This window comes from Afipia sp. GW822-FHT04G07, assembly GCF_058800765.1.
This window is the reverse complement of record NZ_JBXAMP010000001.1, coordinates 3,660,472-3,718,142: the sequence shown is the minus strand read 5'-3', so window position 1 is coordinate 3,718,142 and position 57,671 is coordinate 3,660,472. Positions and strand designations below refer to the sequence as shown.

50 protein-coding genes (2 of these 50 only partly in view) are annotated in these 57,671 nt (G+C 59.7%); 9 read left to right on the top strand and 41 right to left on the bottom strand.

What is annotated here, in order from left to right; all coding sequences use genetic code 11:
• The 9 genes from AC1RKJ_RS18145 to AC1RKJ_RS18105 all read right to left on the bottom strand — a co-directional run.
• Positions 1-973, bottom strand: the 5' portion of a protein-coding gene (locus AC1RKJ_RS18145; RefSeq protein WP_492792306.1) for a phytoene desaturase family protein. Its footprint begins 95 nt before the window's first position; only the first 973 of its 1,068 coding nucleotides appear in the window; the start codon lies at positions 971-973; its stop codon lies off the left edge, out of view.
• Positions 974-1,156: 183 nt separating this feature from the next.
• The gene (locus tag AC1RKJ_RS18140) at positions 1,157-1,468 is read right to left on the bottom strand and encodes an NAD(P)-binding protein (protein ID WP_492792305.1); all 312 of its coding nucleotides are present in this window, start codon (positions 1,466-1,468) and stop codon (positions 1,157-1,159) included.
• Positions 1,469-1,504: 36 nt separating this feature from the next.
• Entirely contained in the window at positions 1,505-5,014 is a 3,510-nt protein-coding gene (locus tag AC1RKJ_RS18135) for an indolepyruvate ferredoxin oxidoreductase family protein (protein WP_492792304.1), read from the bottom strand.
• Entirely contained in the window at positions 4,977-5,885 is a 909-nt protein-coding gene (locus tag AC1RKJ_RS18130) for an alpha/beta fold hydrolase (protein WP_492792303.1), read from the bottom strand. The genes AC1RKJ_RS18135 and AC1RKJ_RS18130 overlap by 38 nt, the downstream gene beginning before the upstream one ends.
• A complete protein-coding gene (locus AC1RKJ_RS18125) occupies positions 5,875-7,299 on the bottom strand; it encodes an amidase (RefSeq protein WP_492792302.1) in 1,425 nt (474 codons plus the stop codon). Before AC1RKJ_RS18125 ends, AC1RKJ_RS18130 begins: the two co-directional genes overlap by 11 nt.
• A complete protein-coding gene (locus tag AC1RKJ_RS18120; RefSeq protein WP_492792301.1) occupies positions 7,289-8,032 on the bottom strand; it encodes an ABC transporter ATP-binding protein in 744 nt (247 codons plus the stop codon). The genes AC1RKJ_RS18125 and AC1RKJ_RS18120 overlap by 11 nt, the downstream gene beginning before the upstream one ends.
• A gap of 2 nt (positions 8,033-8,034) precedes the next feature.
• On the bottom strand, positions 8,035-9,822 hold the full coding sequence (locus tag AC1RKJ_RS18115) for a branched-chain amino acid ABC transporter ATP-binding protein/permease (protein ID WP_492792300.1): 1,788 nt from the start codon (positions 9,820-9,822) through the stop codon (positions 8,035-8,037).
• 2 nt (positions 9,823-9,824) lie between these two features.
• Positions 9,825-10,847 carry a branched-chain amino acid ABC transporter permease gene (locus AC1RKJ_RS18110; RefSeq protein ID WP_492792299.1) on the bottom strand — a complete coding sequence of 341 codons (1,023 nt, stop codon included), beginning with the start codon at positions 10,845-10,847 and terminating at the stop codon, positions 9,825-9,827.
• A 5-nt stretch (positions 10,848-10,852) separates the two neighbouring features.
• Complete coding sequence (locus AC1RKJ_RS18105) at positions 10,853-12,067, bottom strand: ABC transporter substrate-binding protein (protein WP_492792298.1); 1,215 nt, start codon at positions 12,065-12,067, stop codon at positions 10,853-10,855.
• Positions 12,068-12,239: 172 nt separating this feature from the next.
• Here AC1RKJ_RS18105 and AC1RKJ_RS18100 point away from each other — a divergent pair, with 172 nt between their 5' ends.
• On the top strand, positions 12,240-12,770 hold the full coding sequence (locus AC1RKJ_RS18100) for a flavin reductase family protein (RefSeq protein ID WP_492792297.1): 531 nt from the start codon (positions 12,240-12,242) through the stop codon (positions 12,768-12,770).
• Positions 12,771-12,777: 7 nt separating this feature from the next.
• On the opposite strand, the gene AC1RKJ_RS18095 is transcribed toward AC1RKJ_RS18100, so the two are convergent.
• The gene (locus tag AC1RKJ_RS18095) at positions 12,778-13,446 is read right to left on the bottom strand and encodes a Crp/Fnr family transcriptional regulator (protein WP_492792296.1); all 669 of its coding nucleotides are present in this window, start codon (positions 13,444-13,446) and stop codon (positions 12,778-12,780) included.
• Positions 13,447-13,566: 120 nt separating this feature from the next.
• On the opposite strand from AC1RKJ_RS18095, the gene AC1RKJ_RS18090 reads away from it, so the two are divergent.
• The 3 genes from AC1RKJ_RS18090 (at position 13,567) to AC1RKJ_RS18080 (ending at position 16,532) form a co-directional block, all read left to right on the top strand.
• Positions 13,567-14,790, top strand: a complete 1,224-nt coding sequence (locus AC1RKJ_RS18090) for an acyl-CoA dehydrogenase family protein (protein WP_492792295.1) — start codon at positions 13,567-13,569, stop codon at positions 14,788-14,790.
• Between the two features lie 35 nt (positions 14,791-14,825).
• Entirely contained in the window at positions 14,826-15,239 is a 414-nt protein-coding gene (locus AC1RKJ_RS18085; RefSeq protein WP_492792294.1) for a RidA family protein, read from the top strand.
• Positions 15,240-15,500: 261 nt separating this feature from the next.
• The gene (locus AC1RKJ_RS18080; protein ID WP_492792293.1) at positions 15,501-16,532 is read left to right on the top strand and encodes a glycoside hydrolase family 88 protein; all 1,032 of its coding nucleotides are present in this window, start codon (positions 15,501-15,503) and stop codon (positions 16,530-16,532) included.
• Between the two features lie 77 nt (positions 16,533-16,609).
• On the opposite strand, the gene AC1RKJ_RS18075 is transcribed toward AC1RKJ_RS18080, so the two are convergent.
• From AC1RKJ_RS18075 to AC1RKJ_RS18015, 13 genes are all read right to left on the bottom strand, one after another.
• Positions 16,610-17,275, bottom strand: coding sequence for a TetR/AcrR family transcriptional regulator (locus tag AC1RKJ_RS18075; protein WP_492792292.1), 666 nt, complete (start codon positions 17,273-17,275; stop codon positions 16,610-16,612).
• 38 nt (positions 17,276-17,313) lie between these two features.
• Positions 17,314-20,805, bottom strand: a complete 3,492-nt coding sequence (locus AC1RKJ_RS18070; protein WP_492792291.1) for an indolepyruvate ferredoxin oxidoreductase family protein — start codon at positions 20,803-20,805, stop codon at positions 17,314-17,316.
• 2 nt (positions 20,806-20,807) lie between these two features.
• Positions 20,808-22,520, bottom strand: a complete 1,713-nt coding sequence (locus tag AC1RKJ_RS18065; protein WP_492792290.1) for an AMP-binding protein — start codon at positions 22,518-22,520, stop codon at positions 20,808-20,810.
• Positions 22,521-22,561: 41 nt separating this feature from the next.
• The gene (locus tag AC1RKJ_RS18060) at positions 22,562-23,713 is read right to left on the bottom strand and encodes an ABC transporter substrate-binding protein (protein WP_492792289.1); all 1,152 of its coding nucleotides are present in this window, start codon (positions 23,711-23,713) and stop codon (positions 22,562-22,564) included.
• Between the two features lie 38 nt (positions 23,714-23,751).
• Positions 23,752-24,948, bottom strand: a complete 1,197-nt coding sequence (locus AC1RKJ_RS18055) for a CaiB/BaiF CoA transferase family protein (RefSeq protein WP_492792288.1) — start codon at positions 24,946-24,948, stop codon at positions 23,752-23,754.
• A 3-nt stretch (positions 24,949-24,951) separates the two neighbouring features.
• Positions 24,952-26,082 carry an acyl-CoA dehydrogenase family protein gene (locus AC1RKJ_RS18050; RefSeq protein WP_492792287.1) on the bottom strand — a complete coding sequence of 377 codons (1,131 nt, stop codon included), beginning with the start codon at positions 26,080-26,082 and terminating at the stop codon, positions 24,952-24,954.
• A gap of 2 nt (positions 26,083-26,084) precedes the next feature.
• Positions 26,085-27,281: a CaiB/BaiF CoA transferase family protein gene (locus tag AC1RKJ_RS18045; protein WP_492792286.1), complete on the bottom strand. Its 1,197-nt coding sequence runs from the start codon at positions 27,279-27,281 to the stop codon at positions 26,085-26,087.
• Positions 27,274-28,104, bottom strand: coding sequence for an ABC transporter ATP-binding protein (locus AC1RKJ_RS18040; protein WP_492792285.1), 831 nt, complete (start codon positions 28,102-28,104; stop codon positions 27,274-27,276). The genes AC1RKJ_RS18045 and AC1RKJ_RS18040 overlap by 8 nt, the downstream gene beginning before the upstream one ends.
• Before the next feature lie 10 nt (positions 28,105-28,114).
• On the bottom strand, positions 28,115-28,876 hold the full coding sequence (locus tag AC1RKJ_RS18035) for an ABC transporter ATP-binding protein (RefSeq protein WP_492792284.1): 762 nt from the start codon (positions 28,874-28,876) through the stop codon (positions 28,115-28,117).
• Positions 28,873-29,871, bottom strand: coding sequence for a branched-chain amino acid ABC transporter permease (locus AC1RKJ_RS18030; RefSeq protein ID WP_492792283.1), 999 nt, complete (start codon positions 29,869-29,871; stop codon positions 28,873-28,875). Before AC1RKJ_RS18030 ends, AC1RKJ_RS18035 begins: the two co-directional genes overlap by 4 nt.
• Entirely contained in the window at positions 29,868-30,734 is an 867-nt protein-coding gene (locus AC1RKJ_RS18025; protein ID WP_492792282.1) for a branched-chain amino acid ABC transporter permease, read from the bottom strand. Before AC1RKJ_RS18025 ends, AC1RKJ_RS18030 begins: the two co-directional genes overlap by 4 nt.
• 232 nt (positions 30,735-30,966) lie before the next feature.
• Entirely contained in the window at positions 30,967-32,112 is a 1,146-nt protein-coding gene (locus tag AC1RKJ_RS18020) for an ABC transporter substrate-binding protein (RefSeq protein ID WP_492792281.1), read from the bottom strand.
• A gap of 140 nt (positions 32,113-32,252) precedes the next feature.
• Positions 32,253-33,707 (bottom strand): FAD-dependent oxidoreductase, encoded by a 1,455-nt coding sequence (locus AC1RKJ_RS18015; RefSeq protein ID WP_492792280.1) that lies wholly within the window; start codon positions 33,705-33,707, stop codon positions 32,253-32,255.
• Between the two features lie 132 nt (positions 33,708-33,839).
• On the opposite strand from AC1RKJ_RS18015, the gene AC1RKJ_RS18010 reads away from it, so the two are divergent.
• Positions 33,840-34,778 (top strand): LysR family transcriptional regulator, encoded by a 939-nt coding sequence (locus AC1RKJ_RS18010; RefSeq protein ID WP_492792279.1) that lies wholly within the window; start codon positions 33,840-33,842, stop codon positions 34,776-34,778.
• Here AC1RKJ_RS18010 and AC1RKJ_RS18005 read toward each other — a convergent pair.
• The 11 genes from AC1RKJ_RS18005 to phnG form a co-directional block, all read right to left on the bottom strand.
• Positions 34,775-35,359, bottom strand: a complete 585-nt coding sequence (locus AC1RKJ_RS18005; protein WP_492792278.1) for a TetR/AcrR family transcriptional regulator — start codon at positions 35,357-35,359, stop codon at positions 34,775-34,777. The two genes, AC1RKJ_RS18010 and AC1RKJ_RS18005, sit on opposite strands and share 4 nt — an antisense overlap.
• Positions 35,360-36,086: 727 nt before the next feature.
• Entirely contained in the window at positions 36,087-36,458 is a 372-nt protein-coding gene (locus AC1RKJ_RS18000) for a hypothetical protein (RefSeq protein WP_492792277.1), read from the bottom strand.
• Positions 36,459-36,654: 196 nt separating this feature from the next.
• Positions 36,655-36,972: a hypothetical protein gene (locus AC1RKJ_RS17995; protein ID WP_492792276.1), complete on the bottom strand. Its 318-nt coding sequence runs from the start codon at positions 36,970-36,972 to the stop codon at positions 36,655-36,657.
• A gap of 647 nt (positions 36,973-37,619) precedes the next feature.
• Positions 37,620-38,195, bottom strand: a complete 576-nt coding sequence (phnN, locus tag AC1RKJ_RS17990; RefSeq protein ID WP_492792275.1) for a phosphonate metabolism protein/1,5-bisphosphokinase (PRPP-forming) PhnN — start codon at positions 38,193-38,195, stop codon at positions 37,620-37,622.
• Positions 38,192-39,343 carry an alpha-D-ribose 1-methylphosphonate 5-triphosphate diphosphatase gene (locus AC1RKJ_RS17985; RefSeq protein WP_492792274.1) on the bottom strand — a complete coding sequence of 384 codons (1,152 nt, stop codon included), beginning with the start codon at positions 39,341-39,343 and terminating at the stop codon, positions 38,192-38,194. The genes phnN and AC1RKJ_RS17985 overlap by 4 nt, the downstream gene beginning before the upstream one ends.
• A 14-nt stretch (positions 39,344-39,357) precedes the next feature.
• Complete coding sequence (phnL, locus tag AC1RKJ_RS17980) at positions 39,358-40,056, bottom strand: phosphonate C-P lyase system protein PhnL (RefSeq protein WP_492792273.1); 699 nt, start codon at positions 40,054-40,056, stop codon at positions 39,358-39,360.
• Positions 40,057-40,064: 8 nt separating this feature from the next.
• On the bottom strand, positions 40,065-40,868 hold the full coding sequence (gene phnK, locus AC1RKJ_RS17975) for a phosphonate C-P lyase system protein PhnK (protein ID WP_492792272.1): 804 nt from the start codon (positions 40,866-40,868) through the stop codon (positions 40,065-40,067).
• The gene (locus AC1RKJ_RS17970; protein WP_492792271.1) at positions 40,861-41,742 is read right to left on the bottom strand and encodes an alpha-D-ribose 1-methylphosphonate 5-phosphate C-P-lyase PhnJ; all 882 of its coding nucleotides are present in this window, start codon (positions 41,740-41,742) and stop codon (positions 40,861-40,863) included. Before AC1RKJ_RS17970 ends, phnK begins: the two co-directional genes overlap by 8 nt.
• Positions 41,739-42,845, bottom strand: coding sequence for a carbon-phosphorus lyase complex subunit (locus tag AC1RKJ_RS17965; RefSeq protein WP_492792270.1), 1,107 nt, complete (start codon positions 42,843-42,845; stop codon positions 41,739-41,741). Before AC1RKJ_RS17965 ends, AC1RKJ_RS17970 begins: the two co-directional genes overlap by 4 nt.
• A 2-nt stretch (positions 42,846-42,847) precedes the next feature.
• Entirely contained in the window at positions 42,848-43,453 is a 606-nt protein-coding gene (gene phnH / locus AC1RKJ_RS17960) for a phosphonate C-P lyase system protein PhnH (RefSeq protein ID WP_492792269.1), read from the bottom strand.
• 2 nt (positions 43,454-43,455) lie between these two features.
• Complete coding sequence (gene phnG / locus AC1RKJ_RS17955; RefSeq protein WP_492792268.1) at positions 43,456-43,914, bottom strand: phosphonate C-P lyase system protein PhnG; 459 nt, start codon at positions 43,912-43,914, stop codon at positions 43,456-43,458.
• A gap of 129 nt (positions 43,915-44,043) precedes the next feature.
• Here phnG and phnF point away from each other — a divergent pair, with 129 nt between their 5' ends.
• Complete coding sequence (gene phnF / locus AC1RKJ_RS17950) at positions 44,044-44,775, top strand: phosphonate metabolism transcriptional regulator PhnF (protein ID WP_492792267.1); 732 nt, start codon at positions 44,044-44,046, stop codon at positions 44,773-44,775.
• A 6-nt stretch (positions 44,776-44,781) separates the two neighbouring features.
• Here phnF and phnE (AC1RKJ_RS17945) read toward each other — a convergent pair whose 3' ends face one another.
• The 4 genes from phnE (AC1RKJ_RS17945) to phnC all read right to left on the bottom strand — a co-directional run bounded on the left by phnE (AC1RKJ_RS17945) (position 44,782) and on the right by phnC (position 48,413).
• Positions 44,782-45,630, bottom strand: a complete 849-nt coding sequence (gene phnE, locus AC1RKJ_RS17945) for a phosphonate ABC transporter, permease protein PhnE (protein WP_492792266.1) — start codon at positions 45,628-45,630, stop codon at positions 44,782-44,784.
• Positions 45,627-46,511 (bottom strand): phosphonate ABC transporter, permease protein PhnE, encoded by an 885-nt coding sequence (phnE, locus tag AC1RKJ_RS17940; protein WP_492792265.1) that lies wholly within the window; start codon positions 46,509-46,511, stop codon positions 45,627-45,629. Before phnE (AC1RKJ_RS17940) ends, phnE (AC1RKJ_RS17945) begins: the two co-directional genes overlap by 4 nt.
• 80 nt (positions 46,512-46,591) lie before the next feature.
• Complete coding sequence (phnD, locus tag AC1RKJ_RS17935; protein ID WP_492792264.1) at positions 46,592-47,530, bottom strand: phosphonate ABC transporter substrate-binding protein; 939 nt, start codon at positions 47,528-47,530, stop codon at positions 46,592-46,594.
• A gap of 67 nt (positions 47,531-47,597) precedes the next feature.
• Positions 47,598-48,413 carry a phosphonate ABC transporter ATP-binding protein gene (gene phnC, locus AC1RKJ_RS17930; RefSeq protein WP_492792263.1) on the bottom strand — a complete coding sequence of 272 codons (816 nt, stop codon included), beginning with the start codon at positions 48,411-48,413 and terminating at the stop codon, positions 47,598-47,600.
• A gap of 203 nt (positions 48,414-48,616) precedes the next feature.
• On the opposite strand from phnC, the gene AC1RKJ_RS17925 reads away from it, so the two are divergent.
• Both AC1RKJ_RS17925 and AC1RKJ_RS17920 read left to right on the top strand, forming a co-directional pair.
• Entirely contained in the window at positions 48,617-49,807 is a 1,191-nt protein-coding gene (locus AC1RKJ_RS17925) for an alpha-D-ribose 1-methylphosphonate 5-triphosphate diphosphatase (RefSeq protein ID WP_492792262.1), read from the top strand.
• Positions 49,808-49,829: 22 nt separating this feature from the next.
• Positions 49,830-50,531, top strand: coding sequence for a DUF1045 domain-containing protein (locus tag AC1RKJ_RS17920; RefSeq protein WP_492792261.1), 702 nt, complete (start codon positions 49,830-49,832; stop codon positions 50,529-50,531).
• Positions 50,532-51,273: 742 nt separating this feature from the next.
• Here the strand turns inward: AC1RKJ_RS17920 and AC1RKJ_RS17915 are convergent.
• From AC1RKJ_RS17915 to AC1RKJ_RS17905, 3 genes are all read right to left on the bottom strand, one after another.
• Positions 51,274-51,660 carry a hypothetical protein gene (locus tag AC1RKJ_RS17915; protein WP_492792260.1) on the bottom strand — a complete coding sequence of 129 codons (387 nt, stop codon included), beginning with the start codon at positions 51,658-51,660 and terminating at the stop codon, positions 51,274-51,276.
• A 13-nt stretch (positions 51,661-51,673) separates the two neighbouring features.
• Positions 51,674-53,743, bottom strand: a complete 2,070-nt coding sequence (locus tag AC1RKJ_RS17910; protein ID WP_492792259.1) for an outer membrane beta-barrel protein — start codon at positions 53,741-53,743, stop codon at positions 51,674-51,676.
• Between the two features lie 159 nt (positions 53,744-53,902).
• Entirely contained in the window at positions 53,903-55,045 is a 1,143-nt protein-coding gene (locus AC1RKJ_RS17905; protein WP_492792258.1) for a helix-turn-helix transcriptional regulator, read from the bottom strand.
• A gap of 277 nt (positions 55,046-55,322) precedes the next feature.
• Here AC1RKJ_RS17905 and AC1RKJ_RS17900 point away from each other — a divergent pair, with 277 nt between their 5' ends.
• Positions 55,323-57,671 carry the 5' portion of a hypothetical protein gene (locus AC1RKJ_RS17900; protein ID WP_492792257.1) on the top strand. 426 nt of this gene lie beyond the right edge of the window, so 2,349 of the gene's 2,775 nt are visible here — the first part of the coding sequence; the start codon lies at positions 55,323-55,325; its stop codon lies beyond the right edge, outside the window.

Sequence of the window (57,671 nt, the reverse complement as noted above, 5' to 3'; positions counted from 1 at the left end):
TGCCTCCCGGATGTGACGATGAACCGCACAAATAGAGATTCGTCAAAAACGTGCGGTAGTTTCCAGCTCCTTCAAACGGCCGGTTAAGTCCAACCTGCCCGTGTTTAAACGCGCCAATCAAAACATCGGATTCGTACATGTTCGGGTTATCGCGCTGTCTTGTATGGACTACGCGAGAATCTGTCGATCGTAGACCTGCGCAAGTTCGATGCGTAGTCGCACCACATGTCGAACATTCGTCGTGCGTGATTCGACTTCTCCGCAACCCAGTTCTCTGGATTACCGAGAAGTTTGTATGGCGTTTTCTCACACATGAACGCGGTCTGGTAGCCAGGCGGAGCTTGGGACGGATCCAGCGCTGTCGGTGTATCGCCCCAAAGAACCGAAGGACCGATTGTTCCATCATCATGGTGCGGTCGATGTCCATGATGACCATGAGCGATTTCTGCACTTCAGGGTGTTTGTCCGATACCTTGTATATCAGAGGCTCCTCCATATTCAGGTGAAGAGTGAATAGCGGTCCCAGCGTATTGCATTTGAAATTCTCCGCTTTCTTTTGCCAGCCAGCTGGCAGTTGCGAAGTTTCCATCAAGTCGAGAAACGTCAACTGTGGGTTGAGGCTTGGGACCACGAATTTTCCGGCTCGGATGATCTCGCCGCTGACGAGTTCGACGCCGATGGCATCTCCGTTCTCGATGAGAACACGTTTCACGGCTGCATTTGAACGCACAACCCCGCCGGCCTCTTCGATACATCTCGTCAAAGCCCTTGCGAGGGAAATTGCACCGCCTCGGCAAGTCTGAACTTTCGCGGGAGTCGCAAATAGCGACGGAAGATGATGACCGAAGCCCTTGGCCCGAAGATCGACTTCGCACATCCCATTAATGAAAAGGATGGCACCCTGGATCGCTGAATGATGGAACTCGCGCTTGACGAACTCATACGGCGATAACTCACTCACCTGAAGCAACAATCGCCCGTCTGCTGTTTTCTCCAGTTTCTCGCGGCGCGCTCCCGCAGACACGGGTGGCGACGATGCTTCCGGGCGGAGGATGTCCCGTGAGATCGGGATAAATCTGTCTCGCCAATATCTGAGCTTGTCCGCATCCTTCTTGTTGATGGTAGCGAACGAGCGATATGTCTGCTCGAAATCGTTTCACCATTGCAGCATACCACCGTCCCGATGCAACACTGAAACATAGAGATCGTTATCGATGTATTCCACGCCATGCCGATGAAGCTCCAAGTCGGAGAACCAGGGCATGTTAGGTAGACCGCGATGAAAATATGAATGCAGATTATGAAGAAATCCGGGATGCTTCGCATCCTCGACGGCCGAAAGCCCACCACCAATCACCGGCGATGCGTCCAGTGAAATGACTTTGAAACCCGCTCGAGCAAGATACGCTTGAGTGATCAAGCCATTGTGGCCGGCTCCAATAACGATCCCATCGCATGTGTCATTCATCGACTATTGCCCCGTGTCGTGGCTGCCAAGATCCGGTTACGCTGCGCTCGCTGGACCGTCGCCTGCCCCATGGAATTGCGCCCGCAGGATGTTAACCCGAGGCTGAAGGCGCGCTACAGCCTCGTCCTTTACGGGACCGAAACCTCTTATGTCGTCCGGATAGGAGACAAGCGCGACTGCGGCTTTATGGTTCGCTTTACATAGGCAAGAAAGAACCTCATCGATTAACCGAACGTATTGATCGCGAAGCCGCCGCTCAATCTGACGTTCACGCGTCCAGCCGAACGGATCCAGCACGGTGCCTCGTAGCACCTTTCCTCGCGCGAGCAGGCGCAAGATCGGCAACAAGCGGCGCGCCGAAAATGCTCTCTTACGCGGGCGACCCGTCGCCGGATCGCGGCCGAAGAGCAGCGGGGGCGCCAAATGCAACTTCAACGCGCCGCCATCGAACGTTCTCTGAACGCCGTTCCAAAAAGAAGCGTCTGTCAACAACCTGGCAACCTCATACTCGTCCTTGTAGGCCATCAGTTTGAAAAGGTTTCGCGCAACCGCCTCGGTCAACTTGGTCGAACCGGCAGAGATTTTTTCTTCCGCCGTGCGCACGCGACCAACAAGATCCTCGAAAGACGCTGCATAGGCCGGCCCCTGATAGGCGCGAAGCGTTTTGGTACGAAGGTCGATACGTGCTTGCAGAGAACCGACCGGTTCAGGTGCGGAGGTGGCGACATGCTCGGGGGATCGCAACATTTCCTTGGCGACATCCTCATTGGACACGCTGAGCCGGCCAAGACGAAACGCCTGCAGCGTTGACTCAACAGCCGACCCATTCAGCCGGATCGCGCGTTCGATCGCCTCCGCGGACACCGGCAGAACGCCGGTCTGAAAAGCCGCTCCGATAAGGATCATGTTGGCCGCAATCGGATCGCCGAAGGCGCGCTGGGCCAACTCATGCGCGGAAACGTGCGTCAGCGGATGACCTGCTCGCGCCTCAAGGCGGCGAACGAGGCTTTCGGCGCCCAGGTCGATATTCGCGTTTTCATGGAATTTCTGCGTCGCGGGAACATAGCCATCGGCAATGATTGCGGTGCGGGCGCTCACCGTCTTTAATGCCTCGAGCTGCGTCGCGGCAACCAGATCCGACGCGATCAGCAAATCGGCATCCTCAAGGCCGAGCCGCAGCGGCGCAATGTCTTGAGGCGTCTCAGACACCCGAAGATGGCTGTAGACCGCTCCGCCTTTTTGAGCGAGCCCCGTCATGTCGTAGATGCCGACGCCGCGCCCTTCGAGATGCGCGGCCATGCCCAGAATCGCCGACGCCGTCACCACACCAGTCCCTCCGATTCCGGCCATCAATATGCCCACGGGTAAACTGCCCGGCGTCCTTCCAGGAGGCATCGGCAACCGCGCGACCGCTTCGTCAAAATTGGCTCGCTCGGGTTTCCGGAGATGCGCTCCTTCGAGCGAGACAAAAGACGGGCAAAAACCGTCCAGGCAGGACATGTCGCTATTGCAGCTTGCCTGATCGATGCGCCGCTTGCGGCCAAATTCGGTTTCAAGCGGCTGCACCGACATGCAGTTCGACGCGCGCGAGCAATCGCCACAGCCTTCGCAAACGGCGGGATTGATCACGACGTGCTTAGCAGCGGTCGGAACTTGTCCCCGCTTGCGACGCTTGCGCTTCTCGGTCGCACAGATCTGCACGTATACGATGACCGTCGTGCCTGGAATTTCGCGAAGTTCCTTCTGCACATTCTCCATTTGAGTGCGGTCAACGACCGGGATATCCCGCGGCAACGACTCCTGCGATCGCACCGCCTCCGGATCTTCAGCCACAACAACGACGCGCTTCGCACCCTCGAGCAACACCTGACGAACCATGTCGCCGATCGACAATCCGCTCTCGATCGTTTGGCCACCCGTCATCGCCACGATGTCATTGGCAAGGATCTTGAACGTTACGTTGGCGTTCGAACTTGCCGAAGCGCGGATCGCCAGTGAGCCGGAATGGGAAAACGTACCGTCACCCAGGTTGACGAAGACGTGCTTCATATCGGTGAAATGCGAGAGGCCGATCCAGTTCACCCCCTCCGCGCCCATATGCGTGCAAGGCAACGGGTTGCGATCCATGAACTGAACGAGGCCGTGGCAGCCGATTCCGGCCACACCGAAGGAGCCTTCCGGCAGCTTGGTCGAGCGGTTGTGCGGGCAGCCCGAACAAAACACCGGCCGGCGGGCGAGCGGCCCCACTTCGATCCGGTTCCACAAAGCAATGCGTGCGGCTATTCCACCCAGCGCGGTGGCTATCCGAGACTTGTTTTCGTCGGCTTCCAGAACAGCAACTATGCGACGTCCGAGTGCGGACGCGACGACGGCCGCATCCAGCGGTTCGTCGAGCGGCAGCAGAGCTTCGCCGTCGGGGGTGTGCTTGCCTGAAATCCGTGGCCGGCGCTCCAGATGATACAGCAAGGTGGCCGCTTGAAGCTCCATGTGCGGCCGCTTCTCTTCCACGAACAGCAGTTCCTTGGCGTCGGCCGCAAAGCCGGTCAGCGGTTGAGGATCGAGCGGATAAATCAGCCCCACCTTCAGAACGCCGATTCCCAATTTGCGCGCTCCAGCATCGTCGATGCCAAGCAGACGCAAAGCATCGATGACATCTTGAAAGGCTTTGCCCGCCGTGACGATACCGAGACTCGATGGCCGCTCCGCGCCAAACGCTATCCTGTCTATGGCATTGCGGCGGGAGAACTCATGAACGCGCGGCAGCTTGTTTCGGACCATGCGCTGGTCTTGCGCCGCGACCGCCAGCATTTCCACACGAATGCTGACGTCGTTGCGCGGCGAAGCATCGCCGGCGAGAATCGGACGGACCGCGGCGAGAGAGAAATCGACGGTCTGGGTGCAATCCGCCGTCTCGTTGACAAGCTTCAGCCCAACGAGCAGTCCGCATTCGCGCGACATCGCGAAGCCGGCAAGACCAAACTTGAAAATATCCTGCACATCCGACGGGTACAGGATCGGCACTTCGTGGGCGGCCAGCGCGAGGTCGCTCTGGTGGGCGAGTGACGACGATTTACCTGCGTGATCGTCGCCAAAAGCAAGCAGTACGCCACCGTTGGGATGTGTGCCGGACATATTGGCATGTTTGATAGCGTCGCCCGAACGATCAACGCCAGGACCTTTGCCGTACCACATTGCAAATACGCCATCGAAGCGCCGTCCCGGAACGAAGTCGAGTTGCTGGCTTCCCCAAACGGCAGTCATGGCAAGGTCTTCGTTGAGGCCCGGCTCAAAAACGATGTCCGCCGCTTTCAACCGATCGGTGATCTTCAAAAGCTCATTGTCCACCGTTCCAAGCGGCGAGCCACGGTAACCGGAGATATATCCGGCGGTTCGCAATCCACGACTGCGATCGATCTCCCTTTGCAGCAAAGGTACTCTTGCCAATGCCTGCTTTCCGGTGATCAAGATCGTGCCGTCCAGCAACTCGAATTTGTCTGACAAAGAAACTTCACGCATCGTCGGAAAACTCCGCAAACTGTTGTTCATTCTGCGGGATTGCCGCCACATCGACGCCGGACGCTGGTGGGACCGCCGGCGCCATGGCGAGATGTTCGATCGCGCGCGCCCGAAAATTTTGATCGGTGAGAGCCGTCGCGTGACCCGGCCCGGGTACACTGATGGCCATTCCGTCCGGGAAAAGAGCCGCTACGCCGTTGGGAGAACCGGCCAGTTTGTCGTGGTCGCCCACGATCACAAGGGTGGGCGCGGTGACGGTAGACAAGCGTCGGGTTTCAAAGGTTGTTGTTTGGCCGCGAAGACAGGACGCCAGCACCCCGAGATCGTTGAAAGAGCGGGAGGCAGCATGTTCCCGGAAACGGATGGCGTAGGCTGGCAGCATGGGAGCGGCTCCATCCGCCGCATTCGGATCAGAATGATCGAGGGCGTCGGCGAATTCTGGCGCCAGCCCGACCGTCGTCACGATCCGCTCGCCCATTCCTCCCAAAACCAATCTATCGATCCGGCCGGGGCACGCGAGCGCCAGGGTCATCGCAACATGCGCGCCCATCGAATAGCCGACCAGACCAACCGGCGCATCGGCCCAGCATGCCCGACAGAGCGCGATGAGATCGGCTGAAAACGCCTCGAGCCGATAGCTGGCCGGTTCACGCAACTTCACGCTGCGCCCGTGCCCTCTCATATCCGGGGCGACGACGTCATATCCGACCGCGGCCAATGCGTTGAACCAGCCCGTCGCGACCCAATCCGAACACGCATCGGAAGCAAAGCCGTGCAGCAGAAGAACAGGCCGGCCTTTGCCTGCGCGCACATAGGACAGATGAATCGGCTCTCCTGCGGCCATCCCCGGAATTTCCAGCGTCAAACGCACGGGTTGTTCGATCACTTCGTCAGACGGCATGAGAACCCGCCGGATGGTTTGCGGTACTGCGATCGTTGACGGACCCGCGTGAATGATGGCGACGTTGTGCGGCTAGTTTCTCGATCATCGCAGCGGCGGCGATTGCGGTCTCATCGCGTCCGGGCGCGGCCCCGATCTGCAACCCGATCGGGAAAGCATGTGGATCCGATCGCCACCACGGCACGGAAAGTGCCGGGCCATGCGTGAGATTGAAGAAGGGCGTGAACGGACACCAAGCGAGCCAATCGCTATCCGATATGGAGGATGCAGCATCGACGCGTGGCGGAAGACACGGCATGGTCGGGGTCAGAAGAATATCGACGTCGTTGATCAACAACATCGCCGCCCTGCTTGCGATTTCCTCGCGACGTCGCAGCAGTTGAAGTAACTGCTCGGTACCGAGACCCCGCAACGGTTCCAGGAAATCCAGCAGGGCGGGATCGAGCTCGCTCTGTCTATCTTGAGGGACTTGTGACACCGCGTAGGCACAGCCCAGGCGATAGAGCGAACCGACGATGTCCCGCGCTTCATCCAGCGGAACCTTGACTGCTGTGATCTTCCATTCCGAAGAAAGTGCGGCAAGCGCCTCGTCCCATGCCCGCCTCAAGTCCGGATCCAGGTGGTGAACCACATCATCGGGAATACCGATACGGAGCCTTGGCCCACTGACATATCTTTCGCGCGAAGTCCTATTGAGTGACGTCCAATCGGATGCGGCAGCGCCGCTCATCACCGAAGCCGCGAGCGCGGCATCTGCCACAGTCCGGGTAATGGGCCCGATGTGCGGAAGCTGCGAGAATGCCGCCGGATAAGGATCAAGCGGAATTTCTCCAAAAGTTGGCTTGTATCCGACCGTACCGCAAAATGCCGCCGGAATGCGAACGGATCCGGCAGCGTCGGTGCCTATTCCGATGATTCCCAGTCCCGATGCGATTGCCGCCGCAGCGCCCCCGCTACTTCCACCGGCGCAAAGAGCGAGATCGAGTGGATTCCGCGTGACCCCGCCAAACGGACTGTCGGTGAGACCTTTCCAGGCGAATTCGGGCGTGGTGGTCTTGCCGAGAAAAACGGCGCCGGCCGCGCGAAGGCGCGAAATAGAGACGGCGTCGGCGGACACAGGGTTCTCGGATGTGGTGCGAGAACCGCGCCGTGTCGGCCACCCCGCAACATTGAGCGTATCCTTGATCGTGACAGGTATGCCGTCCAATGGGCCGAGCGGTTCGCCTCGGCTGTATCGCGCCTCCGATGCGCGCGCCATGCTCATCGCAACAGCAATATCGACCAGAACGAAAGCGTTCACAGCCTGATCCAGATTCGCGATGGCTGTGAGTTGCGCTTGCGTCAATTCGACAGGCGAGATTTCGCCTCGCTTGTAGCGATCATGGAGCCGCGACGCTTCTCCCTCAATCGACATAGACTTGGTCCCGCGCTGCCGCATAGTCCGCTGCACCGCCGAGATAGGCTTGGCTCAATCGCGGATCCGCGGAGAGCGACGCGCTCGTGCCTTCCAGAACAATCCGGCCGACTTCGAGAACGTAGCCCCGATCCGCGACGGACAAGGCGAGCCGTGCATTCTGCTCGACCAAAATGATCGTAAGACCCTCGGTCTTGAGTTGGCCGATAACCTGGAGAATCTCATGAACGATGAGCGGGGCAAGCCCGATGGACGGTTCGTCCAGCATCAACAGGCGGGGCTCAGCCATCAGCGCCCGGCCGATAGCAAGCATCTGCTGCTCGCCGCCGGACAATGTCGCCGCTTTTTGCCGACGGCGCTCCGCGAGGATCGGAAAAAGCGCGTAGATTCTGTCCAGCGCATTCGCTAGCGCACCGGTTCGATAACCGCCAAGCCGCAAATTGACTTCGACCGCAAGACTTCCGAACAGCTCCCGCCGTTCTGGAACCAAGACGACACCACGACCGACAAGCTGCTCCGGGCGGAGGCCGGTCAGCTCCTCGCCGTCGAGTGTAATGTGTCCGGCACGAGGAGGTGCAAGACCCATGATGCCGTTGAGCAACGTTGTCTTTCCAGCTCCATTGGCGCCAAGGACCGTGACAAGCTCGCCAGACTTGACGTTCAGGTCGAGAGCTTCAATGACCGTCGCACGGCCATAGCCAACATTTAATCCGCTGACACGCAGGTCCGGCATGATCACGCCCCCAAATAAGCTGCGATCACCCGCTGGTCCCGACGCGCCTCGTCGGGAAGGCCGGTCATCAGTCCCTGCCCGCGATCCAGAACGACCACTCGATCAACACAGTTCATAACGAGATCCATGTCATGCTCGACGAGAAGCACGGACATGCCTGCGCGTCTGAGGCGATGCAGCAGCGTGACGAGCTTCACCTTTTCGCCAGTGCGCAATCCGGCGGCGGGCTCATCCAGAAGCAGCAGTCTCGGCCGACTGACGAGTGCGCGAGCGACCTCCAGAAGTCTGGCTTGCCCCATTGCCAGCCGTGATGCCGGCTCGTGTGCGAGCGCGTCGAGTTCGACGATTTCGAGGGCACGCCAGGCTTTCGCAAAGGTCGCTGCTTCCTCACTCCGATCGAGGCCGAACATGCCGGAAACCATCCCCGAACGACCCTGCGCATAGGCGCCGAAGGCTACGTTCTCAAGGACAGTCCGCTCCGGCACGACCCTTACATGCTGGAACGTGCGGGACACGCCGCGATCAACCAACTCGGACACACGCGCCGACGGCGGCTCTCCCATGAGAAGAACAGCCCCATGGGATGGCCGGAGAAGACCGGTTGCGATGTTGAACGTCGTGGACTTGCCGGCGCCATTCGGTCCGATGAGGCCGACGATTTCGTCGGCGCCGACGGTGAACGAAACATTCTGAAGAGCCTGCAGGCCACCAAACTTCTTGCCTATCGCCGCTACCGACAAAAGATCTTCGCCAGTTGCACCACGCCTCGACGGCGTCAGCTCGATACTACGCGCGGGACGAGAAACGGTGAATTTTGGCCAGAAGCGCTGCAGTGCCGACCAGAGACCTCCGGGCCATTTGAGCAAAACGCCGATCAGGACGAGACCGAATACGATCATCTCCACATGCCCGGACAATCCCAGCATGCGGGCCACGGTATTCTGAAGCACGGTCTCGAGCGCCGTGATCGCGGCAGCACCGAGCAGCGCGCCGAATGGATGCCCCATACCACCGAAGATACACGCGATCAGCAGATTGACGCTCGCGGTCAACCCGAAAGGTGCAGGACTGAGAAACTTGAAATAGAAGGCATAGAGGCCTCCGGAAAGTCCCGCCAGCGTCGCGGCAACGACGAATACGACCAGTCGCAACCTCGTACCATCCACGCCGAAAACTTCCGCCATCTCGGGATTGGTCTTCAGTGCCGCGATGGCCCGCCCGGTACGCGTGTGGAGCAATCGTGACAGGCCGCCGCTCACGACGGCCACGATCAGCCAGACGAAGATTGCGAATGTACGATCATCCGTCATCGCGAGCGGTCCGATCGCGAGGAACGGAATTTGTCCAAAGCCCGATGCGCCGCCCGTGATCCCGCCGGAAGCCACAATCGCAGCGCTGGTTGCGATTCCAATCGCCAACGTCGCAAGCGGCAGAAAATGTCCCTTGAGCCGAAGCGTGACCGCACCGATGATCAACCCGCAGACGGTCGATGCTGCGACGCCTGCGAGCAGGGCAAGGATGGTCGCCACGCCGAAGTCCCGCGCCAGGATAGCGGTCACATACGCGCCGATGGCCATGAACGCGGCCTGCCCCAGGGAGACCTGCCCTGAAATCAGCAGGAGTGTAAGACCGGTCGCCGCAAGAGCGGTCAATCCGACAGTGACGAGCAACGTGACGTTATACTGGGGCGCGAATATCGAGATCGCGCAAGCGATCGCAAAAACAGAAGTTGCGACTGACACTGAAGCCGTCGCAGGCGAACGCCAGAAGGACCTGACTTCGGAAGCCATGCTCAATGCTCCGCATCGGGCGGGCGAACCGCGTTGCGCCAGAGCAGAATCGGGATCACCATGAGAAATACAATCACATCCCGGAACGCACTTATCTGAAACGCCGAGAACGATTCCGTAAGGCCTACCAGCAAGACCCCAAGCAGGGCGGTTGGATACTCCACGATGCCGCCGAGCGCCGCAGCGACAAAGCCTTTCAGTCCGATCGGAAAGCCCATGTCGTAATTGGCCGTTACAAGCGGTGCCAGCAGCAATCCGGACAGCGCGCTGAAGCCCGCACCAATGCCAAAGCTGAGCTGCCCCGCCGTGCGAACCGGAATGCCGCAAAGCTGCGCGCCAGTCCGGTTTACGGCTGTCGCCTGGAGCGCCTGACCGACCAACGTTCGTTCGGAAAAAAGATAAAGCCCAATCATCGCCGCGACTGCGAGGCCACAGATCCAGAGACTTTGGTAAGTGACGTAAATTGGGCCAAGGGCAAGCCCTCCATCGACGACGGGCGGAACGGATCGAGGCTCGGCGCCCCAGATCATCACGGCCGTGCCGTGCAGAACCATATAGACTCCGACGCTGACGATGAGCAGCACGATCGGAGATGCGCCCGGCACCGGCTCAACCGTCAGCCGATAGATGAGCGTCCCCAAGGAAGCGGTCGCGACCAGAGATGCCAGGGCCGCGAGCCAATAGGATTCCGCAAATGTCTTTGCGGCGAAACCCGTGGCGAGCACGCCCGCGATCCAGACCGCGCGCGTGAGCATCATGTGTAGTTTAGCGCCGGTTTTGATATGCCTGTCAGCAATGTCCCTCACGGCGAACAGCGCGAGACCCCCGGCAACCAGCGCGCTCAACACGTTGAACGAGCCTGCAAGCGCGCTCGCAAAGGAGAGCGCACCCAGCGTGACGTATTCGCCCTGTGCGATGTTCACCACGCGCGTCACCGTGTAGACCACGATGAGGCTAAGCGCGACGAGCCCGTAGACAGCGCCGTTGGTGACGCCGTCCGCCAACAGAAAAAGCAGCGTGTCCAACTACGTCACTCCTCAACAAGGACGAAACGGCCACCTTGGATCTTCGACAAGAAGGTCGATCGCTTGTCCAACCCGAGATGGTCGGTCGGACTGAGGTTGAAGATGCCATTCACACCCGGCCACTCCTTGGTGCGTTCCATCGCATCCTTGATCGCAATGCGCGTTGCTCCAAGATCTTCCTCCTTCACGCTTTCTTTCCCCATCGTGCGATAGGCATTCACCGCGAGCATCATTGCATCCCATGACTGTCCGGCGAACAGGTCGACCTTCCCCTTGCCATAGGCAGCGTCATATAAGGTCGCGAATTCCGACAGAACGGGGCGAAGAGGATTCTCCTTCGAGATCTGGTCGTAGACATTGAGCGCGCCGACGCCGACAATCGCTCCTTCGACGCTTGCCTTGCCGATATCGACGAAGCTTCGGATCGATGACCCTGCGCCATGATAGATCGGCCCGGTATAACCGACGCGCTTGAGCGCCTCATGTGCAAGGTCGGCCGACGGCGGAATCGCGTGGACGTAGACGGCGTCAAGCGACGTCTGCCGCAGACGCAACGCCTGCGGCGTGAAGTTGGTGTCTTGCCGCGCGAACCGCTCGGTAGCCACAAGTTCGATTCCGGCGTCCTTCGCGACAATCTGAAGTTCCTTCAACCCGTTTTCACCATATGAATCTTCGAGACCGAAGAATCCGATCTTCTTGATTCCCTGCCGCGTCATGTAGTTGAGCGTTCGCTGCAGCATCAGCTTGTCGGACGTCGGCGTCTTGAAGGTGAAGGACCGCGCACTCGCCGGCTCAACGATCGCGGCCGACGAGGCCATGGAGATCATGGTGACCTTCGCGGCATTCACTGTATCTATGATTGCCAGCGAGCCGGGAGTCGTCGTGCAACAAACCACGACATGCGCACGATCCTCCTCGATCGCCTTGCGCGTCAGGCTGACGGACTTGGTTGGGTCGGAGCCATCGTCGTAGGAGACGACCTTGATGCGGAACGGCAGATCCGTGCGCGCGGACCACGTCTTGTCAAAAAGCTCCACGGCGTTGCGTTCAGGCGCTCCGAGCGTCGAGGCAGCGCCGGTCACCGAGATAATCGCTGCGATGCGTAGCTCCGGCTTTTCCTGTGCCGTAACCGTACCTGACAAACCGAGCGCGATGGCGCTGCCGGCGAGCAGTAATGACATACCCGATACGATGGACGCGCGTTCCTTGGTCATGGTCATGAAATCCCCCTTACGGCTGCATTGACGCCGCAAGGTGTCATTGGCCGGCACGGCCGCGCTGTATCTGTGGATACATCTGTCGCTGCTCACAGTGTACTCCTGGATACAGCCGACACTGCGCCGCAGACGGTAGTGCTCTTCTGATACGGGATTGATTTAGGGAGCCGCAAACATGACGAGCGATACGGCACAGCAATTTCGAACTCTGTTTCGGAGGCTGACGACCGGGGTCACGTTGATAGCGGTGGCTGGCGAGCAAAGCCCCATCGGAATGACGGTCAATTCGCTGACGCCGGTCAGTCTGGAGCCGCCAATGCTGTTGTTTTGCGCAGCGATGACCAGCGCCACGGCAAAACGAATCTGCACGGTCGGTCGATTTTCCGTCAATATTCTGTCAGGCAGCCAGCAAGATGTGTCTACCCATCACGCAGGGCGACCAGTCGCTGACCCCACCTGGCATTGGCAGGAGAAAGACGGCGTACCGTGGCTGAAGGCCGCGAACGCGACGTTCCTTTGCCGGCTCGAGACTGAGCATTCGGGCGGTGACCATCGCATTTTGGTCGGCAAGATTGAATGCATGTTTGGGCCGGTTACGGCCGCTACACCTTTGCTTTATCACGGCGGCAAGTATGCGCGGCTGGCCTATGAGGAGGCAACTGACTTCAACGCGCAACGAATCGAAGACTTCTGGTGGACCGGATAGGCACCATTCAGTTTTTGTCAGCTTTGATTTTTCTAGCGAGGATGGTGTAGCCGTCCTCACCGAACAACATCCCTTTATCACGCAGCCTTCCGAGCGTCCGGGTGACTGTGACGCGCGATGTTCCGGTCATCGATGCAATCTGCTCATGGGTCAGGTAAGTAAGGATCTTGCGACCGCGTTCGTGATCAACAGCGAACATTTCGCTCAGACGATGCAGAAGCTCAAGAATACGTTCTTCCGGATCGTTCGAGACCAGATGTTCAAGCCGCAGCGCTAGAATGCGCTGCTTCTGGCTCGTCAATCTGAGCATAGCCAGGGCGAGTTCGGGGTCCGCCCGGATCAGCGGCTCGAAGTGCGCGGCATCAAACTCGAGAGCTTGGGTGTCCTCGACAGCAGCTGCGGTCGAAAATCTGGGCAAACCGTCAAAGGCGGCCCCCTCTCCGCACAGCGCATTGGGACCCATGTTTTCGAGCACCACTTCGGTACCGTCGCGCCGAAAGATCGAGACTTGCACAAGTCCCGACTTCACGAAGTAAAAACAAGAGGTGATCTCGCCTTGCCGGTAAAGCTGTTCTCCTTCGGAAAAACTCCGTAGCCGAACCTTTCCCTCAAAGGACAGAAGTTTGGCGGCGAGCGTGTCAGCCATCCGCCAGGTCGCAGCTGGCTTCTTCGTCATCACACGACCCTGCCGGCTCCTTCCTGTACCCAATCGTCGAATCGTATCCAGCGATACAGCGCCCGGCGCCCGTCAGCGGTATCGCAATCAGCAATGATAGCGCGAGAGGAGGCATTCGCAATGGGTTTGGCACATCGGACTGCTTCGGAGACAGACTCGGTCGAAAGGGAGGCCGAGACTGTACTTGCGAAAACGGCAGCTCTCATCCCATGGCTGACCGAGCAGGCAGCACGAGTCGAAGAGACGCGACGGATCCCCGACGACGTTGCAGAACGGCTGTTCGACACAGGGCTATTTCATCTGATGCGCCCGTTGCAGTTCGGCGGTCTTGGTCTGTCGCCTCGTTTCTCGTGGGAAGGAACATTTGACATCGCGCGGGGCTGTTCGTCCTGCGCCTGGCTCGCCGGCCTCAGCAGTGCCAACATCATGATGCTCGGAAAATTTTCAGCCGAAGCCCAAAGCGAGATCTTCGCAGCCAACGTCTCGCCCATCGTTCCGATGCTGACGGGTGGTGTGGGTCAAGACATTAACGTTGAAGCCGCTGAAGGCGGGGTCGTCCTGAGTGGACGATGGCGATATGCGTCCGGCGTGGATATCTCGACGTGGCTCGGGCTCTTGGTCAACTTGCCAGGATCGAACGGAGGCGAGGAGCCTCACATTGTCCTCGTTCCCCAATCAGAATTTGAGATCGACCACCAGAGCTGGCGCGTAATGGGTATGCGTGGCACTGGGAGCAAAAACATCGCTCTGGAAAAGGCTTTCGTTCCTGCTCACCGCTTCATGAGCTGGTCGGAACTGCAAGCCGGCCGGAAGCATCCGACCAACACGAATACCGAACCGTGCTTCGACTTTCCGCTCAACACGGCCTTTGCGATGTCGGTGCTGGCGCCGACGCTCGGCGTCGCTAGCGCTGGCAGCGAAGAGTGCATCAAGATCATTCGCAGCCGCATCAGCTCCGGTAATCAGCAAGTTCAAATCAATGATAAAATCGCACAAGTCGATGCCGGTAACAGCGCTGCGACCATGAGTTTCCTGCGTGAATTCCTGCTTTCTGAAACCGCGATGATCGAAAAGCGTATTCAAAAAGTCGGCGTCCTATCGCCGGAAGAACGCGGGCTCAATCGTGCGAAAATCGCGCTTGCCTCACGGCAGGCGCTCAGCTCAGCGCAACGACTCTTTGCTGCCATCGGCGGTTCAATCCTGCCCGAGGGTACGCGGATCGAGCGACTGTTCCGCGACGTTCATGCCATGAGCTCGCATTTTCTGCTCCAACCCGAACCGATTTCGGAAGCCTATGGCAGGCTTCTGCTCGGTCTCGAACTGGCGCCCGGCACCCGCCTTTGACAATCTCAAACTTCCAGAACTGTGAGAACTTTCTTATGACCAAGACAACATACCGCTGCACGAATCCGATCTTCGCCGCTGCTGGCGGAGGAACGATCTTCGACAAATTCGAGTACTCATCTGCGGTGAAGGCTGGTGGTCTTGTCTTCGTAGCGGGTCAGATCGGCCTCAATCCCGACGGATCGATGCCTGAACAACCGGCGGAACAGTTCGTCAACGCTTTCGAGCGGTTAAAGCTCGTTCTGGAAGACGCTGGCTGCCAAATGAGCGATCTTGTCGAACTCGTCTCCTATCACGTCGGATTGAGCACCCATCTGGCGGAGTTTATGAAGGTCAAAAGCCAATACGTGCCCGCGCCTTTTCCCACATGGACCATACTGGACATCGCGGGACTTGCCCGACCGGGCCTTATCATCGAAATCAAGGCCGTTGCTGCAGCTCGATCCTGACGACCTTGCGTGAACGGCCGGACAACGGCCTTCTACGACTTCGTCGCTGACCGCACCCACGACGGCAAAGTGTTCCGAATGCTGTGCATCATCGACGAGTTCAGCCGATGACAAAAGTCACACCCTGAACGGGAGCGCCTGGCCCCCAGCATCTTGACTAAAGATTACATACCGACTAGTCGGATTGTAATGGAATGATGAGCACTAATGCCTTGCGGTACCCAGATCGAAATCCGCCATTAAAGAGCGAAAGGAAACGCCATGACACTCAATCCCAAAGAGCTCGTTGCCAGGGTGATCGACTACACCCTCAAGAATCCCTACGAGCGGGACTACTGGGAAAAAGCCCCGGCCCTGACCGGCATCCTCGCATGGGAATTCGACGACTCCATCGCCGCGATCCAGATTTGGATGGATCGCGCGGTGGAAACCCAGACCACTGAGGGATGCCTGAACTACAGCGAGCGCCTCGATCTGCCCGCGGGTCATGTTGCCACATTCACCCCGACCGCCAGCCTGTCCGCGAGCCTCGGCTATCCGCTGCTCGACTTCTACGAGCGCACCAAGGACAAGCGGTACATGGAAGCGGCGCAGTTGCAGGCCAAGGCCCTGCTCGCCGCGCCCCGCACCAGCGAAGGCGGCATCTGCGCCCGCACCGAGGCGCCGGAGCTCTGGGTCGATTTCCTCTACATGATGTGTCCATTCCTGATCCGGCTCGGCAAGCTCACCGGCGACCAAGCCTATATCGACGAGGCATTTCGCCAGTACGAGACCCACATCAAGTATCTGGTCGACCCGCATGTCCACCTGTCGCGGCATGCCTGGTGCGAGCGGCCCAACCATTTCCCGCAATCCACACTGTGGGCGCGCGGCAACGGCTGGCTGATCGCCTGCTCCGTCGACATGCTGGCTCTCGCGCCTGACCACGCGAAATCCGCCCTCGTCGCGGAAACCTGCCGCAAGGCCCTGACGGCGATGCGTCCGTTCCAGGATCGTTCGGGCTACTTCCACCATATCCTGGATGATCGCTATTCAAAGCTCGAGGCATCCGCAGCGCTGATGTACGCCTACGCCGCGCGGACGGCCGTCCGGCAAAAGATCGTCGGTGACGATTTCATTGAAGGCGCGGTGCGGGCCTGGCGCGTGGTGGCGGGATCCGTGCAGGAAAACGGCGCGGTGCCGGGCGTCGCCGTCCCGCCGGGCGGCCCGGGCGTGCCATTCGGCACTACGCTGTTCGGTCAGGGCTTCTTCCTGCTCGCGGCGCACGCGCTTCGCGGCGAACTGAACATCTGACATATCCTTGGCTCCGCTGTGATCAGCGGAGCCAGACCACTCCAAAGCAAAAAATGATGTGTCTCTCGGGTCGACGATCAGACCACAGCGAGTGCCGCTAGGAAGGACGTGCGCAGCGCCTGGATGAGCTCGACGCCTTTCTGCGGCTTGCGGCCGCCGCGATACCACTCCAGCATCATGCCGTCATGCGCAGCGACATAGAACGCGCCAAGCTGTTTTGAGGACAGCGAGCTGGAGAAAACGCCGCTCGCCTTGCCTTCGTCGACAATTTCCGCGATCGCATTCGACATCTCGGCGTAGATCTGGTCGATCTTGAGTTTCGTTTCGTTTTTCGTGTCCTTGAACTCGACAGACATCAGGATCATCAGAAGCAGGTTGGTTGGCCGTTCGATCGCCCACTTCGCTTGGGTATGAAAAAAATTAACGAGCTTTTCCTGAGGACCGCTCCCTTCCGGAATACCGCAGGGATAGTCGTTTTTGACACGCTCAACGATTTCATCGAGCAGCTCGGCTTTGCTCTGGAAATAATAGTAGACCGCACCCTTGGTCAGGCGGCCGCGCTTTGCGATCTCATCGATCGTGGTGGCGCGATAGCCCTTCTTCACAAAGAGTTCGAGCGCGGCCTCGCAGATGCGATCAACCGGCGCCTCCTCCGAATGGCGGGAGCGCGGCGCGTTTGCCAGCGTCGCCAGGCGCAGCGATCCGGACCCAGCTTCCCTGCCGGCAGCCGGCTCTGGCTTCATGAACAACGGTCGTTTCTTGCGCTGACTGGGTGTATCTTTCACTCGGCAGCCACCTTGAGGCGGGAGGGATTCTCAAACGTCGTAAGCAGATCGGCCTCTAACGCACGCGCGGACGTCACACTTCGTTCCTTGACGTGGCCAAAGCCTCTGATCGTCTGCGGAATCTTCGCCAGCTCGACGGCAATAACATGGTTCTCCGGCGTGAGCCGGGCAAGAATCCGATCAAGAAGGCCCTCGAAGTGCGTGAGCAGATCCCGCTCCATCCTTCGCTCGGCGGTATAGCCGAAGATATCGAGAGGACCGCCGCGCAAACCCTTCAGGCGCGCCAGCAGCCCGAACGCCCGGAAAACCCATGGACCGAACGACCGCTTCTTCAGATGCCCGGTCACGGCGTCGCGCTTGGCAAGCAGCGGCGGCGCCAGATGAAACTCCAGCTTGTAGTCGCCCTCGAACTGACGCTCGAGATCCGCGATAAACGACCCGTCGGTATAAAGGCGGGCAACCTCGTACTCGTCCTTGATCGCCATCAGCTTGAACAAGCTCAGCGCCGCTGCCTCCCCGAGATCGGTGCGACTGGGCGCGCAGCGTGACTCGGCCTCCCGTACGCGCGTGATCAAATCGCTATAGCGCGCAGCATAGGCCGCATCCTGATAGCGGGCGAGGAAATCAGCACGGTACTTCACCCGCTCCGCCAATGATTGGGGCAGTTCCTGCGGCACGGCGCTGGGGCGAACCGCCGCCGTAACCTGATCCGGATCATGCGCCGCGAGCCGTCCCCACGCGAAGGTGCGCTTGTTGGCATCGACCGCCGCGCCGTTGATCTCGATCGCTTTCTCCAGTGCCGCAAGCCCGACCGGCAACAGGCCCTTCTGGAACGCGAAGCCGAGCATGAACAAATTAGTCGCGATCGAATCTCCCATCAGAGCGGTGGCGATGCCCGAACCATCGATCAGGCTGAGGCGCTGATCGCCGACAGCCTTACGAAGGGTGCTGAAAATTCTCTGCCCTTCGAAATCGACATCGCCATCCATGACGAACGCAGCCGTCGGCACCAGCGCCGTGTTAACCACCGCGCGGGACACGCCGTTTTCCAGACGCGACAACGCCTGCGCGCCTGCCGCCACCACCATATCGCAGCCGATCAGAAGGTTTGCGCCACCTACCGGGATTCGCGTCACCGACAGATCTTCCGGCGCCGGCGCGATCCGCAGATGGCTCATCACCGCGCCGTTCTTCTGTGCGAGACCGGTGAAATCGAGCGCGGTGCAGCCCTTGCCTTCGAGATGCGCCGCCATTCCGAGAATGGCGCCGAGCGTGATTACCCCGGTGCCGCCGATGCCGGTGACCAGCACGTTATACGGCTCGTTGAGCGCGACCGGCGACGGCTCGGGAATGGCCGCGAACGGATTCTGCGCCGCCGCGGTTGCAGGTTTGCGCGCCTTGCGCGGCTCGGCGCCGTGGACCGTGACAAAACTCGGACAGAAGCCGTTGACGCAGGAGAAATCCTTGTTGCAGTTCGACTGGTCGATGGTCCGCTTCCGGCCGAGTTCGGTCTCGAGCGGCCGCACCGAAACGCAGTTCGATTTCGTCGAACAATCGCCGCACCCCTCGCAGACCAGATTGTTGATGAAAACCCGCTTCGACGGATCGGGGTACTGGCCGCGCTTGCGGCGCCGACGTTTTTCCGCCGCGCAGGTCTGGTCGTAGATCAAAACCGTCAGGCCGGGAACGTCGCGCAACTCTCGCTGCACCGCATCCAACTCCTGGCGATCGTGAATGGTGCTGCCTGCCGGCAGCCCGGTGACGCCGGCATATTTGCCTGGCTCGTCCGATACGATCGCAACCCGGACCGCGCCCTCGGCCGCAACCTGGTTTGCGATCTGAGGCACCGTGAAGCTGCCCTCGGCCGACTGGCCGCCGGTCATGGCCACCGCATCATTATAGAGAATCTTGTAGGTGATGTTCACTTTAGCCACGGCCGCGGCGCGGATCGCCAGCAATCCACTATGAGTGTAGGTGCCATCGCCGAGATTCTGGAACACATGCTTCTCGCGCGTGAACGGCGCCTGCCCGATCCAGTTGGCGCCCTCCGCTCCCATGTGGGTGACGGTCTCGGTGTTTCGTGTCGGCATCCACATCGCCATGCTGTGGCAGCCGATGCCGGCCATGGCGCGGCTGCCTTCGGGCAGAACCGTCGATGTGTTGTGCGGACAGCCGGAGCAGAAGAACGGCGCGCGCTGCGACTTGATCTGCTGCGTCGCGGCGACCTGTTCGAAGCTCTCGAGCCGTGCGACGCGCTGGGAAAGAGCCTGACTGGATGCACCGATCCTGTCGAGACGCGAGACAATCGCGCGTGCGACCATGCTCGGCGACAATTCGCCCTGGCTGGGCAGCAAGGGAGCGCCGTTCTCGGCGCGCTTGCCGACCACCGACGGACGGCGCGAGGCATCCATGTTGTAGAGCGCGTGCACGAACTGCTGTTCGATGAATCCGTGCTTCTCCTCCACGACGAGAACATCCGTGAGGCCGTCCGCAAACCGGCGCGCGCCTTCGACCTCGAGCGGCCAGGTCAGGCCGACCTTGTATATGCGTAGACCCAGTTCCTTGCACCGCTGGTCGTTAAGACCGAGATCGGCCAATGCCTGCCGGACGTCGAGGTAGGCCTTGCCGGTGGTCAGAATGCCCAGCCGGGGCGCGGCAGAATCCAGCACGACGCGATCGATCGGGTTGGCTCGCGCGAAAGCCGCGACCGCCAGCATTTTCGGCCCATGCAGCCGCGCCTCGGCCTCGAGAGGCGGGTCCGGCCAACGGATATGCACACCACCTTGCGGCGCATCGAAATCGATCGGCGAAACGAACTGCAGACGATCCGGATCGACGTCGATCGACGCCGAACTCTCCGCCGTTTCGGAAATCGCCTTGAAGCCGATCCAGCAACCCGAAAATCGCGACAGCGCGAATCCATACAAGCCGAAATCGAGATATTCCTGCACGGTCGATGGATTCAGGATAGGGATCATCGCAGCCTGAAACACCTGCTCGCTCTGGTGCGCCAGCGTCGAGGATTGGCAACCGTGATCGTCACCGGCAAGGGCCAGAACACCGCCGAACCGCGAGGTCCCCGCGGCATTGGCATGCTTGAGTGCGTCTACCGAACGATCGACGCCCGGCCCCTTGCCGTACCAGATGCCGAAAGCGCCCTGCACATCCGCACCCGGAAACAACCCGACCTGCTGACTGCCCCAGACAGCCGTTGCGGCGAGATCCTCATTCAGACCGGGCTCGAAACGAATGTTCTCGGCCAGCAGATGTGATTTTGCCCGCCACAATGCGCTGTCGTAGTTGCCAAGCGGCGAGCCACGGTAGCCGGAGATAAAACCGCCGGTGTTGAGTCCGGCCTTGCGATCCCTCGCCCGCTGCATCAGCGGCAGCCGAACCAGCGCCTGCACACCGGAGAGATAAATGCGGCCACGCTCCAGCGTGTATTTGTCGTCGAGCGTCACGTTGCGAAGAGTTGCTTCTTTCAACATCGTCAATCTTTCTTGTTTTGTTTGTTCGATGGGGCCGCCATCGCATGTGCGCCTATCACGGCTCTGCCGGATTCGGCGGGAGAGCGGAGCGAAGACACAAAATCCTTCAATACGATCCCTGCGGTTTTCCGATCCCAAGTCTGCGGTGTGATGCCATTCGTGCGCAGCTCCGCTTTCTTCACCTTGTTGGTGGGCGTGCGTGGCAGCGCAGGCATGATCTCGATGTAACGCGGTACCATGTAGTGCGGCAGCGTGCCGGCAAGGTGCCGAAGAATATCCAGCGGATCGATGTTTGAGCCAGCCGCCGGCACAAGACAGAGCTTAATGTCGTCATCGGATTCAAACTCCGACGCAACGCCAACGGCGGCCACCTCAGCGACCGCGGGATGGGCTGCAGCCGCAGCTTCGATGTCGTAGCTCGATATGTTCTCCGCACGTCGCCGGATCCGGTCGCCGAGCCGATCGACAAAATAATAGTACCCGTCGTCGTCGCGGTACCCGATGTCTCCGGTGTGAAACCAGAGATTTTGCCAGGCTTCGACGGTCTTTTCCGGCATTCCGATATACCCGCGCATGAAAGCAAACGGCTTCCTCGGCCGGATCACCAGTTCGCCGGCCTGCCCGGACGGCTGTTCGACACCGGTGACAGGATCAACGACCCGCAGTTCGACCCACTCGTCGCTAGCGCGCCCGCAAGATCCCGGCCGCAACGGCTCGTCATAGGGCCGCCAGGTGCCGATGTTGATTTCGGTCATGCCCCAAACTTCGATGGCGCGCAGGTTGAAACGGGCCTCGAAACGCTCGGCAATCGCCTTTGGCAGCGGTGCCGCCAACAATCGGCTGACCTTGTGCTGATGGTCTTCGGGTCGCTCCGGCTGGGCGTAGATCATTTCGATCATCGGCCCATGCGCCAACCCCACAGTCGCGCCGTAGCTGCGAACACGATCGACCCATAGCTCGCCCTTGAAGGTACGGTCGAGCACGACACGGCCTCCCGCCATCAGCGTCGCAAACACAGCCATGAATTTTCCGGCCATGTGGAACAACGGATGGAAGCAATAGAAAACATCGTCCTCGCCGAGCCGCAATCCATCGATCGACTGTTTAGCCAGCGCGCAGACTTGCGCGTGCGGCATCATAATGCCCTTGGCTGGTCCGGTGGTACCGGACGTATAGATCACCGATGCGACATCCGACATCCGCGCAGCAGGCAGGTCGGCTTCGGGCGCCGTCGCCAGCAGGTCGTCCAGTCGGGAGAGCCTGATCCGCTCAAAAGCCGGCGGTGATTCTGCAGCGGACCCCGGCGCATCAAAATAAAAAATGTGATGGACACCGCTCAGCCCCGCTTCGCACTCCCGGAACACTGGCAGGAAACTGCTCTCGGCAATCACCAGCCGCGCGCCGGAAATGTTGACGGCATGCTCGAGCAACCGGGCGCGATAGGCAATATTGATGGTGACTTCGGTCACGCCCGCGAGGTTGGCGCCGAGCCACGCATGGATCGCCGTCAGGCAGTTCGGCGCCATGACGACAACGGCGTCGCCCTGACGAATGCCCGCGGCCACAAGGCCACGGGCTAGAGCCAGCGATGCCCGGAAGCACTCGGAATATGTCTCTCGACCCTCGCCGATCATTTCGACGGCCACCCGGTCCGGAAAGGCAGCCGCACGCGCGCGGATACATTCACCAACCGTTGTCTCGTAGAAATCACTCATCGGCGTCTTCCGATCCACTCCCGGGTCCGCTGCGCTGCCTCTTACTTTAGGTTCTTGAACTTGCCGTTGCGGATTTCCGCCGAGACTAGCAGATCGCCGTTCCAGCCGTCATGGCTGTCGGTGGAGAAGCACATCTTGCCTTCGGAGTAAGTCTGGATTCCGCACAGCTTTTCGATGGCGTCGCGGAGCGCGCGACCGGTCACGTCGCCTTTCATCGTCTTGACCGCCTCGGTGATTGCGAGCAGCGCGTTCGAGCCGATCACTTCACCAAATCCCTGCGGCGGCTTGCCGGCGGCGGTCATCAGCTTGCCGAGATCCTGCAGCCCCTGTCCCGGCTGATCCCAGTTCGCAACGAGGACAATGCGCACCCCGTTGCCGGCTTCGCCGCTGGCATCAATGAAGGACTTCTGGCCGAGGCCGACCGGCGCCCACATCGGTGCTTCCAGTCCAACCTGGCGCGCGGCGCGCACGAAGGCTGCGCCGAGCGTCGGCGCCGAGGCCTGAATTAGCACGACATCGGGATTGCTGTTACGGATCTTGGTCGCCTGTGAAGTCAGATCGAGAGCCTTCAGCTGAGCCGTCGCCGTCTCGACGATCGTCACATTGGTCTTCTTAGCCAGCTCAGCGATGTAGTCAGCAGTGTTCTTGCCATAGGCGTCTTCCTGATAAAACAGGCCGACCTTCTTGGCACCACCGGCGATCGCTCGCTCGAACATCACCGCCGTGTTGGTGAGATCGCCCGACAGCGACCGGAAGACCCACGGATAGAACTTGTTTTCCTTCAGGGTAACCGCGAGCGTGCCGTTCGGCGCCACCATCGGCACTTCGTAGCGCATGGCGACCGGAGCAGCCGCCAGCGTGCCGCTGCCCGTGGTCGATCCGATGATCGCGACCACCTTGTTTTGCTGGATCAACTGGGTTGCGCCGCGCGCCGCTTCCGTCGGGTTGGTCGCATCGTCATACACCGACAACTCGATCTTGCGGCCATTGATGCCGCCTTCCGCGTTGAACTTGTTGACCAGCACTTCGACCGAATCGCGCTCTGGGATTCCGAATGGCGCGGCTGGCCCCGTGAGACTTAGCAGCAGCCCGATCCTCACGGGTTCCGCCGCCCGGGCCGAGGTCAGATCGGCAACTCCAGCGAGTGTCGACGCAGCGACACCCAGCGCGATGATCAATGACCTTCTCTTCATAACTATTCACTCCCCTATTGATTATGTTTCTTGGTTCATCATGCTGGCGCCGCAACGCCAAACGCACCTTCGTCGCCATGCCGAACGATTTCGTCCTCGCTGAACCCGAGGGATTGAAGAATATCGCGGCTGTGCGCGCCGAGGTCGGGGGGCCCGTAGCTGACCGATGGCGGGGTCCGCGAAAACTTCAGCGGATTGCCCACCACCTCAGCCGACTTCCCGTCCGGCATCGGCACCGTAACAACCATGCCATTGTTGCGGACCTGCGGATGATCGAGCGCCTCAGCAAGCGACAACAGCGGCGAGCAGAGGATGTCTTGCTTCACCAGACTTGCCAGACAGTCCGCCGTCGTAAGCCGGAGAAATTCAAAGCGCAGCAGGTCGTAGATTTCAGCTTTACGTTCGAGTTGTGCTGCCGCGCTGCCGAGACCTTCGCGAGCACTAAGATCTTCAATCTGAAGTGCGTTGCAAAGCAGTTGCAGCGGATTGGGTCGAAAGAAGCCAAGGACAGTGATCCAGCCATCCCTGGTCTGGAACACAAAGTTGAGGCTCTTGTCGATCCATCGCGTTTCGTATCCGTAGATCAGTTGCGATGCCGCCTCGAGGCTCTGCATCGCGATCGCCGCATCGAGAAGGCATGTGCTGACCTTCTGGCCGATGCCAGAACTTTCCCTTTCCAACAGCGCAAGCACCACGCCCTGCGCGAGAATCATGCCGGCGGCGAAATCAACCACCGGCGTGTTGATCAGAGCGGGCGCCCCATCTGGCCGTGCGTTGCCAGTGGCAATGCCGCTCAGCGATTGAATCGCCATGTCCTGGCCGGGATTGCGCGCCAGCGGCCCAGTCGCGCCATAGCCGCTCGACTCGGCATAGACCAGCCGGGGGTTAGCTTCCCTCAGTTGTTCATAGCCGAGACCGAGGCGCTCCATGACGCCCGGGCGATAGTTGTGAATGAGAACGTCGGCGGTCTTTGCCAGGCGTGCGACGATCGCGCGGCCGGATTCGGTCTTGAGATCGACTGCCAAAGACTTCTTGTTGCGGTTAACCGCAGCAAAGTAGCTACTCATCGCATTGCGCGCGGTCGCGTAACTGTCGTAGTTGCGCAATATCTCACCGCTGCCCGGCCGCTCGATCTTGATCACGGTCGCGCCGAAATCGCCCAGCACCTGGGCGGCGATCGGCGCCTGATACACCTCGCTCAGATCGAGGACCAATGCTCCCTTGAGGATGCTCATCAATCAATCCGCGTAGACGCTCTTGGCAATGATCAGCCGCTGGATCTGATTGGTCCCCTCATAGATCTGCGTAATCTTGGCGTCACGCATCATACGTTCGACCGGGTAATCCTCGAGATAGCCGTAGCCGCCATGCAACTGGACCGCATCGGTCGCCACCGACATCGCGGTATCGCTGCACATCATCTTGGCCATCGACGCGAGCGTCCGGCCCTGCACGGGATCAGCCTCGATGGCTTCGACCGCGCGATAGAGCAGACTGCGCGACGATTCGACCTTGACCGCCATTTCCGCGATCATGCCGCGCACCATCTGGAAGCGCGACACAGACTGACCGAACTGCTTGCGGTCACGGGTGTACTTCACCGCCTCATCAAGCGCGCCCTGAGCGATGCCGAGCGCCTGCGCCGAAATCAGCGGGCGCGAGATGGTGAGCGACACGATCATGTGCTCATAGCCCCGGGCGGTATCGCCGACTGCGCGACTGGCGGAAACGCGGCAATCGTCGAAGATGACGTCAGCGGTCGGGCTGCCGCGCAGGCCCATCTTGTTTTCAAGCTTGCCGAATGAGATGCCCGGATCGTCCCGATGCACCATGAATATTCCACATTCCTTCTCACTGGTCCGCGCGAGAACGAGATACCACTCCGCCCAGGTCGCATTGGTGATGAACCGCTTGTTGCCGTTGATCACCCAATGATCCCCGTCCCTCACGGCGCGGGTCTTCAGCGCGGCGAGATCCGAACCGCCCTGCGGCTCAGTCAGGCACCAGCCGGCAATTTTTTCACCGGCGGCCACTGGCGGCACGATCTCCCTGATTAATTCGGGAGAGCCGAAGCGAACCAGCGGGTCAAGCGCTGCCCATCCGGTCAGCAACGAGAGGCCGGACGTCGCGCATACCCGAGCAACCTCTTCCACCGCGATTACCTGCGAGAAGAGATCGCCGCCCTGCCCTCCGTATTCCTCGGGAAAGCCAAGCGAAGGAATGCCAGCCTCGCGAAGCCCGGCATAGGCTTTGATCGGCGGCTGCTTGGTGCGGTCGACTTCGGCGGCATGAGGCTCAACCTTATCGACCGCAATCCGCCGCATGGTGTCGCGGAACGTATCGTAGGCCTGCTTTTCCATAGCTTGCATAGCTATTGTCCTTGTTTTGAAGTGAGGGGCGAATTGCGGAGTACCGGCGGCCAGGAGAGGCCTTCGACAGCGGAGGCCGGATCGGACGGCACCGCCGCAGCGATCTCATCATCCGTCATTCCGACCGAAACCAGCACCTCGCGACTGCGGTCGCTGCGATCAAGCGTGCCGCTGAACGACGCTGTCCGGCTGAAGCGCGGAATTGCCGGAACGCTCGAATGGGACGAACCGGGATGACGATGCCTGTTCTGAGGTTCACGCCAGACTTCGTCCGGCGACAGCACCGGCGCGACGCAGGCATCGATGCCGGCGAATATCGCTTCCCAATGCGCGCGCGGCTGCGACCTAAACGTCCTGTCGAGAGTCTGCTCGATGAACGGCCAGGTCGCCATGTCCATGTGGTCCGGAATGTCGCCGAGCTTCAGCGTGGTCCAGAGTGCCTTGAAGAACGCGAGCTCCAGCGCGCCGACCGAAACTTGGCGGCCATCCGCACAGAAATAGCAGCGATAGAATGGCGCATTGCCGGAGATCAGTCCATCGCCCCGGCCCGGCATCACCGGCGTCTGCCAGCCCGGGAAATGCATCGCCATCATCGAAAGACAGCCATCGACCATCGCCGCATCGACGTGCTGGCCACGGCCCGACGCGCGGGCCTCGAACAGTGCTGTCACCATTCCGAATGCGGCGAGCAGACCGCCCGCGCCGAAATCGGCAAGCAGATTGAGCGGAGGGGAGGACACTTCATTCTTCGGACCCACAGCACCGAGAACGCCGCTGATCGCCAGATAGTTGATGTCATGGCCGGCTTCGCGGGCACGCGGACCATCTTGGCCGTAGCCGGTCATCGAGCAGTATACCAGGCGCGGATTGATCGCGCTGAGTTCGGCATATCCCGCGCCGATGCGATCGGCGACACCAGGGCGGAAACCTTCGATCAGGGCATCAGCGGTCTTCACCAGCCGATGCAGAGCCTCGCGCCCTGCACTGTTTTTGAGATCGAGCGAAATGAACTGCTTGCCACGCGACAGTTCGGTTACCGGAAGACCGGAGCGGCCGCCGCCAACCACGATTACCTCAGCCCCGAGATCGGCGAGAAGCATCGTGCAGTAAGGACCGGGCGCCAAACGCGAAAGGTCGATGACGCGCACGCCCGCGAGCGGGCCTTTCGGCCGCGCGTTGGTATTGATGCTTTTAGCCATGGAGCGAGCCTACTGAAGATGGAGAATTCTGACCCGTCTCGGCCGTGTCGGATGAACCGTCGTCGCCACCGAGAAACGCGGCAAGGATGGTGTCGTGCTGACTGAGTTCGTCACGGCCGCCGCGCATGACCACTTGACCATCGGACAGCATGATGAAGCGGCTGGCGATGCTCGCTGCAAACGGCACGTTCTGCTCTGCAACAACCATTGCCAGACCGTCGGCGCGGAACTTGGCAAAGGTCTGTCGCAGGATGTCGTAGACCGCCGGCGCGAGTCCTTGGGTTGGCTCGTCCAGAATTAGCACCCGCGGTCGGCGCGCCACCGCCATGCCGATCGCAAGCATCTGCTGCTCGCCGCCACTCAGCATCCCGGCCGGGGCAGCAAGCCGTTCCTTCAGGATCGGAAATAGCGACAGGATGTGCTCGCGCGCCGCATTCCGGTCTCCTTCGATCAGCCGAAGACCAAGAGAAAGATTCTCTTGGACTGACAGCGCCGGGCAAAGGTTGCCGCGAATTTCAGGGACCAATGCCAATCCACTCTTGGCGCGGAGATGGGCCGGAAGCCGGCCGATATCCTGGCCGCCTACCTCGATCTCGCCCCTTCCATGCACAAGACCGCTCACCGCTCCGAGAAAGCTGCTCTTGCCCGCGCCGTTCGGTCCGAGCACCGCGACGAGTTCTCCGGCCGCCACCGACAGATCGATGCCGTGGCAGACTTCGATCCGGCCATAGCGCGCTGAGACATTGCGGCAGGACAGAACCGGCTGCGCCATCGGCGCGGCCACAACGACGCTACTGGTATCAACGGCAGACATCGCATTCATGACGTGCTCCTCAATGCGCGCTGGTGCCGAGATAGGCAGTGACGAATTCAGGCTGGCGGCTGACCTCCTCGGCGGTGCCACGCAGCAGGACCTTGCCGCGATCGAGCACCACGACACGATTGGCGAGACGCTTCACAAGGCCGAAATTGTGCTCGACCAGCAACACGCCGACGCCTCTGGCCGCCAGTTGGCGAACCTGCTGCACCAGCACATGCTGCTCGGTCTTCGAAAGACCGGCCGCGGGCTCATCAAGCAGCAGATATTTCGGCTCGGCCGCCATCGCGCGCGCGATATCGACCATGCGGACGATGCCCATCGGCAATTCACCCATCTGTTGCTTGGCGAAACCGCCGAGACCGAGTTCCTGCAATAGTTTCGTTCGCCGGTCACGCAGGTCCCGTTCGCTACGCCGCATAGATGGCGGCCGGAGCAATCCAGCCCACAAACCGACACGTGCGTGCGGTTGAAACCCGCATAGCACCGCATCCTCAACGCTTGCCGACGCATTAATGCGCGGCGTCTGGAATGTCCGCGAGATTCCGCTGGAGATGCGGCGGGCCGCTGGAATGCTTGCGAGATCCTCGCCATCGACCGCGACCGCACCTGCTGCAATATCGACAAAGCCGGTAATCGCATTGAACAGCGTGCTCTTACCCGAACCGTTCGGCCCGATCACCGCAAGCACTTCCCCGCGATTGAGTGTCAGATCGACATTCTGTAGCGCGACCACTCCGCCGAAACGAACGTCTATACTGGATACGTCAATGCTCATTGCGTACCTCCCGCAATGACGGGGCTGCTGGCTACCTGCGATGGGCTTTTTTGCGGCTTGGCGACAACGGTTCCGGAAGATTTTCCGAAGAGAGCGCGAAGCCCCAGCAGGCCATTCGGCGATAACACGAGAACGGCAATCAGCGCGCCGCCGTAGAACATCCCCTGCACTTCCTGACTGGGAATGAACTTGAACAGCAGGGTCAGCAGCGCGGCGCCGACAATTGGACCGAGTACTGTTTGCGCACCACCGACCACCGCCATCAAGAGGACGGAGAGTGAAACGGCAGGACCGAGCGAATCCGGCCCGATATAAGCAATGTGATGTGCGTAAAGCCAACCGCCAAGTCCGGCGACTGACGCGGACAGCGCCAACACGACGCTGCGAACGTGCGGGACGTTCACACCATCTGCAACAGCACGCAGTGTATCTGAGCGAAGGGTGCTGGTCGCACGCCCGAACGGCGAGTCGATCAGATTGCTGAGCAGGATCACCACAACGAACACGGCGCCCCAGCTGAGGAAATGGTATTGCAACAGCGTCGATGCGATCGACAGCGGTGGAATACCTGACAGGCCGATATATCCGCCGGTGAAATCACCCCCCTCACGCAGAGCGATGTCAACGGCCTGACCGAACACCAGCGTCGCAATGGCCAGCGACAGTGCATTCAACCGCGTCACTAGGCGTGCGAGAGGATACGCGATGAGCGGCGGCACCACGAGTGCCAGCACCAGGCCGAAGACCGCCGGCAGATTGTAACGCGTGGTCACGATCGCCGCGGCATAGGCCCCGACCGACGCGAACGCCGCCTGCGCGACCGAGAGAATGCCGGCCTGGCCATAGCTGATGCCGACCGACAGAGCGATCAGCGAATAGATCGCGATCACCACCGATGTATCGAGCCACACGGTATTGCCGCTGATGAAAAGCGTGATGACGGAGAGCGCGCCAAGCAAGAAGAGCGCGGAACGCTGACGTTCGAACAGACTCATGCCCGAACTCCCGCGGGTCCCTGGCGGCCGACACGGCCGATGGTCAGCACGGCGAAGATGAAGGCAAGCGGCACGAGACTCGCAAGACCGCCATTGGCGTAGCCCGAACTTATCGTCTCGACGACGCCGATGGCGAGCCCACCGAAGAACCCGCGTAACGGACCGTGCAGACCGAACACAATCGCCGCGCCAAAGCCGGCGAGAGTCAGATGCATCCCCGACGCGAAGTCCATGCCGGAGGTGTAGAGCACGAGCACCCCGGCGATCCCCGCCAGCAGCCCCGCAAGCATGAACGAGGAGAACTGCAGCGCCCGAACAGGGATGCCGGCGAGCAGCGCGCCACGCTCATTGTTGGCGCTGGCGCGCACGTCGCGACCCCACGAGGTGCGGTAGAGGAGGACATAGACGAAGGCGATCAGCAGCAGGCCGACCAGCACATTCACACCGGCCTGAGGGCTGATGCGAATGCCAGCCACGTTCCAGAAATTCGCAAACGGCTGGCGGATGAATGGATCTTTCCCGAACAGCGTGAGGACGCACGACTCGAGAAAGATCGCGAAGCCGAAGCTGGCGAGCACAAGAACGAGCGGATCGCCCTTTTGCCTGCGGCCAAGCATCAGCGAAACGCACCCGACAGATGCCGACGCCAGGACACCGGCAAAGATGCCCATCATAATTCCTAGAGCGGCTCCGTGGCTTTCGCCGACAAACATTGCAACTGCGCCCGCGAGCACCGCGTAACCGCCGACAGCAAGGTCCACCGTGTCGGTGGCGATGAAAAGCAGGCTGATAGGGAACGCGAGCAGACCGTAGGTCACGCCTAGCAAGATCCCCCGCGAGCCAAATTCTAGAAGTTCGTACATCCGCCCTCCCCCTTCGATTTAAACGCCCGCCGATCAGTGCCGCGCAGACGCCGAAGGTTCTTGTTTTTAAAAACCGTCTAGTCGGTATCTAATACTGTGCAGAAGGTTTTTATTTTGTCAAGAATACGCCGACGGATCCCGGCAATCACATCAGCTGATTGAAATAACTAAATTTCTTGCGTTCGCGTGGCGGCTTCCGGTGAAGGCGCCGCCACGCAAGATGTCGCACGTCTTAGGGGGGCGAAACTCGCCTGAAGACTCCGTTGCGCACCTCGACGGTGGTCAGCGCGTCGGCGCTCCAGCCGTCGTGATTGTCCTTCGCATAGCAGAGCTCGCCGTCGGAATAGGTCGTGACATTGCACAACTGCTCGAGCTGATCGCGCAGCACCGACCCCGTGATCTCGCCCTTGACCTTCCGTGCAGCTTCGACGATCGCCAGCAACCCATTGGTCGAGAGCAATTCGGCAAATCCCTGCGGCGGCTTGCCAGCATCTTTGAGCTTCTGGGCAAGCTTTGCCTGCCGCGGCGAGGGATCATCCCAATTGCCGAAGACCACCAGCCGGACGCCATCTCCCAGGGCCCCGGAGCTGTCGATGAAGGACCTCTGCCCGAGCCCCATCGATCCCCAGATCGGCACATCCAGACCGACCTGACGTGCCGCGCGCACAAACGCAGCTCCAAGCGCCGGCGCCGTGACCTGCATGATAACGGCATCCGGTGAGCTGCCGCGCAGCTTCATGGCCTGCGCCGCGACTTCGATCGCCTTCAGCGGGGCCGACGACATGTCGGTGATCGGAACCCTCCTCTCCTCAGCCAACTGCTTCACATAGACTGCGGAGTCCTTTCCGTAGGCATCCTCCTGATAGAAGATGGCGATCTTCTTGGCGCCGCCTGCGATCACGGCATCGAACAGCCGCTTGGTGTTGACCAGATCGTTCGACATCGTGCGAAACACGTAAGGGTATTGCTGGCTCTCGCGCGCAGTGACCGAGATCGTCGCATTCGGTGCGAGCATCGGAACCTTCTCGCGCGCGGCAATCGGCGTCGCCGCCAGTGTGCCGCTGCCGGTGCTGGCGCCGATAATCGCAACCACCCCGTCCTCGCGAATCAGCTTGGTTGCGCCGCGGGCCGCTTCCGTGGGGTTGGTGGTATCGTCGTAGATCGCGAGCTCGATCTTCCGCCCATTCACACCGCCCTGCGCGTTCAGGTCGCGGACCAGCACTTCAACCGCATCACGCTCCGGCAGGCCAAATGAGGCCGCCGGCCCGCTCAGACTAAGCAACAGACCGATCTTGAGCGGCTTATTGTCCTGAGCGGCAGCGGACAACGGCGCGAGCGCAATCACGCCGGCTACAAGCAATCCTATTCTCGTTCTCATTTCACTTCCCTCCCATGGTTTTTCCCACGCCTTTACTGACGCTTTTTTGTTTTGTTCGCGCAGCAGTCAGCGGCGGTCGGTGAACCGGCAAGCACACGTGCTGAACTGGCGAACCTCCGAAACGGCCTGTGAAAGGCCGCTTACTCTGCGGCGTCAGCCGCGCTTTCCATTGTCGCAACAATGGAGGGCGAAAGGTAAGCGCCCTGCCTCAGCAACTCGCGCTGGATTGAGCGCGGGTCGAGCTGACGCGGCGCCACGCCTGCACCGGCGGCGAGAGCGCCGGCGACGCCTGCGGCCTGACCGGTCATCCAGCACTGCGGAACCTCGCGGAGGAAGGTGTGCGAACTCGCATCGCAGGCCACATGGCGGCCCGCTCCAAGCGCGCCTTCAAGTCCCGCAGGAAGCAGCGAGCCATAAGGCACCGAAATATTCTTCCACTTGGGCGACAACGACGTGGAGACACCAATCTCATCGTCCCAGACCTTCCCCTCGTCCCACTGCTTACGCGTGACCATCCGATCGGCCGCGAAGCGACGGCTGTGACGAACGCCGACCTGCGGCGCGCCGAGCATCAGGAAGGCATTTTCAAAGCCCGGTGCTTCCGCCCGGTAGATTTCGAGATGCCTGACAGCAAGTTGTCGTGACTTGAGCTCGACCTCAGTCAAATCTTCCACGTTGATTGCGCTGTAGCCCGACAGGCGCGGGCCCATGAACAGGCCGATATCAGAGCGCCACGAGAAGAACGGCTTTTCAAAATACTTCAACCGATCGCGGCCGCGCTTCATGAAATCGGAGAAACCGGCGCTGTTGGTACGGCGGAACTCGGTCCAGCGCTCCATATCGACGCCGCCGAGCATGAAGGCGGTGTTGATACAATGGTGGATGTCAGTTTCGTCGATGTCGGAATCCGATCCTACGCCGGCGCGCGCCAGCATGTCCGCATCACCCGTGGTGTCGATCACCACCTTGGCCAGCACGGCATGGCGACCTTCTTTACTCTCGAAGATCGCGCCCCTGACCACATTGCCTTCCATGATCGGCTGCGCGGCCACGGCGTGGAGCATCAGATGGATCTTGTTCTCCGTGACGAGCTGCATCGAAAGCGTTTTCAGTGCCTCGGGATCAACCGTCGGCGACCAGGTCACGATGCCTTGGAACGCCGCGGATCGGTATGACCAGTAGTCGGCGATCGCCGCATCCTTCGATCCCCATTCCGACTTCGGCGGCCCCATCACGGCGTCCTTCGGCAGCCGGTCGAAAAGCTCGCGGGCGAAGCCTGCGATCACCTGCTTGCCGCTCCAGTCGGTCATGCGGTCGATCCAGATAACCAGCCCGCCAGTGGAAAGGCCGCCCAGATGATTGTAGCGCTCGACCAGCGTGACATCGGCGCCCACCTTCGCCGCGGCCACCGCTGCCGACGTTCCCGATGGTCCGCCGCCGATCACCAGCACGTCGGTTTCGGAAAACACCGGAATGTCGCGTGCCTCCTCGCGATAAGTCAGCGTGGGGCGTTCGCGCCGGCGGTCGCGCGCGCCGCCGAAGATCTCCAGCGCCATGCCTTCCGAAACACTGTTGATCGACTTCTCAACCGCCATGGTCATTTCCTCGCCCAATAAAATCCGGCTTGCAGACACCGGGTTGTGATTAAGCAGCCTGCGGCGTCCGAAAACCCACAGTTCCGCATTTCGTGAAGGCAATCTTGACGGTCCCCCTCGATTATTACAAATATGAATTTTGCAAACTCAAATTTCGATTTTCGAAATATGCTCTCTATTCGGCAAATTCGCTATTTCGTGGCCGCAGCTGAAACCCAGAAGGTTTCGGCGGCAGCCAGCAGTCTGGGGATTTCACAATCTGCGGTCACCGTGGCGATCAAGGAACTCGAGGGGCAACTCGGCGTGTCGCTGATACGCCGACGTGTCGGTGGCATCGAGCTGACCCAGGACGGGCAGAAATTTCTGCATCACGCCAGGAACATCGAAGCGAACATCGTCGATGCGATGAACTCGATGCTCAACAAGGAAGCGCGGACGACCGGAAAAATCCGGCTTGGCGTTACCTACACCGGGGTCGGGTATTTCCTGCTCCCGGCTCTGGCGCGCTTTCGGCGCGCCTATCCGAGCGTGGCGTTCAACTTGGTCGAAATGGACCGGCGCGGGCTGGAACAGGCGCTCGAGTCAGACGACATCGACTTGGCTCTGGTCATCATATCCAACCTTTCGAAAAACCACCGCCTGCGTCATCAAATCCTCATCCGATCGCCCCGAACGTTATGGCTCTCGAGCGGCCATCGTCTCAACCGTCTTCCGACGATTTCCCTGCAGGATCTTCGCCATGAAGCCTATGTGCAGTTCGCATCCGATGAAGCACCTATTTCGGCACGACGTTACCTGAAGAAGATCAAGCCTAGGGTGCTCTTCAGCACCTCATCCATGGAGGCGGTGCGAGGGATTGTTGCTACAGGCGCGGCGGTCACCGTGCTTGCTCAACTGGTCTATCGGCCATGGTCACTCGATGGCGGCCGGGTCGAGTCGCGCGCGCTGGCAGATTCTCTTCCGACCCTCGACCTTGGCATGGCCTGGAGCGCTCGCAAAACGTTGTCGGATGCGGAGCGTAAGTTCATCGACTATATGAAGATCGACGGAAACGGCGCTCACCAAGGCTAGGACAGAGCGCGCAGGAACGCTTCTCGGAAAACGCGCACAAGTTCAGTGCCATCTATCTTCGCAGCTCGCCGATACCACTCCAGCATCATGCCGTCATGGGTCGCAACGTAGAACGACGCCGTCGCAATCGGATGAAGTTTGGTTGCGAAGCTCTTGCTGGCAAGCCCCTGCTTGATGGTCATTAGGATGAACTCGCGCATGCGCTCATAGATCGCGTCGATCTTCTCGGTGAGCGCGTCGTTCCGCTTGGAGAACTCGACCGATGACATCACCAGCAGCATGACCTCCTGCGGATTCTCCAGAGCGAAGGTCACTTGAGAATGCATGAACGCGACAAGCCTCTCCTGCGGTGTCAGATCCCGTGCCTTCAGTTTGGCGATGATATCGTCGATATAGCGCGCGGAAATGTCATCGAGCATCTGTGCCATCAGATGCTCCTTTTTGGAAATGTAGAAATAAACGCCGCCCTTGGTAAGACCCGCGCCGGCGGCGATTTCGTCGATCGTGGTGGAGCCGTATCCCTGCTCCACGAACAGATTCAGCGCCGAATGATAAATGCGATCGACACTCACTTCGCGCATTTCCCGGTTCGATCGTGGCGCCCGCGCGCGGGGCGCCGAATTCGCAGGCTCGATCTTGGTCAAAGCGGCGGTCGGCTTTGACACACGCGTGGCCGACTTGCGCGAAGTTCGCGACACGGTATGCGACTTATTGCGATCGATCTGTCTGACCATGAATTAAATGAAGCTCGAACAACCGTGCTGGCGCGGGAAATTGGAAGTAGTTCTTTTTAGAGAGAGGGATAGAGTAGGCAAGAGACGAGACAGCCATTTCCGAATGTAATTTCAGAACGGAAACGAAACCTCAACCGGCCATCCTGCCGTTCAAACATTTCTATTTATCTTATTATTTCAGCAGCTTGAATACCAGAATGAGCTATTGAAAGCCGCTTCATGGGGCATTCCCTGTATTCCGCTCACCTTAAAATGTCTCCAACAATGGCGGATAAGTACGCGCTTTTGGCCGCTGCAGGTGATGATGTCGGCGGACCGCGCTATCGGCGGGCATCCGCTGGAATTCGAACTTCTATACCGACGGTCGAAGCTAAGCCCGCAGTCGTCCCAGTGCCTCATTGATAGTGATGCGCGAAAACCATATCGCAAGGCTGGAGGCGCCGCGGAAGCTGTCCAGATGGGTGAAGGAGCGCGCCTGGTCATGCAGCGTTACAATTAGCATCTTTATCGTCTCGCGCGAAGCGTTCTCCGGAACGAGAGGGAGGCGGAGGAGGTGGTCCAGAAGACTTCGTGCCTACGACACTGACAACCCACCGTCAAACCCGTTCGGCTTGTAGAGGATGCGATCCTCGACAGTACCCATCGGGGAGACATCGTACTCGACCCGTTCCTCGGTAGCGGCACGACAATTCTGGCTGCCGAGCGCACGGGGCGACGAGGCTTCGGCATCGAACTCGATCCGGTACACGTCGACACGGCCATTCGGCGTTGGGAGCGCATGACCGGTCAGAACGCGATCAACTAGGATGGCCTGTCTTTCGCAGAAGTAACTGCTCAGCGCGTCGCGAGAGCCATCAATGCCCCGTAAACGCCAACGCCCGCTCAAAGATACGGCGGAATCGTCCGCGGACATCATGCGCAGGCTGATCTTAGAACCTGTGCCCATAACGATCGCAGGGCCAATCGAAAACTCTGTTCGGTGTAAGGCACAACAGCGATTTGTCTACCGCGTGATGGCGCCATAAGCAGCCCAACTGTTTCACATAGTCCGCGATACAGTTTAGATTTTTAGCCTGAATGTCGCGTGTTGATGATACCGCCTTTGCATTCGGCGACAATGAACTGACCGCCGCCTAAGTCAGCTACGACATCACCGATGCCTGACTTTGGATAATGGTGCGGTCGTCATGTGCGCGGTAAGTCCCGACATACGAAGTCGTACCCGTGCTACTCTCGCGCTTAAAGTTTTGTTTTTCCAGCCACGCCGAGAAATCGAATTGTTTTCCGTGCATACCGTCGGGGTGGATGAGGACCTCGTTAGTCTTCTCCGTTCGTAAAAGATGCATGGCGTACGCAACCACCACCGCACCTTCGTGAAATTTATGCTCGTAGTCGTGCGTAGCGCTTCCGACCCGGTTAGGCGGCGAGATCGTCTCCTCAATCAGGTCATCGAAATCCATTTTCCCCTCCCGGCCGCGGTGTCTTTCCAATCGCTCGAAACATCCCGATGCAAACTCGTCGGAAAATGATCTTTGCTCCCTTAGCACCACTGCGTAGAGGCCACGCAGTGGTTTTATTCTCCGGTCTCTTTCGCGCGACTCTTGAAAACGGGAATTCTTCAATGGTTTGTCAGAGAACGTCGACCAGTTTGGGAAGGTGACGGTTCGATTCCGGTCTCTGTAAAGACTCAGTGCTTTTAAAAAGCCCGCCATTGGCGGGCTTTTCAAGATCGAAACGGTAATATTCTCCAGAACGCACACTGACTGGCTGGCGACCCAGTGTTGATCGAACCCGTCTCCGCCGGAATTCTCTGCTAACAGGGAATTTTACAGGGAAATCTCAAAAATACTGCTTTGGATACGGCCTAATCTGTCAGGAAAGGCCCATTTAAGGCACTTATTGCGAAATTTCCCCATCAAGAACAACAGGGAAATGTTTTCGCGGATCAGGGACTTGGTTTCGTCTTAACAGGGACCTGGCGGGATGCTGACAACCATTTATGCGGCGCTAACCTTTGCCGGAAGATACGCCCGGATCTGGGGAGCCTTCGCAATGACCCGGCCGCCACTTTTCGGAAGCAGCCTCACACGCGCCGATTCACTTCCGCTCATGACGAGATTGCGCCAAGCAACAGTCTGACATTCACGCCAGTATCACCGACATTGTTGATAGTTACGTCGGATACAAAATTTTCTATAGTTCGCTGCAATCTTCTTTCGATCGAGCCGTCGCTAACGCGCGAACGTGCAGACAACCTACTTGCAAGAACATCCAGTGGCGCCGTAACGAGGACCACAACCAAATCGGCATATCGCTCGCGTAGCAGCGCTATCACTGAGCGGGATACATTTGCAACTACCGTGCGCCCAGCGCGAATTTCGTCATTAATAGCGAGAGGCAGTGCATAGCTTAAGCCATGCGCTTTCCAGTCCACCGCGAACTCGCCGCGCGTACACGCTGCCTCAAATGCAGCGGGCGTAATCTGCGTATTGTTCTCGGAGCGCGATGCTTCCCGCGTCACGACACGACGGGCGAAGACGACACGCTCATTGCCAGCACAAGCGGCACGCGCGAGATCAATCAGCGTATCCTTGCCCGCGCCTGATGGTCCAACGACCAGGACCAGGCGGCCCGGACCGATCTTTGCTGTGCACAATCCGGACATCGCCGGGAGGTCGATCATGCCACCCGACGCCCCTCACGCCAGACGCTGCGGACCACCGGGATATCGCGCGCGACATGGACGCGGATCAGGTCGGCGCGCTTGCCTACCGCGATCTCGCCGCGATCCGGTAAACCAACCGCTTCTGCCGGGCGCTTGGTGACGGTGCGCACGGCGCTCGCCAGATCAATTGACGGCACACGATGAGGCAGTTGCAGCGCCGCCATCAACAGGCTGGAGGGGATGTAATCCGACGACAGGATGTCGAGCAGCCCTTCGTGGGCAAGATCGATTGCAGCGATGTTGCCGGAATGAGAGCCGTTGCGTACCACATTCGGCGCGCCCATCAATATGCCGATGCCAGCCTCGTGCAGGCCGCGCGCAGCTTCCAGCGTTGTCGGGAATTCCGCCACCGAGACGCTGTCGCGAATCGCAGCGGTCACATTCTCATCGGTGGTATCATCATGGCTCGCGAGCGGGATATTGTGCAATTGCGCCAGCAACACGATGTTGCGCAGATTATCGGCGGCATAGAGCCGCTGATACTCGAAACGTTGCGCGAACAATTCATCAAGCTGGGCGTCGGTCTTGCCAGCGCCCTTGCCACGATAATAGTTTCGAAGCTTGGCCTCATCGCGGAACTGACGCTGGCCGGGCGTGTGATCCATCAGCGACAACAGCCGCACATCCGGGCGACCGATCATCTGCTTCGCCTCATCGACCACGCTCGGCATCGGAATTTCGCAACGAAGATGCAGAAAATGATCCGCGCGTAGCAGTCCAGCTTCGCGGGCCGATGTGATGGCCTCGGCCAGTAGGACGGCATGTCCATCAGCCTCCTCGGCCCCACTCTCTCGCCACACTCGGAGCGAATCCAGCACCGTGGTAATGCCCGAGGTCGCAAGTTGCCCGTCATAAGAGACGACTGCGGCAACCGGATCCCAAAACACCTTTGGACGCGGCGCGAAATGCGCTTCAAGGTGGTCGGTGTGCAACTCGATCAGACCGGGCATGATGAGGTCACCATTGGCCTCCTCGCTGCCCGCAGGTGCCGCGCCCTCACCGAATTCGGCGATCCTGCCGTCAGCTACGGCGACCCAGCCATTTTCGATCACACGATCCGCAAGCACGATTTTCGCGTTGCCGATTATGGCTTCTTGTTGTTTCACCTTCATCATCCTTCTTAGGCGCTGGCGGCAAACGACGTGACGTCGACCAGCCGGTCGGCAATCGCATTGCGAATTTTGTCGTCATGGACAATGGCAACCATGGCAACGCCGTCCTTTTTCTTTTCGGCCACCAACTCGACGACCACGGCACGATTAGTCGCATCCAGCGAAGCCGTGGGCTCATCGAGCAGCAGGATAGGCAGACCGGAAATGAAACCGCGCGCAATGTTCACACGCTGCTGTTCACCGCCGGAGAAAGTCGAGGGCGGCAGCTTCCATAATCGTTCTGGAATGTTGAGGCGGCGCAGCAGCACACCCGCTCGCTCGCGCGCCTCTTCGCGGCCTCTGCCAGCGTTCAGCAGCGGTTCTGCCACCACATCCAGCGCCGCCACCCGCGGCACCGCGCGCAGAAATTGGCTGACATAGCCAATCGTGTTGCGACGGATATTGAGAATCTGCCGTGGTTCGGCGAGCGCGAGATTGATGGTCTGGTCCATGTGACGCAGGTTGATAACGCCACTGTCACAGCGGTAATTGCCAAAGATCATCTTAAGGATCGAGGATTTTCCGGCACCGGACGGGCCACCCAGCACAACGCATTCGCCGGCTGCCACATGGAACGAAACACCGCGCACGACAGGCAAGCGGATACCGTCCTGCAGATGCATCACAAAGGTCTTTTCCGCATTGCGGATATCGATCATCGGAGTCATTGTGGATCTCACGCTGGCAGGATCGAGGAAACGAGAAGTTGCGTATACGGCTCGCGCGGATCGTCGAGCACCTGATCGGTCAATCCGGTCTCGATGACGCGACCGCCCTGCATCACCATCACCCGGTGCGACAACAGCCGTGCCACCGCGAGATCATGGGTGACGACGACGGCGGCAAGGCCAAGTTCGCTGACCAGCGTGCGCATCATATCCAGCAGACGCGCCTGCACCGAGACGTCGAGACCGCCGGTGGGCTCGTCCATGAACACGAGGCGCGGCTCGGTGACCAGATTGCGCGCGATCTGCAACCGCTGCCGCATCCCGCCCGAATAGGTCTTCGGCGCATCGTCGATCCGGTCAGTGGAAATCTCGACCCGTTCCAGCCAGGATGCAGCGGTTCGCCGAATTTTGCCGTAGTGGTTGTGGCCGACCGCCATCAGCCGCTCGCCGACATTCGCACCGGCCGAGATGCCCATGCGCAGGCCCATCGCGGCATCCTGATAAACAAAGCCCCAGTCGGTGCGGAACAGGAAGCGTCGCTCGGCTTCGCCAAGGGTGGCGAGATCGCGCATCACGCCATCTCGCATGCGATAGGAAACCGAGCCAGCATTGGGTGTCATCTGTCCTGACAGCAATTGCAGCAGCGTTGACTTGCCGGAACCGGACTCGCCGACGATCGCCAGCACTTCGCCCGGATATAGCGCGAAAGAAACATCGCGGCAGGCATTGAGGCGACCGAATGATTTGCCAAGGTCCTGCGCTAACAACAACGGCTGATCGGCCCCAGCGGACACTTTGATCTTATCAAGCATGCTGACTCTCAGCATAAGGCGCGTTCTCTCCGCCGCGATGACCATCAAGCTGCCGCGTCTCGCAATAATCGGTATCAGAACAGACGAACATCCGGCTGCCTACATTGTCGGTGACGATCTCGTCCAGATAGGAATCGCCCGAGCCGCACAGCGCGCAACAGGCATCGTGCTTGTAGCGCGTAAACGGATGATCATCGAAATCCAGCGACACCACCGACGTGTACGGCGGGATCGCGTAGATGCGCTTCTCGCGGCCCGCGCCGAACAATTGCAACGCGGGGCAATTGTCCATCTTCGGGTTATCGAATTTTGGTGTCGGCGACGGGTCCATCACATAGCGCGCGTTCACTTTGACCGGATAGGCATAGGCCGTAGCGATGTGGCCGAAACGCGCGATGTCTTCGTAGAGTTTGACATGCATCAGCCCATATTCGCCGAGCGCATGCATGCGCCGGGTCTCGGTCTCCCGCGGCTCAAGAAAGCGCAGCGGCTCCGGAATCGGCACCTGATAAACCAGGACTTGACGCGCGCTGAGCGGCGCTTCGGGAATGCGATGCCGGGTCTGGATGACGGTCGCATCCAGCGTGCTGGTGGTCACGGCAACGCCTGCGGTTTTCTCGAAGAATTTGCGGATCGAGATCGCATTGGTGGTGTCGTCAGAGCCCTGATCGATCACCTTCAATACATCCTTGATACCAAGAATCGCCGCTGTCACCTGCACACCACCTGTGCCCCAACCGTAAGGCATGGGCATCTCGCGACTTGCGAACGGCACCTGATAGCCCGGGATCGCAATCGCCTTCAGGATCGAGCGACGGATCATTCGCTTGGTCTGCTCGTCAAGATAGGCAAAGTTATATGCTGGCGCGTTCATTCCGCAGCCTCCATCTTGGTATCGGCCACGCCGTTTGTCTCGGCAAATTCCTGGCGCAGCTTGCGCAGCAACCCGAGTTCGGACTGAAAATCCACGTAATGCGGCAGCTTGAGATGTTCGACGAAACCCGTGGCCTGCACATTGTCGGAATGCGACAGCACGAACTCCTCGTCCTGCGACGGGGCGACGACGCTCTCGCCGAGTTCGCGTGCGCGCAGCGCTCGATCAACCAGCGCCATCGACATTGCCTTTCGCTCGGATTGTCCGAAGGCAAGACCATAGCCGCGGGTGAAGCACGGTGCTTCCGTGTCACTCCCCTTGAACTGATTCACCATCTGACATTCGGTCAGTGTAATCGCACCCAGAGGCACCGCGAAGCCGACATCTTCCGCCACGAACTCGACTTCGACTTCGCCAATGCGTATCTCACCGGCGAAAGGATGGTTGCGGCCATAACCGCGCTGTGTGGAATAGCCGAGCGAAAGGAGAAAGCCCTCATCTGCCCGCGCGAGGTTCTGCAGGCGTAGATCGCGCTCCGCCGGAAAGCTCAGCGCATCACGGGTCAGATCGGCAACGGGCCGATCCGCATCCTCAGTCGGCGAAGATTCAACCAAGCCGTCGCGGCCGAGAATATCGATGACGCGGGGCATGATGTTTGATTGAACTTCGGCCAATGCTGGCTGTTCCGGCGCCGATTCACCAGCCAGCGCGGGATCAAGCAGACGATGGGTGTAATCGAACGTTGAACCCAGAATCTGACCGCCCGGCATATCCTTAAACGTCGAGGAAACCCTGCGACGCACCTGCATCTTTGACGTATCGGCAGGCTCACTGGCGCCAAAGCGAGGCAGTGTGGCGCGAAATGCGCGCAACAGGAAAATCGCTTCGATCATGTCGCCGCGCGCCTGCTTGATAGCCAGCGCCGCGAGTTCCCGGTCGTACAGTGAGCCCTCGGTCATGATGCGATCAACGCCGATGCTCAGCTGCTCTGATATTTGCGCCAGTGAAATTTCCGGGATGCCGCGATCACCGCGACGCTCGTGCGCCAGCAGCCTATGGGCGTTTTCAATGGCGCGTTCGCCACCCTTTACTGCGACATACATGGTCAGCTTTCCTTCGCAACAAGACGCGTGGTGCGCGGGATCGCGACGATGGCATCGTCTGCGACAAGGACGAGATCGATACCGCGCGGAAACAGCTTTCCGTTCAGTGCAAGACGATCAAGGAAATCGGGGACGCCGACTGTGGCGTGCAAAATGGAAGCACCATCAATGCCGGGGCCGCGCAGCTCATAAGCCGGCCCTTCCGTCAAACTCGCAATCTGCAGGATAATCGTGGTGGAACGATCCGGATATTCAGCACTACCAAACGAGAATATCCCGAACTCCGGCAGGGTATTGCTATTGGCGATCAGCGCGAAGCTCGAGACTGACGAGTCGGCAATCACCGGCGCGCTGGTGTGAAATCCAATCCACCTGGCGACGCTCGACGACTCCGCCATTCCCGCATCAAGCCAAACCGGTGTATCCTGATCAAGCAGCGTCAGCGCAATGGCCGCTGTTGCGCGCATCATGGGTGCAGGCACACCTGACGTGGCCTCGATATGCTGCACCCTCCCCGGTCTCGCCATGGCGTCCATCATCGAGCGAAAGACTGATTGGGCCGACAGGACCTTGTCCGCAAAGCCCGCAGGCAATTCTGAAATCATCATCTTCAGCTTTCCCCGCGCACGAGCGTGTAGAAATCCACCTTTGTCGCAGCGGTTTCTGCGGCCTTGCGTGCTTGCTCCGCCTCGTTGCGCGCGCGCAGCGGTGCCAGCACCTGTGTTTCCACCGCATCCGCAAATGCGTCTGTCTGGCGCAGCGCATCGCACAGCGCGATTAGCTCGGCCTTTGTACGATCACGCCCAAGAGTGTAGCCGAAGCCGACTTCACCACTGGCCAGCCGTACGGCGGCACGCGATACCGTCGCCTCACCGAGATTGAACGGAGCGCCGTCACCGCCAATCCGACCGCGCAGCATGACCAGACCATTCTCCGGCTGGCGCAGTCGCTCGTAGGCGGGAACGGCCAACGTCTCGAGATGTTTGGCGATCTCGGCCGCGGCGGCGTGGGCCAGCACCGCCATTACCTGCTGACGCTGCTTCTGCTGAGGGTTCAAGCGTGCAGTCATCAGATTTCCAAGTCCGGTTAAGTTGTCTATCGTGCTAGACAACTAGATAGATCGGAGCAATGACCGTTTCGTGACAGCGACATGTTTGTTCGCTATCTCCATCCAGCATATTCGTGAGACAGAACTATCGTGAGCATTCACAATAAACCAAGCGGCGTTGCGCTGTGGCGGCAGGTCGCCGACGGTATCGAGCGCGGCATTGCCGACGCGCGCTTCCCTCCCGGAGAAAAGCTGCCGGGCGAAACCGATATCGCCGAGACCTATCGCGTCAACCGCCACACAGTGCGCCGCGCGCTGGCGTCGTTAGCGGAACGTGGTCTGGTGCGCGCAGAACGTGGCAGCGGCACTTACGTGGAAGCACCCAAGTTGAGCTATCCGCTGCGATCGCGTACGCGATTCTCCGAGATTGTCGGCGCGGGCGGACGGGAACCGCGCGGCCAGCTAATCGGGTCATTCATCGAACCCGCGACACGCGAACTGGCTAAGCATCTCGCGCTCAAGACTGGCGCACCTCTGTTACGCCTCGACGTGCTGCGCTTCGCCGATCGAACACCGATCTGCGTCGCCACCAACTGGCTGTCGGCTGATCGTTTCGCCGACGCAGGTCTGATTTATGAGAAGATGCGCTCCATGACCAAGCTGCTGGCGCATTACGGCATCAAAGACTACCGCCGCCATTCGACGCGCGTCACGGCCGCGATCATTGATGCCAGCGATGCCGCCCGGCTTGATCTGACACTGGGACGGCCGGTGCTGGTCGTCGACAGTAGCGATGTGGATGCCGACGGCACGCCACTGCTGACTTCGCACTCGCGTTTTGCGGCGGAGCGGGTCGAGTTCATGGTCGAGAGCCTAGGCTAACGATGATCAGATCGCTGCACGCCGCCCGATGATCGCGAAGCGCAACCGGCTGGAAATCCAGTCGATCGCCGCCACCGCAACCAGAATCATCAGAATGATAAAGGACACCTTCTGCCATTCCAGTACGCGGATCTGTTCGGAAAGTTGCAAACCGATTCCACCCGCGCCGACGATGCCGATAATGGTGGCGGAGCGGGTGTTGGATTCGATGAAGTATAGCACCTGACCTGCGATCACCGGCAACACCTGCGGCAACAAGCCGAAACGGATCTCATGCACAGGGCTGCCGCCCGCGGCGCGAACGCCTTCGATCTGCTTTTTGTCCGCGGCCTCGATAGCCTCAGAAAACAATTTGCCGAACGCGCCGAAATCCGAGACCGCGATGGCCAAAACCCCGGCGAACGGGCCAAGTCCAACCACGTTGATCCAGACCAGCGCCCAGATCAGCGTATCAATCCCGCGGATCGAATCCAGGAATCGCCGCACAGGCGAGCGAAGCCAGATCGACGGCATGACGTTGCGCGCTGCGAGCAGGCTGACAGGCAACGCGAACACAGCGGCCAGCGTGGTCCCCAGCAACGCGATCGAGAGCGTCTCCCCCATCGCCGTCAAATAGGCAGGCAGAGATGACCCGGGATCCGGCGGGATCATCATCATCACGATCCAGCCAAGTTGCTTCAGGCCTGCCAATATCCGCGCCGGTGAGAACTCCAGTTCGTTGAGGCCGAAGATGAACAGCGCAAGCGCAGCGACGAAAATCGCGGGTACCGCCGCGCGCGTTCGCAACGGCCGGTTGAACACCGCAGGATATCGCTTGCGCAGTTCAGCGCTATTCACCCCTGGCGTGTTTTTCACGAGCGAGCTTCCTTGCCGAACAGTCGACCGCGCATCCAGCCCGTACCGATGTCGATAATAAACACTGTGATGATGATCAGGAGCAGGATGGCGCTGACGTCGGAATAGTAGAACTTGCGCACCGCAACCACGAGTTCCTGCCCGATGCCTCCGGCGCCGACGAAGCCCATCACCGAGGCACCGCGCACATTGATCTCGAAGCGCAGCAACGTGTAGCTGGCAAAGCCGGCCGCGATCTGCGGCAGCACCGCAAAGCGCATACAGTCGATCCAGCCCGCACCCGTTGAACGAATACCCTCGACCGGCTTCATGTCGATGTTTTCGACCATCTCGCTGTACAACTTACCCAGCGCACCAACGCAGTGGATCGCGATCGCCAGCACGCCCGCCATCGGCCCAAGACCGAAGGCGATGACGAAGATCAGCGCAAATACGATATCGGGAACTGTGCGACAGAATTCCATGAAGCGCTTGACGACAAAGCGCAGCCACGCGGACGGCGCAGTGTTTTCGGCCGCGAGGAAGTTCAGCCCGAAAGCAAGAACGGCACCGATCATGGTCCCGACATAGCTGATCAGCACAGTCTCACCCAGCAGGGAGAGCCACTGCCGCCAGCCCCAGAACCACTCGGTCATATTGCTCCACACCCGCACGCCACTATCAAGCCTGAAGATGCGATCAAAATAACTGAGGAAATTCCCGATCTTGCCGACGAACGTGCCGAGGTTAACCTCGGCACCCTTTGCGGCGAGGAGCAGCGCCGCAAAGCACACGGCCGTAGCCAGCATCGTGCGTAGCCGCTTTTTCGCGACTGCCTTGCGATAAGCATCGTTCAATGCCGCGAGCTGCTGGGTGGGCAGGAGCGAAATGGCAGCGGGCATCGCGACGTCACTTTCGACGGTTCAGGCCGACAGAAGGGAGCCGGATCGCCAGGATCCTGCTCCCTGAGGTTGTGCGACGCTCAGGACGCCTTCTTCTTGCGAAGCGCATCGACAAACTTGATCAGGTCGATCGTGGCGTCCCAATCCTTCGTCGTTGCAGCATGGAAACCTTGTTTCTGCCCATCGGACAGTTTCTCGAACGCAGCCTTGTCCTTGGCCGGCGCGTCCATAAACGCCTTGACGATCGCAGCCTTGAGGTCTTCCGGAAGCTCGGAGAGGTAGGCATAGGGACCGTTGATAATGGGGGCAGACTTGTGAACAATGCGGAAGTCCTCCTTCTTCAGGGCCGCGCCATTCGCGCCTTTCAACATGCCCTTGTGCAGCATCTGCACCAGAGTGGAGTCGTTATCGTTGGTCCACTGATTGGCGGCGACGTCGACCGTACCCTGTGTCAGCGCCATCATCGCGTTCTCATGGCTGCCGGTGAACACCACCTTGCTGAAGTAAGCGTCGGCGTCAGCAATACCAAGCTTGTCGAGTTCGAAGCGCGGAACATTGTTGCCCGAGGTCGAATTCGGATCGACAAGGCCCAGATTCTTGCCCTTCAGATCATCGATATTCTTGTAAGGGCTGCTGGCCTTGACGAAAAAAACCGAGTAGTAGCCGGTGGATCCATCGATATTAATGTCATTGGCGAAGGCATCTGTCTTCACCCCCGTCATCCGCGCTCGCGCGAACGAGGCAGAGCCATAGCTGGCGACGTGGATGTTGCCCGCACGCTGGCCTTCAATCACGGCGGCATAGTCGTTGGCGATACGCAAGTTGACCTTGACGCCGATTTCCTTCGACAGGTAGGCGACGAATGGCGCCCAGCGCTCGGTGACGCCAGAGGCATTTTCCGCCGGGATGATGGCGAAGGTCAATTCCGGATATTTTGTCTTGTAATCCTGGGCCGACGCAACTGAGGTGGCGAACGCCAGCGCTGCGGCGCCGAGTATAATGGTGCGACGATTGATCATGATGACCTCGGGGTTTTGGTTTGGGGTTGACGCTTGCGAAGTACGTGACGCGCACAGCAATGCCATGTCAGGCGGCAGCAACCGCGCTGTAGGCCGGAACGCTGACCGGCGCTGGGACGTGACCGGGTATGGCTCCCATAACTTCATCGGCCTCTAGATCATATAGTTCGCGAGCGCTCCGGTCGGTCAGCGCGGCTGGCACACCATCGAATACGACACGACCGGCTGACATGCCTATCAACCGGTCACAATAGCTGCGCGCCAGATCAAGTGAATGCAGGTTGCATATCACGGTGATGCCGAAATGCTTATTGATCCGCAGGAGTGCATCCATAACGAGGCGGGTGTTGCGCGGATCCAGCGAAGCAATCGGCTCGTCTGCAAGGATGATGTCAGGCTGCTGTACCAGCGCACGGGCAATTGCGACACGCTGTTGCTGCCCACCGGACAATTGATCGGCACGCTGCGCGGCCAGTGACGCCATGTCGAACTGCTCCAACGCAGACATCGCCAGCGCACGGTCCTCCTCCGGCCACACCTGCATCAGGGAGCGCCATTGCGGAATTTCAGACAGGCGCCCCATCAGGACATTGGTGAGCACGTCAAGGCGCCCGACAAGATTAAACTGCTGGAAAATCATCGCCGAGCGCGCACGCCACTGCCTGAGCTTGCGACCCCGTAGCGCGGTGATATCAGTGCCATCACACAAGATGCGCCCCGAACTAGGCTCGGCCAGGCGATTGATCATACGCAGTATGGTCGACTTGCCGGCACCCGAGCGGCCGATGATGCCGACAAAGGCGCCAGGCTCGATCGCAAATGATGCCTTATCAACGGCCGCCTTTGCGCCAAACCGGCACGTCAGCCCCTCAACCACCAGCATAAAGCGCTCCAATGACAATGTGTGTTGTCACCCGTAACGCCACCGGTTGACAGTGATGTGACACGACCGCGCATATCCCCGGCGTCCGCCGGTTTTACACGACAAGTGGAATGTCATCTCACAGTCGTGACGTTGTCATTATTGATGAAGATGACGATGCAGGTCGGATATCCCCCTCCGTCTTTCGAACACAGAGCCCTGCCATGATCGACATCTTCATCGACAGCGGACGTAGCCTTTTCGGCGACGAAGTCATCGAGACGTCGATGCAAATCAGTGGCGGCAAGATCGCAATGATCGGCGCAGACCCCACGCCCGGCGCGCTCGTCCTCAACGCCCGCGATCTGCTGGTACTGCCAGGCATCATCGACCTTCACGGCGACGCGTTCGAACGTCAGCTGATGCCGCGCCCTGGCGTCGATTTCCCGGTTGACGTCGCACTGATCGACAGCGATCGGCAGGCAATCGCCAATGGTATCACCACGGTGTTCCACGGCACCACATGGTCATGGGAGCCTGGCCTGCGCGGTGCCCAGAACGCACGAAAATTGCTTGACGCCATCGAGACGCAGCGGCCGCACATGGCCGCCGATACCCGCTTCCATCTGCGCCAGGAGATCTACAATCTCGACGCAGAAGAAGAGATCCTGCAATGGCTCGCGGGAGGCCGCATCGACCTTCTGGCCTTTAACAACCACATCGAGACCAGCCTGCACAATCCGGCGAAGCCAGAAAAACGCGCCCGAATGGCTGAGCGCACCGGGTTGACGGACGAAGCCTTCGACCAACTGGTTCAGCGCACCATCTCGCGCGCCGATGAAGTTCCCGGCTCAATCGAGCGCCTCGCCCTTGCTGCGCGAGCAGCGGGCGTGCCGACCCTGTCTCACGACGACGAAACGCCGGCGATGCGCGCCGACTTCCGCAAGCTCGGCGTCTCCATCGCAGAGTTTCCGATCAACGAGGAGACCGCCATTGCCGCCGCCGCGGCCGGCGACTTCATCGTGTTCGGTGCACCAAATGTCGTACGCGGCGGCAGCCACACCGGCTGGACAAAGGCGTCCGACATGATCGCTAAGGGCCTGTGCCAGGTGCTGGCCTCTGACTATTACTATCCGGCGCAGTTGCTGGCTGCGTTCCGTCTTGTCACCGACGGCATCCTGCCACTGCCAGCGGCTTGGGCGCTCATCTCGTCGGCTCCGGCCAAAGCGGCCGGCCTAACGGACCGCGGCGTGCTGGCCACAGGCTGCCGTGCAGATGTGCTTCTGGTCGATAGCAGAACAGTGCTGCGCCCGCGGATCGTGGCCGTCGTCGCCAACGGCAAACTAGTGCACCTGACAGAGGCCAGCCGACTGCTGCAGCCAACTCTGCCACGCAGAATGATTGCGGCCGCTTGACTGGTCTGTATTGTCGGACATCATGACGCTCTTCCCCCGTTACGCCATCTATTACGCACCGGACGCCGATAGTGAATTACATCGCTTCGGCGCCGAACTGCTGGGCTATGATGCCTTTAGCGGCGAAGCCCGACCGTTTCCGGCGGATGTGCTCTCCCATGCGCCGGACTGGGCCGCACTGACGAGCGATCCGCGCAAGTACGGCTTTCACGCCACGTTGAAGGCGCCGTTTGCGCTCGCAGCCGGGAAAATCGAGGACGATCTTTTCGCGAGCTACATGGTTTTCGCCGCGATACCGCGCACGCTTCCCGTTATCACACCCGCCGTTCGTGCGATCGGCGGTTTCGTCGCCATAGTGCCTGACTCCCCGTCGGCACCACTCGGCCTGCTTGCGCAGGAATGCGTCGAAGCCTTCGAAAGCCTTCGTGCGCCTATGACGCCGGAGGACCGCGCCCGGCGCAACCCAGAGTCGCTCACCGAGCGCCAGATCGAGCAACTCGATCGGTTCGGATATCCGTATGTCGGCGACGACTTCCGCTTTCACATGACGCTGACGGGCAGATTGCCGGACGAGCGCCGCGGGCAGGTTCTCGAAATGCTCAATGACCGGTTCGCTGCGCTCGCGCTCGAAACATTGCCGATTAACCGCATCGCACTGTTCCGCCAGAACGATGCAGCTTCGCGTTTCACCAACATCCGGCAAGACGCGTTGGCTGCTTTTTGACTCTAGAAGTTAACCGGGAGGATCCCATTCATGGGCTCCTCGCCCACTTCCTGAAAAACAGAATCTATACTGGCGAGACCGGTCATGGGGCAAATGTATCCGGGCGAGCTTGCGGCCAAGTACAACGCCCCCCGCAGCTAGTCGGCAACTGGCGCCTCCCTATACTCGGCCGCCCCTTCACGGAGATACCAAACCTCGCCACCGACAACGACATTGGACGCTATTCGAAGGGAGGGGGCAGCAGACCCGCCAAACTTAGCCTTCTAAGCTTTACGATATCTGCGAAAAACCACGCAGTGGTTTTATTCTCCAGTCTCTGAGGCGAGTCTCCAAAAAACGGGAATTCTTCAATGGTTGAGTGGAGACTGATCCCCGATTTCGGAAGATAGTGGTTCGAATCCGGTCTCTGTAGAGACTCCGGCTGCACGAAAGGCCCGCTATTGGCGGGCCTTTGTCACGCTCAGGAAAGAAATTCTCCAAAATCCGGACTGGCTGGCTGACCTAGGAGGATTCGAACTGCCACATTCCTAATTGCAGACCCCCCTTTGATTTCTCAATAGAATTTTGCATTTTTTCGCGAGTTCTGGCCTCGGAGAATTTTGCACCAAGTAGCTGTTGGGCAGGGAGAATGCACCTTTCCAACAACAGCCAAGAGGCGAGAGGCGGCGAGTTAGCACGCGCTTCCCTTTAATTTTCTAGGCTGCGACCCGATTGTTTGGTGCTCCGACATAGTGCATCCGCTCTATTTAGAGCGGACGGTACAGCATGGTGTCACCAGCGTGAACGTTGGCAATCCGTAAAGAAGCGGGTTGTCCTGGAAGAACCGCTCAAATGGTATGTAATCGCCACCGATCGTTCCTGCCGGCGTTCCAAAATAAGAAACCTGGACCGCCGGTATAACCACGGCGCGCAGCCTTGCCTCTTCAACAGAGATTGGATTGGTGCAGGCACCGTTGAGGGCGCGCAGGCATTTTTGCTGCACCTCCGCAGTTCGAGCGGGCATCGTCCTCGTGACATTCGGACGGGCTTGAGATGCGGCTTGCGGTGTCTGCGCGTCGGCTCGCGAGGCCCACAGCACAGACGATACAACGATCACCGCGATGGCAGGGAGTAATCTGGAAAGATTCATTGGCTGCCTCCTGCTAGAATCGTGCGTTGACCGCGAGCGAAGTAGCCCAGACATCATATCTCAGTTTCGGCGGCTGGAATGCGATAACCTGCGGCGGTCCGACATCCGACAAGAGAAAAGGTCCGTCCGTTTGCTCCACCCAGGCACGCGAGCCACGGAGCGTGACCGATGCCGCATCGGTAAAGGCATAGGTCGCGGAAGCACCGACCAGATGTTTCTGTTTGGCTGGGACGAACTGTTGCTGCAGCACATCATAGTAGTTGTGGTCACGATACAGAAAGCTGTAGTTCGCGGCGAGCCGAAGCTTTTCGGTGAGCAGATATGACGGTTCGATCGAGCCGATCAAGACATGGCTATTCGAGTTATGGGGCTCGAGCACGAGGCCACCGAGGCCATCTGGAATGTTATTCTTTTCCGCAAAAGACCAGGACAAATTCACCGCCAGGGCCGTCCGATCGTCGAACCGATATTTGGCGGTGCTGTTTGCTGTGAATTTGGCGCCAGCGCGCCCGGTGTTAGCACCGTCGATCGACGCATGCGAACTGCCCATATAAGCAAACGAACTGATCAGGACGAGACTGTCAAAGGTGCTGCTGATATTGCCATTCACCGTATAGCTATTGCCCGGACTAATTCTTTGTCTGATGTCGAATGTGCCGACTTGAAAGTTCAAGGGCGGCGGTGCCGGATTTGGGACTTCCGTGATATTGATACCTTCCTTGGTGAAGTCACCCTGCCAGACGTAGCCAGCAGATATCGATATCGCCGTGCTCTCATTCAAGCCGAAGATGAATCCTGCGGTCGGATTGATGTTGAATCCCACGCCGTAACTTCCCGCATCGACGAGATCGGGATCCATGCGGGTAAATCGCTGATTGCCGGGCAGATAGGTATTACCTGTCGGCAGGTTCATCGAGAGGCCGAGCAGCGGGCGGATCGAGTCGAAATTCAGAAGCGTCAGATTGACGGATGTCTGGGTGTCCACAGGTCCATTGTAATGAGCCGACTGCCCTGGCGTATTCTGTGACGAATAGACGTAGCCGCCCTTGATGCGCGTCTCGAGTTTGTACTGATCCGGCAGAACATAGTCGAAGCCGAAGGTTGTCGGCGTATAGATCTGATAGCCCGATCCTCGATCTGGCGCGAACACATTGGCCCCGCGCGTGCCGGTCCAGGACGAATACTTCGTTTCAGTGCTGCTGAACGCGGAAAAGCGCCCTGCCGGCTCAGCGGGTGATGGTGCCTTCGCGATGCTGGCGTAGGCGGCTTCAGTACCAGCCGCCGGCACAAACGAGTCGAAACCGAAATTGATGCGCGCCATGATCGTGTGCATGTCGGCGTTAACGCGATGGTCAACTGGATTGGCTGGCGTGGCGCCATCCATCACAGCCACGGCCCCTGAATGCGTCACGCCGGTGAAGCGATAGTAATTGTATTCGGCGCCGATCGTGACATTTCGGAACAGGCGATATTCCGCGCCTGCTCCCACGGTCCAGCCGTGGTGCCACGCCGCCGTGCTAAAATCATAGACCGGCGAACTGAGGGCGGGCGTCACCGTACCAGACGTTTCGATCCGGGCGATGGCGTAACCGCCCTTGCCGTAGACGAGCCAATCGGGCAACGGAGCGAAGCCGACTTTCCCGGTAAGAGAGAATACGGACTGGATATTGGTTGTGACGACTTCCTTCTCGGGAGGTATTGCGGCTGGATCCGGATAAAAGCCCGGGTCGCTGTGGCGGTTCATCGGATTGCTGATCCAAGACCCTTCGACACCGAACAGCCAGTAATCTGCGATCGCGGTATCGCATCCCCCCTGAAGGCCAATGATGCCGCGCGTCTGGCTGAAATCTGCGCCTGGCACGATAATCGGCGTTGCGTTTCCGGTCCCGGAGTATGGATTGCTGTTGGTGTAATCCCAGCGCGACGACGAGATCGCTACGCCGGCCTGTCCACCGAGATAACATCTGCTCCAGGAAGCGGCTGGACCGGCTGCGTTAGCGTCCGGAATCGCCTGCAGAAATGTCCCGGAAGCCGCCACGATGGTGGGCAGCAAAAGAACCTGTCGCAAAACCCGCCGACTCATATCCCGTCCCCTGCACTGAGCAAAGAGTAATCAAGTGTGCGTCGAGCAGCCATCCGGGAATCCTTGAAAGCAGGCTGTTTCGAACATCGTGTTTCAAATCGGCAACTCAACTGAACGGTTGAGATCGTTGCTGGTCGAGCAGACACATCATCCTCACTGTCAGGCGCCTGCCAATAACTTAAATAGATCGCTCCGGCGTGTGGCCCCGGTTTTCTTGAAAAGTTTATGAAGATGCGTCTTCACCGTCGCTTGTGACAATCCGAGCATCTCGGCAATCAGCTTGACAGTGTTGACCTTGAGGGCCGCATCGAGAACGCGCATTTCACTCGCGGTGAGGTTATGAGTCCTGGCAACAGCTTCCAGCCGCGCCCGGGAATCAGGCGCTTCTTTGCGAACAAGCACGGCGGCGGCGCAAATGGCTCCTGTCTCCCTGTGCTTGCCGGATGACAAAGGAAGAACATCAGCGAGCCATTGTTGTTGCTCGACATAGTCGAGAGGAATCCCAATGCTCCGCGCACGCAGCGAAACACCCTCCCTTTCAAGCGATGCCAGGCTATCGCGCAGTCTCCGGTCAGCTTCGGCTGAGACAGCGCGCAGCACGTTGCCGTCGCTGGTAATAAGGGTCCGTTCGGAGAGGAGTGCAGCAGCGCGCTGATTGGTCAGAACGACTGATCCGTCGGACCTCACCACGAGGACGGCTTCTTCCACTTGATCGAGCGTCTCGGTGAGCATTGCCTCAGTGACCCTGCCCTGCTCGAACAACCCGCTGATCATGATCGCACGCCGAATATGCGGAACGAGCAGAGAAAGACGGCGCCGGTCCTCGTCGTCGACCATTCCATGCGCCTCATCGAAATGTATACTGATGAGCGACGAGCGCATGTCCTCCATCCCGAGATTCACGGCAAGGACATCGGCAATGCCCTCCGGCTCGGCCCACTCCCTGTAGAACGACGTCTGCACAAAATCGTCTTGCGAAATGATGTCGCCGATGGCGTACACAACACCGGCTTCCATGAAGGCCGCCCTCGGAATGACTGGACTCATCTGCAGGTACTTTTCGAAGTACTGCTTCGCCTCGTGCGGGTCGTCGCCGAACCAATAAAGCATCTGCGAATGCTGCACGGCGGCGTCATTCCAAGACAGGACTGCTGTGGTTCCTTGGACAAATGTGCAAATACTACCGAGCGCCCCCTGCCACAGAGTTGAGTTGAGAGATGCGTCGTAAATATCGCCGATGACTGTCAGTAACTCCGTCAACTCCGCCTTCATCAGCGCCGCACCGCTGCCGGGGCCAAACATCAGCGTCGGCCGTGAACGCCCCAGCGCGCCTCGCGACCGTCGAATGCCAGACTTGAGATGTAGTGCGGTCGCAAGAACAGCGTCAATCTATCGATTGATAGGTCTTCCTTCGCCAAAGGCCCATTTCATCAACTGTCGAGGCACAATCTCATCCAAATGATTGAGGTGAAATTTTTTGCTTCGCGATGTTGTTGCGAATGGCTTGTGAGTTTCTCACGGAGGAGATTAGACTTCCTGCGATGGATCCGGCTTCGGCAGCTCGTCGGAAGGGAAGACCATGCGCAACTCGCTTTGGATCGTCGTCCAATTGCTATCGAAGTCCCGGCGCATTCTTCCGCTCGTGCTGTTGTTGCTCTTCGTGATCGCGCTAAAGCCGGAGCCGGCGAATGCAGATGATGCGAAAGCCGCTGACGTCGCTGTCGATCTTTTCGTCAAGGGCGGTAAATACGCCGGGCTTCCGATCAGCGAGACGGAAGCGGTGATCGTCAAACAGATCGTCACCTGCGGACTCAATAAAACGGATGTCGGAGACTGCGTCAGAAACATTGTCGTCGCCACCGCTCTGAAAGAACTCGGCACGCAAGGCGACGTGGCAAACGCCACGGGCTGCCTGCTCGGCGGAAGTCCGGTCAAAACCTGTGTGGACCAGGCCGTCGTTGCGCGGCTGCCCGAAGAAGCGCGACCGATGGTGTCCTGCATGATGGCGGGTGGGAACAACATCGCCGACTGCGGCAAGAAACTCGCCGAGGGAATGATCCTCGACAAGATACCCGATAATCTGAAACCTACCGCGACCTGCATCATGGAAACGGGGAATGCTGCGAATTGTTCAAAGGGTCTTATCCTTCAGCAACTACCGCCGGACATGCGGGATCAAGCTGACAAGATCGTGAATTGTCTCGGTGGCAGCAACCCGCCGTCCTGCATAGCGTCGTCCGCCGTTCCCGACGAGATCAAACCGCTGTCGGCCTGCGCCACAAGCCCCAATGTCGGTCAGTGCATGGCGGATCTCGCGGCAAAGAACTTGCCCGACGGCGTGGGAAAAAACATGGTCGGATGCGTCGGCGCAGGCGCTGACTTCGGCAAGTGCGCCGCGCAGAAGGGGATTACGAGCGCGCAGGATATGGCGAATTCGCAAATCTCAAAGGCACAGCAGGAGGCGATCCAGAAGGCGCTCGATACAATCGACAAGCTTCGGCCGGATGCGCCCTATACAATCGAGGCTGGACCGAACAAGTCGGCAACCATCAAGAACATCATGATGGTGGCCGAAGGAATCCAGCAGCGCGACTGGGGCAAGCTTGCGATGGGCGCTGGTCCGGAGCTGGTGAAGATCGCCTCGGGCATCCTGCTTTCGATCTTCCTCACTCCGGCCCTCGCAGGAGCGCTCGGTCCCGCCGTCGAAGCCATGATCAACAACGATGTCGCCGCCGCTCAGAGGGCGCTCGATGCTATTGGAGACGGCAATCCGGTTAAACTCGCGCAGGTGATCTTCGAGTGGTACGAGAACAGCTTCATCGACAAGCCTTGCGCCCTGGTGGGCGACAGCAAGGCGCGAGACACGATTTGCGGCGGTCTGTCCGACGCGATCAAGTTCATCAGCAACAACGCCGCAGACCTCGCAAAGAAGATTCTGGGAGTTGGAAAGGACATCCTTGAATGGATCGGCGTATGGGGAACGGTGGACGATGTGGCAACATTCACCTGGAACACATTGAAGGGCGCCGTGAACAAGCTCGGGAATGCCCTCGGCTTTGGACATGATGAATGGAAGGCCCCCAGAGATTGCGGATCGCCGGCGCGTGAATCGCCCGTCGACTATCTCGCCAATCATTTTCTGACGTGTCTTCCCAAGGCTGCGGGTCTTAAAGTGTCGGGCCTCAACCTGGATACCTCCAAGCTGAAAGCGGATTGCAACAGCTATTTCAACCGCTGTACGGACCCGAAGAAGCGGGGCTCGGTCGCCGAGGCCTGCAATGCGATGTCCGCTTCGCTGTCCAATCTCTCGGATAACGCCAGCAACGCCGTGAAGACAGCCGCGCAGGCCTACACCGATATCGGCATCGGAATGGCGAGCGTCGCGAGCGACGCGTACAAAAGATGGGAGTCCGGCAAGAGTTTTGACGATCTGTGCGACGCCAATTTCTGGAAGAGCAATGAATACGTCTATGCCGCGAAATGCGCCGCGTTCGTGAACGGGCAATTCCCGCTGCCTGAAGGGGGAGCAGCGGCCACATGCGCGCTCCCGACGCCGGCCAGGGCCTCACAACGGGCTTGCATCGCCAGCCTGCAGGCCGCCTCCGCCGCGAAGAAAGGCGCGCTGGCCGGGCCCGACAGCGACTTTTGCAAGAAGCAGAAGGAATATGCTGCGGCGAATCCATGCACATGGGACACGTCGCAGCGGACCGTTCCCGGCACCGGGCACAAGTTCGATGAGATAAAAAACCTCAATTGCGGCGACGGAAAGCTCAAGCCCAATTTCCAGGGTGGCGCCGCCTCCATCCCTCAGGTCCTGCCGAGGAAAAGAGGACCAGGGACACTCACGACCCTTCCAGGAAGTCAACCCACCACCCCGAAAGTGCTTCCAAGGCAGGCGACTCCGCCCCCGGGGTCAATCAAGAAACTC

What these genes read in the sequence shown, in the direction of transcription:
- AC1RKJ_RS18095 (WP_492792296.1), bottom strand. Translation starts at nt 13,446, where the DNA reads ATGACGAAGAAGCCAGCTGCGACCTGGCGGATGGCTGACACGCTCGCC.
- AC1RKJ_RS18115 (WP_492792300.1), bottom strand. Translation starts at nt 9,822, where the DNA reads ATGGCTTCCGAAGTCAGGTCCTTCTGGCGTTCGCCTGCGACGGCTTCA.
- AC1RKJ_RS18010 (WP_492792279.1), top strand. Translation starts at nt 33,840, where the DNA reads ATGAATTTTGCAAACTCAAATTTCGATTTTCGAAATATGCTCTCTATT.
- AC1RKJ_RS18060 (WP_492792289.1), bottom strand. Translation starts at nt 23,713, where the DNA reads ATGAAGAGAAGGTCATTGATCATCGCGCTGGGTGTCGCTGCGTCGACA.
- AC1RKJ_RS18125 (WP_492792302.1), bottom strand. Translation starts at nt 7,299, where the DNA reads ATGTCGATTGAGGGAGAAGCGTCGCGGCTCCATGATCGCTACAAGCGA.
- AC1RKJ_RS18020 (WP_492792281.1), bottom strand. Translation starts at nt 32,112, where the DNA reads ATGAGAACGAGAATAGGATTGCTTGTAGCCGGCGTGATTGCGCTCGCG.
- phnK (WP_492792272.1), bottom strand. Translation starts at nt 40,868, where the DNA reads ATGCTTGATAAGATCAAAGTGTCCGCTGGGGCCGATCAGCCGTTGTTG.
- AC1RKJ_RS18000 (WP_492792277.1), bottom strand. Translation starts at nt 36,458, where the DNA reads ATGGGCACAGGTTCTAAGATCAGCCTGCGCATGATGTCCGCGGACGAT.
- AC1RKJ_RS17925 (WP_492792262.1), top strand. Translation starts at nt 48,617, where the DNA reads ATGATCGACATCTTCATCGACAGCGGACGTAGCCTTTTCGGCGACGAA.
- AC1RKJ_RS17910 (WP_492792259.1), bottom strand. Translation starts at nt 53,743, where the DNA reads ATGAGTCGGCGGGTTTTGCGACAGGTTCTTTTGCTGCCCACCATCGTG.
- AC1RKJ_RS17905 (WP_492792258.1), bottom strand. Translation starts at nt 55,045, where the DNA reads ATGTTTGGCCCCGGCAGCGGTGCGGCGCTGATGAAGGCGGAGTTGACG.
- AC1RKJ_RS18025 (WP_492792282.1), bottom strand. Translation starts at nt 30,734, where the DNA reads ATGTACGAACTTCTAGAATTTGGCTCGCGGGGGATCTTGCTAGGCGTG.
- AC1RKJ_RS17995 (WP_492792276.1), bottom strand. Translation starts at nt 36,972, where the DNA reads ATGGATTTCGATGACCTGATTGAGGAGACGATCTCGCCGCCTAACCGG.
- AC1RKJ_RS17920 (WP_492792261.1), top strand. Translation starts at nt 49,830, where the DNA reads ATGACGCTCTTCCCCCGTTACGCCATCTATTACGCACCGGACGCCGAT.
- AC1RKJ_RS18005 (WP_492792278.1), bottom strand. Translation starts at nt 35,359, where the DNA reads ATGCGCGAAGTGAGTGTCGATCGCATTTATCATTCGGCGCTGAATCTG.
- phnH (WP_492792269.1), bottom strand. Translation starts at nt 43,453, where the DNA reads ATGATGATTTCAGAATTGCCTGCGGGCTTTGCGGACAAGGTCCTGTCG.
- AC1RKJ_RS17970 (WP_492792271.1), bottom strand. Translation starts at nt 41,742, where the DNA reads ATGAACGCGCCAGCATATAACTTTGCCTATCTTGACGAGCAGACCAAG.
- AC1RKJ_RS18120 (WP_492792301.1), bottom strand. Translation starts at nt 8,032, where the DNA reads ATGCCGGACCTGCGTGTCAGCGGATTAAATGTTGGCTATGGCCGTGCG.
- phnG (WP_492792268.1), bottom strand. Translation starts at nt 43,914, where the DNA reads ATGACTGCACGCTTGAACCCTCAGCAGAAGCAGCGTCAGCAGGTAATG.
- AC1RKJ_RS18035 (WP_492792284.1), bottom strand. Translation starts at nt 28,876, where the DNA reads ATGAGCATTGACGTATCCAGTATAGACGTTCGTTTCGGCGGAGTGGTC.
- phnE (WP_492792265.1), bottom strand. Translation starts at nt 46,511, where the DNA reads ATGCCCGCTGCCATTTCGCTCCTGCCCACCCAGCAGCTCGCGGCATTG.
- AC1RKJ_RS18135 (WP_492792304.1), bottom strand. Translation starts at nt 5,014, where the DNA reads ATGAACAACAGTTTGCGGAGTTTTCCGACGATGCGTGAAGTTTCTTTG.
- AC1RKJ_RS18015 (WP_492792280.1), bottom strand. Translation starts at nt 33,707, where the DNA reads ATGGCGGTTGAGAAGTCGATCAACAGTGTTTCGGAAGGCATGGCGCTG.
- AC1RKJ_RS18055 (WP_492792288.1), bottom strand. Translation starts at nt 24,948, where the DNA reads ATGAGCATCCTCAAGGGAGCATTGGTCCTCGATCTGAGCGAGGTGTAT.
- AC1RKJ_RS18030 (WP_492792283.1), bottom strand. Translation starts at nt 29,871, where the DNA reads ATGAGTCTGTTCGAACGTCAGCGTTCCGCGCTCTTCTTGCTTGGCGCG.
- AC1RKJ_RS18105 (WP_492792298.1), bottom strand. Translation starts at nt 12,067, where the DNA reads ATGACCATGACCAAGGAACGCGCGTCCATCGTATCGGGTATGTCATTA.
- AC1RKJ_RS18040 (WP_492792285.1), bottom strand. Translation starts at nt 28,104, where the DNA reads ATGAATGCGATGTCTGCCGTTGATACCAGTAGCGTCGTTGTGGCCGCG.
- AC1RKJ_RS18100 (WP_492792297.1), top strand. Translation starts at nt 12,240, where the DNA reads ATGACGAGCGATACGGCACAGCAATTTCGAACTCTGTTTCGGAGGCTG.
- phnL (WP_492792273.1), bottom strand. Translation starts at nt 40,056, where the DNA reads ATGACTCCGATGATCGATATCCGCAATGCGGAAAAGACCTTTGTGATG.
- AC1RKJ_RS18050 (WP_492792287.1), bottom strand. Translation starts at nt 26,082, where the DNA reads ATGCAAGCTATGGAAAAGCAGGCCTACGATACGTTCCGCGACACCATG.
- AC1RKJ_RS18045 (WP_492792286.1), bottom strand. Translation starts at nt 27,281, where the DNA reads ATGGCTAAAAGCATCAATACCAACGCGCGGCCGAAAGGCCCGCTCGCG.
- AC1RKJ_RS18075 (WP_492792292.1), bottom strand. Translation starts at nt 17,275, where the DNA reads ATGAAGCCAGAGCCGGCTGCCGGCAGGGAAGCTGGGTCCGGATCGCTG.
- AC1RKJ_RS18130 (WP_492792303.1), bottom strand. Translation starts at nt 5,885, where the DNA reads ATGCCGTCTGACGAAGTGATCGAACAACCCGTGCGTTTGACGCTGGAA.
- AC1RKJ_RS17915 (WP_492792260.1), bottom strand. Translation starts at nt 51,660, where the DNA reads ATGAATCTTTCCAGATTACTCCCTGCCATCGCGGTGATCGTTGTATCG.
- AC1RKJ_RS18070 (WP_492792291.1), bottom strand. Translation starts at nt 20,805, where the DNA reads ATGTTGAAAGAAGCAACTCTTCGCAACGTGACGCTCGACGACAAATAC.
- phnN (WP_492792275.1), bottom strand. Translation starts at nt 38,195, where the DNA reads ATGATCGACCTCCCGGCGATGTCCGGATTGTGCACAGCAAAGATCGGT.
- AC1RKJ_RS18085 (WP_492792294.1), top strand. Translation starts at nt 14,826, where the DNA reads ATGACCAAGACAACATACCGCTGCACGAATCCGATCTTCGCCGCTGCT.
- AC1RKJ_RS18090 (WP_492792295.1), top strand. Translation starts at nt 13,567, where the DNA reads ATGGGTTTGGCACATCGGACTGCTTCGGAGACAGACTCGGTCGAAAGG.
- phnC (WP_492792263.1), bottom strand. Translation starts at nt 48,413, where the DNA reads ATGCTGGTGGTTGAGGGGCTGACGTGCCGGTTTGGCGCAAAGGCGGCC.
- phnD (WP_492792264.1), bottom strand. Translation starts at nt 47,530, where the DNA reads ATGATCAATCGTCGCACCATTATACTCGGCGCCGCAGCGCTGGCGTTC.
- AC1RKJ_RS18080 (WP_492792293.1), top strand. Translation starts at nt 15,501, where the DNA reads ATGACACTCAATCCCAAAGAGCTCGTTGCCAGGGTGATCGACTACACC.
- AC1RKJ_RS18140 (WP_492792305.1), bottom strand. Translation starts at nt 1,468, where the DNA reads ATGAATGACACATGCGATGGGATCGTTATTGGAGCCGGCCACAATGGC.
- AC1RKJ_RS18065 (WP_492792290.1), bottom strand. Translation starts at nt 22,520, where the DNA reads ATGAGTGATTTCTACGAGACAACGGTTGGTGAATGTATCCGCGCGCGT.
- AC1RKJ_RS17965 (WP_492792270.1), bottom strand. Translation starts at nt 42,845, where the DNA reads ATGTATGTCGCAGTAAAGGGTGGCGAACGCGCCATTGAAAACGCCCAT.